Below are 57,671 nucleotides of genomic sequence, written 5' to 3' on the forward strand. Positions count from 1 at the left end.
GCCGCCCCTTGGCGGCTGGAGTACATCGAGTCGCTGGATTCGGACCCTTCACCAAGCACGGCGCCCCCCCCGCCCGGCACCCCGCCGACCCCGCCAACCAGCGGTTCGTTCCTCCGCGACTACTGGCTCTCGCCGACGATGGATCGGGCCAATCACGTTCTCGCCCGGATCCGCTATAGCCCCGACACCTCGCCGCCCGATGGCGATGCGGACCCCGACCGCCTCGCCGGCATGATCCTGCTGAACGCCTACCCCTACGCCAACGGCCACCTGCTCGTCGCGCTCGCCCAGCCCCGCCCCACCCTGCTGGACTACGACGCCGACCAGCGCGCGGCCCTCTGGCGGCTGACCGATTTCGCAGCGCTGCTGATGCAGTCCGCGCTGGAGCCGCAGGGCATCAACATCGGCGTGAACCAGGGTCGGGCCGCGGGCGCCGGAGTCCCGTCGCACCTGCACGTTCATCTGGTTCCCCGGTGGAGCGGCGATGTGAACTTCATGTCTGTCACCGCCCGGATCCGCGTAATTCCCTCATCGCTCGACGCGATGGATGCGCGGTACCGCGCCGCGCTGGCACGCCTCCGCGCCGCCGGGCAGGCCTAGCGCCCTACGCCGCGCGGGCCGACCCGAGCCTCAGCCCGAGCCGCCACCCCTGTCCCTCGCGCCGCCGCCGCACCACCACGGCATCGCCCCACGCGCCGGCCTCCGTACGGTCCCGCAGCGTCAGCCTCGCGCCGATCGTGATGCCCCGCGGCGAGGTCACACCCAACCCGCCGTCGCTCACATCGACCAGGTCCAGCGAGACCAGCCCCATCCGCCCCCGTCCATCCCGCCAGGTCGCTAGAAGGCCGCCGGTCGCCGGCATCCGCACCGCCCGGCGACGGTCCAGTTTCATGGAACCCTCCCAGGGACCCGCGATCGATGCCGACGACTGCATCGCTCGCGCGAACCCAACCATCCGACGGGCCTGAGACGTCTGCATCTGTGTCATCGCGAAGCCTCCGCGCCGCCCCGTCCCAGAACCACGAATCGGCGGCTTATCGGCCTCGCTTAAGCGCCCTCGCGATGGAGTCGAGTTTCTTCGCGCGGCCCCACCCCGATGCGGGTGGTTCGCTAGTACCCCTCCCCCATCTCCGCCCCGAGCCGCAAAACCAGCTCCAGCGCCTGCTCGTAGTTCAGGCGCGGATCGCAGGCGGTCTCGTACCGTCTCGCGAGGTCCGCCTCGGTCACTCCCCCCGCACCGCCGGTGCACTCGGTCACATCCTCGCCGGTGACCTCGATGTGCAGCCCCCCCAGGCGAGACCCGACGGATCGGTGAGTTTCCAGAGCCGCGAGCACCTCGGACTCCACGTCCTCGTACCGCCGCGTCTTCACCCGGCCGGCTCCTCGTGGAACCACCGTCGTGTTCCCGTGCATCGGATCGCACACCCAGAGCACCCGCCGCCCGGCATCAGCCACCGCCTTCACCAGCCCCGGAAGAACGCCGCGGACCGCGGACGCCCCTAATCGGGTGATGACCACCGCCTTGCCCCACTCATTCTCCGGATTGATGGCATCCAGCAGTTCGACCAGCCCGGCGCCGGTCATCCCGGGCCCAACCTTCACGCCCACCGGGTTCCGCACCCCGCGGAAGAACTCCACATGCGGCCCGTCCAGTCCGCGCGTTCGTTCCCCGATCCAGGGGAGGTGTGCCGAGAGGTCATAGTGGCCCTCGCGGCTGGGCACCTGCCTCGTCAGCGCCCCCTCATAGAGAAGGTTCAGCCCCTCGTGGCTCGTGAACATCTCCGACCGGGTCAGCTCCCATGCCCCGCTTCCTCCCCCCGTCGCGGCCCCAACCCCATTTGTCCCGCGCCCACCGGCGCGAGCAACCACGGTCACACGCCCCCCATCTCGTAGCCGGCCCAGCAGCCGCGCAACGACCCGCTGGTACTCGCCCAGCACGCTCTCGGGGAGCCCCGCCCGGTGCATCACGCCCAGATCCCAGTACTCCGGATGGTTGATATCCGCGAACCCCCCCATCAGCAGGCTTCGCACGAAGTTCAGCGTCGCCGCGGCCTGCTGGTACCCCTCAACAAGCCGCCACGGGTCCGGCCGACGGGCCTCTGGCGTGAAGGCCTCACCGTTGACCAGGTCCCCGTAGTACGCGGGTAGGGTGACCGGCTCACCCTCGATCGTCCGTGTCTCGGTCGCGCTCGTCCGCGGCTTGGCGTACTGGCCGGCAAGGCGGCCGACCCGGACCACCGGCCGACCGGTTGATCCGATCACCACCAGCGAAACCTGCAGGAGCACCTTCAGCGTCGCCGCGATGGCCTCTGGCCTGCAGTCCGCGAACCGCTCGGCGCAGTCCCCCCCCTGAACAAGGAACCGTTCCCCGCGCTGCGCGGAGGCAATCAGTTCTCGCAGCCGCTCGATCTCCCACGAAGTCACGAGCGGAGGGAGCGAGGTCAGCCGCTCGACCGCGGCCGCCGCGCCGCGTTCATCGGTGTAGGCGATGAGGTGGCCCGATGGTCGTCCGGTCCACGAGAACGGCGTCCAATCCTGGGTCGCGAGGGTCGTCACGCTTGAATCCTAGAGGTCCCGCGCCCCGCCGCGCAACCCCTGCGCCAAAGGGGGACCCGGACACAACTTTCCCACGAGCGAAGGGTTTTGATCAACTCGCGGGCCCCCCAGGCCGATGGTCAGCGCAGACGGGCGTTATCTCCCCCGGCCCATGCGGGCCCGCGCCCGGCCCCGGCCTCGCTTCGACGCGGGCGAACCACACGGCCACACGGGGCGCGGATCCTTCTCTCACACCCGCGATAGACAAGGAAGTGAAGTATGGCTTGGACCAGCAACCGCAAGACGGCGCGTCGGACGACCAAGAAGGCCAGCTCCGCCCGCAAGCACAAGGGCGCGCGCAAGAGCAAGGCTGCCCGCCGCACCACCAAGGCCCGCAAGTCGACGAAGGCCAAGGCCCGCCGCACGACCAAGTCGCGCTGGAGCACCAAGGCCCGCGCCACCCGCCGCACGGCGAAGAAGTCGGCCCGCAAGACCAGCGCCCGGCGCTCGTCCTCCAAGGCCCGCAAGGCCTCCCCGGCGAAGACCTTCCGCTTCTCGGCCTGGCGCGGCAACACCGCCCGCCGCCGCGCGGCCTGAGTCGCGACGGTTCCTTCCGAGACGACAACGACAACACGCAGCGGCGAGCCGGCGCAGGGACGCGCCGGCTCGTCCTGCTTTTGGGTCGGCCGCGCTCCTTCACGCTGCATCCGATAACACGCGGCCGCTCGGGGCGCACGCCCCCTGCCGCCCGCACCCGCCGCACCGCCCGCGCAGGACCACCCCCCGGCCGCGGATCCCGCTCACCCGGTGGCGGTGCCCCCGGACGAAAGGCACATCAGAGATACGAATGGCAGGGCGATGCTCATGACGCTCTGGCCCTCGGCGGGGTTTCCCGCAACGGACGTCCCGGATCGGCTGCCTCCCCGATTCGGGACGTTTTTCTTTGGCCGCGCGGCCCGCGGCCCCGGGCGTAAACTGGCCCGATGAGCCCCGCTCCCACCACCGCCCCCGGCCCCCGGCACGTCGCCATCTACCCGGGGTCGTTCGATCCGATCACCTACGGCCACCTCGACGTCATCCGTCGCGGCCGGCGGCTGTTCGATCGCGTGGTCGTCGGCGTCGGCCGCCACCCGGGCAAGGACCCGCTCTTCTCCCTCGACGAGCGGGTCGAGATGGCCCGCGAACTCATCGCCCAACTCGAGAAGGAAGAACCCGGACAGGCCGCCGTCGAGGTCGAAGCATACTTCGGCCTCACCGTCGACTTTGCCCGCAAGGTCGCCGCGGCCAACGGTTCGACGATGACCGGCATCGTCCTGCTGCGCGGCATCCGCAACCTCTCCGATCTCCAGAGCGAGGTCCAGCAGGCTCTGACCAACCGCCAGGTCGCGGGGCTGGAGACCGCGTTCGTCGTCGCCGGCCAGGACTTCGCGTACACCAGCTCCAGCCTGATCAAGCAGGTGACGGCGCTTGGCGAGGACACCGAACTGGCCGGCCTCAAGACCATGGTCCCCACAATGGTGATCGACCGCCTGAGGGAGAAGAAGATCGCCCGCGCCGCCGTGCTCGAACGGCTGCGCCACGCCGGCGGCGAGGAATGAGCGGCGCCATGGACTTCCGCGTCATCAGCATCGGCACGCTGCCCGCCCACCCCCTGTGGGGTGAGCGAGCCGGCGCCTCGGTCCGAACGGGCCACGCGACCACCACGCTCATCCGCGCCGGCAAGCGGGTGATCCTCGTCGACCCCGGCCTCCCCGAGCAGCACCTCGCCGCGAGGCTCGGTGAGCGCGCGGGCCTCTCCCCAAAGGACGTCACGCACGTCTTCCTGACCTGCTTCAAGCCCGATGCACGCCGGGCACTCGGCGGCGACCTCGGGCTCCTCGATCACGCTACGTGGTGGGTCAGCGAATTGGAGCGAGAGAGCGTCGGCGTCCCGATGGTCCGCCGGCTGCAGGAGGCCGTCCAGAACGACGACCCGGAGATGACCGAAATCCTCCAGCGGGACGTCGCCATCCTCAAGCGGTGCGAGGCCGCCCCCGACCGCCTCGCCGACGGCGTCGACCTGTTCCCCCTCCCGGGCCACACCCCCGGCATGTGCGGGGTGCTGCTCGGCGTTCCCGGGGGCCCGCGCACCGGCCCAAAGGGCCCCGGCGGGGGCACCCTCCTGGTGTGCGGGGACGCCGTCCCCACCCAGGAGCACCTCGAACGCGGGATGGTCCTCCATGGGTCGCTCGACGTCGACCGGGCCCAGGAGAGTTTCCGCGAGGCGATCGAGATCGCCGATCTGCTCATCCCCGGACGCGACAACCTGCTTATCAACCCCGTTCGCCGGGGCTTCTAGGCCCGCCTGACCCCTTTCCCCCCACGGCGGATGTCCCCCGGCGCCTCCCTCGCACCAATACCAGGTTGAGGTGATCAGTTGCCGGACTCCGCCCCCCCGTCTTCGCCCAACCCCCCGCCCTCGGGACGCGAGGTCTTCGAGATCCTCGCCCGGGAGCACGCCGACATGCTCGCGGCGTACCTGCGCACGCTTGTCTACGCGCCCGATGTCATCGACGACCTGTTCCAGGAGACCATGCTGGTCGCCTGGCGCCGGCTCCAGGACTTCGACAAGTCCCGCCCCTTCGGCCCCTGGCTCCGCGGCATCGCCGCCAACCTCGTCCTCGAGCACCGCCGCCGGTCCGCACGCGGCGTGATGTGCTGCGACCCCGAGGTCCTCGAGGCCATCGACCGCCGGTTCACCGACCTCTCCCGCTTCGCCGGGGACAGTTTCCGGGACCGCGCCGGGCGGCTCCGCCACTGCCTCGCCCGCCTTCCCGACAAGCTCCGCGAGGTGGTCGAACTCGCGTACGCCCGCGGCCTGCTCCTCAAGCAAATCGCCGAGTCCCTGAGCGCCAGCGAGGAGGCCGTCAAGAAGCGGGTCCAGCGGGCCCGTGAATCCCTCGTGCTGTGCCTGAGCACCACCGGAGGTGACGCATGACCACCCCACGCGAACCCGACGCCGTCGACTCGCCCGGTGCGGATCCGAACCTCGCTCCGCCCGACACCTCGCCCCCAACCCCCGAGCACGCGGCGGGCGACCAGTTCGTCCACGGCCTCCTCTCGTTCCTCCACATGGACTCGCGCGCCCGGCAGGATCGCCGCATGGCCCGCGTGCTGAGCGCGATCGATTCCGAGTCGGCGGTCGCCGGCCGGATCGGCCCAGCGCGCCGCCGCTTCAACTGGCGGACCGCTTCCGGAATCATCGCCGCGGCCCTGGTCCTGACCGGCGTGCTCGCGATCCTCGTCCCCACGGAGCAATCCGCCACCGCCACAGTGCAGACGTCCCTTGCCGCCCTCGATTCCGGCGGCGACCGCCGTTACGAGGTCCGTGTCCTGGCCGGACGGGACACCGAGTTCCCCAAGAACCCCATGGCCACCGTGGACGTCCGCGACCGAAGCCACGTCCTGGTCAAGGCCATCACACCCCGGGGCCACCAGATCACCCTCGGGCGAGACGACGAGGGCCGTTGGATGATCACCCCTGAAGGGGACGTCAACCGCTTCCCGCCCCGTCAAGCCTGGCCTCGCTGGCTCGACCTGGGTGAGAGCACCGTCCTCGTCGAGTCGATCGACAGCCGCCTCGAGACGATGACTCGCGACTACGACCTGAAGAAGTCGGCCCCCGAGCCGCTCCCGGGCGCAGCCGCCGGAGCCCCGACCTTCCAGCGCATTACGGCCCAGCGCACCGGCGGCCCAAGCCCCGAACCTGCTCGCATCGAACTCTGGATCGACGGCGGCTCGCGCCTTGTAAAGAGGATGGAACTCCATTGGCCCGAGGCCCAGTGGGGCCGCGATCGGCCCTTGGATGGCGGCGGACGCGAAGGCCCCGGCGGTGATCGCCCCTTCCCGCCGCGGGACCGCCGGTCCCACGATCCCGGGTTCGACGACGAGATGGACCTGCCTCCCGGTCCGCCGCCCCACGATGAACCGCCCCCGCTGCCCGAGGACGACGAACCGGATGCGGACCGGCCCCCTCTGCCCGATGGACACACCCCACCCGCCGGTCGGCCCGGACCCGATGACCGCCGCCCCCGACCGATGCGTCCCCGTCCCGGGCCCGACGGTCAGCCTCCCTTCGACGGCCCGCGCCGCCCGGGTCGCGACGGCGGCGCGATGCCCCCCCCGCAGGGACCCCGCGGCCCGCGCCCGCGGTTCCTCGACGGCCCGCCGGACTTCGCCGGCCCTCGCCAGCCCCCCCCGCCACGGGTGATGGTCTTCGAGCTCGTCGACGCCCCCGCCCTCCCGGACGGCTGGTTCTCCCCGGCTCAGCACGCGAAGTGACAGCAAAATCGACCGCCGCGCGCCCCGGATGTCCCCCGATGGTCCGCCAATGACAATCAGGTAACGACCGAGCCCCCCGGAATCCGCCGGGCCGCTCCACGGAGATTCGAGCAATGCACCCCAAGATCTGGTTCCTCGGCGCCCTGGGCTCACTGGGCCTTGCCGCAAGCCTGGCCCCGGCACAGACAGTTCCGCCGGTGCCCGTTCCCGCCGCGAATCCGATCACCGAGCCCAAGCGGATCCTCGGCAAGATCCTCTTCTGGGATGAGCAACTCTCCAGCGACAACACCGTGTCGTGCGCCACCTGCCACCAGTTCAACGTCGGCGGCGCCGACCCCCGCCGGGCCCGTAACCCCGGACTCGACGGCCTGGTCAACACACCCGACGACGTCTTCGGCTCGCCCGGGGTCGTCAAGAGCACCGCGGCGGGCGACTTCGACAAGGACGCCGTCTTCGCCCTGCTTCCCCAGATCACCGGCCGCGCCGCCAACTCGCCCATCAACGCGGGCTACTCGATCGACAGCTTCTGGGACGGCCGGGCCCGATCCCAGTTCATCGACCCGCAGACCGGGCAGGTCGCGATCCCCGCGGGCGGCGGGCTCGAGAGCCAGGTCGTCGCACCACCGGTCAACTCTGTCGAGATGGCGCACGCCGACCGCGACTGGAACGCGGTGGCCGCCAAGCTCGCCTCCTCGCGCCCGATGGCCCTGGCCACCGGTCTTCCGGCCGACGTCGATGCGGCGCTCCGCAGCCGTCCCACCTACGCCTCGCTCTTCGCCAAGGCGTTCGGCGACGGCGAGATCACCGCCCGCCGGATCGCCTTTGCCATCGCGACCTACGAGCGCACGCTCGTCTCCAACGACACGCCGTGGGACCGCTTCATCGCCGGCCAACCCAACGCCATGACCCCCGGGCAGATCCAGGGATGGCAGGCCTTCCAGGCGTCCAACTGCATCGTCTGCCACGCGGCCCCGATGTTCAGCGACCAGTCGTTCCGCAACATCGGCCTTCGCCCGATCATCGAGGACAACGGCCGCCAGGCGGTCACCGGCAACGCCGCCGACCGCGGCCGGTTCAAGGTCCCGTCCCTGCGCAACGCCGGCCTCCGCACCGGGTTCATGCACAACGGCCAGTTCACCAACATCGGCCAGGTGATCGGCTTCTACGCCCGCGCCCCAGGGGCGCCGCAGCAGTTCCCCGACAACCGCGATCCGATCATGCTCCAGGTCAACGTCCCGCCGCAGGTCGCTCCCGCGATGCAGGACTTCGTCACCAACGCGCTCACCGATGCCCGCGTCACCACCGGACAGTTCCCCTTCGACCGGGCCACGCTCTACACCCAGCGGCCCGCGGACCAGCCCATCAACCTCGGCGGCGGCACCTCCGGCCAGGGCGGCATCGTCCCCACGATGATCGCCAACGCGCCCCCGTTCATCGGCAACGCCGATTTCCGCCTGGGACTCGATCGCGCCCGCGGCGGCGCCACGGCCCGGATCGCCATGTCCTCGACCCCGCCCGTCGGCGGCGCGATCCCCCGCACCACCCTCTTCGGCCCCTTCCCGGTCTCGGGCGTGGGCGCCGGCAACGGCTTCGCCACGTTCCACTGGCCCATCGTCCCCGGCAGCGTCTCGCGGAACCAGACCGTCTACTTTCAGTGGATCGTCGACGACCCCAGCGGCGCCGGCGGAGAGGCGCTCTCGTCCGTCACCCAGGTGCGGTTCTTCTGCGGCAGCGTCGGCTGCCCGCCCGCCTGCCCCGCCGACTGGGACGGCAGCGGCTCGCTCACCACCGTCGACATCGCCGCGTTCGTAAACGACTGGACCTTCGGCATCGGCTCGGGCATCCCGCTGGGAGACTTCGATGGCAACGGCGTGCTCGAGCCCGGCGATATCGCCGCGTTCGTCCGCGCGTGGTTCGACGGACTCACCTCGGGCTGTTAGGCGCCATTCCGCCGCACCCGATCTGCAGTTCCGTCTGGACGCCTCCCCGCCCTCACCGGCGCGGAGGCGTTTTTCCTTGGCCGGACCGCGAATGATCACCGGGTCCAGATGGACCACGCATCCTCGAGAAGTTCCGGCGTGATCGCCCGCCCGCACTCGGGGCACTGGCGAGGCGGCGGCTCGGTCGGCAACTGGTCCATCGTCATCCCCGCCGAGAGGTCGTAGACGCAATACGGACACACCCGCCGCCGGCGGCTGAGCGCAAAGTCCAGTGCTCGGCGCCAACGGGCCTCCTGTACGAACCCAAGAGCGGCCAAGCCAATGGACAGCGCCGCCAGGATCGCGGTGGTCGCCGGATCACCGGGCACGTGGACAAACAACCGGGCAGCGATCACGAGAAAGAGGATCGAGGCGCCCGCCACGAGGGCAAGGACGGCGTCGCGTCGCGCCCTGCGCTTCAGGATGATGTCCTGCCTGCCCACGCGATCTGCCAGCTCCGGTGAATGCCGCACCCGCGCCATGCTGCAGGCGAAGATCCTACCGATCGGCCGCGGCGACCACATGGCCCGCAGCGGCATCCCGCCAATCGTCCACCCCCGGCGGGTACCATGCGACATGAAAGTGCTCCTGACCAACGACGACGGCCTGCTCGCCCCCGGCATTCATGCCCTGTACGAGACCCTTGTTGATTCCAAGTCCGAGTTCGGCTCGATGGTCGGCGGCGGCGGTCGCGACGACGGCGGCATCGTCTGCCCCATCGCCCCGCTCACCGTGCAATCCGCCACCAGCCACGGCGTCACCTTCAAGACCCCGCTGATGATCGACGAGGAGCGGCTAGGGTGGGGCGGCGACCCCGCCATGACCGGCATCACCGTCGAGGGCCGCCCCGCCGACTGCACCAAACTCGCCCTCACCGCGCTCTGGCCCGAACGGTTCGGCCCCGGCTCACGCCCCGACCTGGTCGTCAGCGGGATGAACATGGGCGCCAACGTCGGCATCAACGTCATCTACTCCGGCACCGTCGCCGCGGCGATCGAGGCCGCGTTCCTCGGGGTCCCGGCGATCGCCGTCAGCCTGCACATGGGACGCGGCACGCCGCGCTACGACGTCGCCGCGCGATACGCCCGCCGCACCATCGATGTCATCCTCGCCGGCGGACTCCCCCGGCCGCACGAGTGCCTGAGCATCAACATCCCCGTCACCGAGCGCGAATGGGAGGTCGAGGGCCAATGGCCGCCGATCCGGGTCTGCCCCATGAACACGCACGGGCTCAACGACGCCTACGAGCGCCGCGTCAGCCCCGGCGGTGATGTCTACTACTGGGCCGCGGGCCACGGCCTGGATTTCCGCAAGACCGGCGAGGGCACCGACGTCGAATGGCTCTGGAAGAACGCCATCACCGTCACGCCGCTGCACTACGACCTGACGCGCCACGACGCCATCCCCGCCTGGAAGGAGCGCCTCGAGGGCCGCTGACCTCCGCCGGTCCGCCACCGATCGATCAGGCCAGCATCGCCTGGACGACCTCGTTGGCCTCGGGCAGCTTCGCGCAGATCTCGTTCGCCGCGTTCAGCGAGAGCTTCAGCTCGTCCATCACGTCCGCGGGCGGCTCCACCGTGAGCATGTCCAGCCGGAACGCCCCGGGCAGCGACGCCGCGAAGTGATCCGCCAGGCACACGATCCCGGCCAGCGTCCGCTGGTCGGCCGGGAGCGACAGCGGGTTGTGGTGGAAGCCCGTGACGTTGGAGAACGAGCGGGGGAACTTCCACTTGTCGCACAGCGCCTTGCCGAAGTCCTGGTGCGTCGCACCGAAGACCTCCTCCTCGCACGCCAGCATGTCGGCCTGCGGCACCCCCTCGGGCGTCGCGTTGACCTTGCCGAGCACCTCGACAAGCCGGTGCCGGTCGTACTGGATCTCGACGACGATCCCGATGTCGTGGATCAGCCCCGCCAGGAACGCCTCGTCGGTCAGCCCGATCTTCAGCGTCTCCGCGATCGCCTTGCTCGCGGCGGCGACGCCCATCGAGTGCACCCACAGGTCCTTGGCCGCGAAGCCGGGCGTCAGCGCCCCGCCGCGGAAGAGCTTGGCCAGCGACGCCGCGATCGCGATGTTCTTCACCGCGTTGAGCCCCAGCAGCACGATCGCCCGGTTAATCGACCCGATCTGCCCCGGCAGCCCGTAGAACGCGGAGTTCACGACCTTCAGGATCCGGGCGCACAGCGCCGGGTCGTTCGCGATCACCTTGTGCAGGTCCTGCGCCGTCGACTTGGGATCCTCCACCAGCTGCACGATCCGGAGCGTGATCTCCGGCAGCGTGGCGATGTGGCTGATCTCCCGGATCGCGTTGTTGACGGACTGCTCGCGGGTCTGTGCGTCGACGCTCATGGATCGCTCCTGCCTCTGGACCGACAGCGGCTCAATGCGGCAAGATGGACCATCGGCGTGTGCGAACTCGGACTTTCGCGGCGACCCGAACGCGGAAGCACAAACCCAAACTCATCAGGCCCGTGGGGTTATCCGGACCCGCCCCCACCACCCCGCGTCGCGGCTACTCCCCGCTCCCGGCCCGGTCGCCGGCCACCACGATCGAGAAGAGACCCACGACCCCCGCGATCGCCAGCGCGGCCCCAAGGAGAACGAACTCCGCGGCGGTCCCCGGTCGCGAACCGCCCGCCGTCGAGACGACAAAGGCGTTGCTCCACTGGAACCTCTGAGCCCAGTACCCGCTGTCGGCGTACAGGTACGCGAACCCCACCGTCAGACACGTCACCGACACCGCGGCGACGCCCGCCACCGCGGCCGATCGACGCGCCGGCCGCATCAGCATCCAGAGTCCGCCCGCCAGGGCGATCGCGGTCGCCGCCCAATAGGCGCAGACGCGCGGGACCGGCGACAGCGCCGTCAGGAGCGTCGGCATCGGCAGCACCAGGAGCAGCCCGCAGCACCACTGCCGACAAGGCCCCCGTCGATGCAGCAGCCTCGCCCCGAAGAGCACGCAGAACCAGGTCGCCAGCACCAGGACCCGGCCATCCTTGACGATGCACGACATCACCGAGAACGCGGCGCCGAACACGCCGCACATCAGCCCGACCAAGTCGACCGTGACCTCGATCGATGGCTCGCCCCCGGCCCCGGATCGAACATCATCCGGCGTGAACGCCGACCCGCACTCCGGACACCTGTTCTCCGGCAGGCCGGAGAGGTCGTACTCGCACACCGGGCAGGGGAGCGCTGGATCCACATGATCTGATGCGCACTGCCCGGCGATGCGGATGCAACAGTCGCACGGCAGGCGATCGCACGCATGATGCGGCGCCGCATGAAACGCCTCAGTATCTGTTCCGCTTCCTTAACAGCCCGGCCGATCCGGGCTCCACAGTCACGTCCGCCAACACCCGCGCGATCCTCACCCCCGCGCGCCCATCGCCATACGGATGCCCCGCCCGCGGCCGATCGCCGCTCGCCGCGCGTTTCAACGCCTCCGCGATCACCCCCACACGCCCCACCTTCCCCAGCGGGACATCCGCCACGTTCCCCGCCCGCTCCCGCCCCTCCTGCCTGGGCCCAACGTTCACCACCGGCAGGCGCACCGCCGCCGCCTCGATCAGCCCCGCCGACGAGTTCCCGATCATCACCCCGCGCTGCCCGCGCCCGGCCAGCCTCTTCAGCAGCGCCACGAACCGCTCCCGCGGCAGGTGCTCCGCCTGCTTCGCCGCAGCCCCGAATCGTTCCAACTCGGACATCACGACCGTCCGCCCCGGATCATGGTTCGGCGCGAGAACCAGCACGGGCCCAAGCCCCGATCGCCGCACGCCCTCCACAACCCCCCGCGCCAGCCTCGCCTCGTCGCCATCCTCCAACCCCGATGGATGCAGCAGCACCACCACCCGCGGATCGCCCAGCCGCGCCGCCTCGGCATCCCCCATCGCCCTGATGCCCCGCAGCCCGTCGATCGCCGGCGACCCCACGACTCGCACGTGCTCCACCCGCTCCCCCATCCGCACGATCCGCTCGGCCGAACGCGCCGTCGCCGCGAGGTGCACGTGCGACAACTTGGTGATCGCGTGCCGCATCGCCTCATCGGCGATCCCCTCCGCCCGGTCACCGCCATGAATGTGCGCCACCGCGATCCCGCCGATCGACGCCGCGCTCGCCGCGGCGAACGCCTCGATCCTGTCCCCCAGCACCACCACCCAGTCCGGCCGCATCGCCGCAAACGCGCGGGCGAATCCCTCCATCCCCCGCCCCACGGCCGCCGCGTCCTCCAGTCGCTCACCCGCGCCGGCCCGCTGCATCCGAACCTCGGCCGCCACGCTCCGCGGGAACGCCGCCCGCACCTCGCGGATCGTCCGCGCCGGCGGCAGGAAGTGCGCCCCCGCCGCGACAACCCGGAGCCGAAGCCGCGGATGCGCCGCGACCGCCCTCATCACCGGCGCCAGCAGGCCGAACTCCGCGCGAGTCCCCGTGACCACCGCCACCGTGCGTCGACCACCGCGCCGGCTCATGCCCGCTCCTCGCCAAGGTCACCCTGCGTCAGCGGCATGTCCGCCTCGACCCCGCGCACCAGCACCCGCCCGAGCGTGGCGTCCAGCTCGTACGGCGGGATCCCGGTTCCCGGCCGCTTGATCGTCAGGTCCTCGCGAGCCAGCCGGTGCCCGGCGGGCAACGCCCGCGTGGTCGTCAGCGACTGCCGCGACACCGTCCGCACATCCTCCTCGATCGCGAGCACCGGCTTCCCCGGCGGGGCCGACACCGGGCAGGTCACGTGTTCCGCGCCCTCGCCCCCGGCGCCCCCGCGCCGCGCCGACAACCGCCGCTCCACCGCCTTCGCGCCGTATTCCATGAACTCCACGGGCTCCAGCGATGCCGCGTGGTCCGGCCCCGCCGCCGACCTGCTGTACGTGAAGTGCTTCTCCAGGATCGACGCCCCGCACGCCACCGCCATCCACCCAGTCTCGATCGACGGCGTGTGGTCCGAATACCCCACCGGCTCGCCGAACACCCCGCGGATCGCGGCGATCCCCCCGAGCGAGGCGTGCTCCATCGGCGTCGGGTACGCGCTCACGCACTGGAGCACCGCCAGGCGGTCCCTCGCTCCCGCGAGCCAGCCGATCGCCCGCGACACCTCGTCCAGCGTCGCCGCGCCAGTGCTCAGGATCAGCGGCTTGCCCGTCGCGGCCAGGGCCTCCAGCAACGGCCGGTTCGTGATGTCCGGCGACGCCGTCTTGTACGCGTCAAACCCGCCGTACGCGCTCGCCAGCCCCTCCGCCACCGCCACCAGTTCCACGCTGAACACCGTCACGATCGTCTGCATCCCCAGGTCCCGCGCGTGCTCCACCACCGGCCGCATCTGGTCGATCCCCAGTTCCAGACGCCGCAGCATCGCGAACGGATCAGACTCCCCCGCCCGCGACTGGTACACCGCCAGCCGCGCCGCCCGGCTCATCAACCGGTCCGTCTCGAACAACTGCAGCTTGACCGCGTCGGCGTGCGCCTCATCCGCGGCTCGCACCAGCTCCATCGCCCGGTCCACCGACCCGTCGTGGTTCACCCCCAGCTCGGCGATGATGTAGGGCGATTGCTCCGGGCCGATCTCGCGCGATCCGATCCTCATGGCCTCTCCACGACCGCACCCCCGCCCAGCACCGCCTCCGCAACACGAAGATCGATCGGCGCGTCGATGTCCACCACCGACCCCTCCGGATTGATGACGCCGCGCCGCCGATCCTCTCGGCCGAAGAACGCGTGCGGGCCGGGGCGGACCCCCGGAAGTTCCAGCATCAGCGCGCCCCTGGTCAGCGCGATCACGCCCCCATCCGGCACGAACGCGGCGGGCAGGTCCTGCCGCCGGAACACGCCGTGGTTCAGCACGTCCCCCTCCCACGGGCTCACCGCCCCCGTGCCCGCATCCACCCGCGCCGTCCACCACGGGTGGTGCTTCCCCACCGGCGCGTACGACTGCACCGAGTCCGCCCCCGTCTCTTCAAGCATCGCCACCGCCCGGTCGATCAGCCCCGCCGGCCGCACAGGAACGTTCGCGTACAGGATCACGATCGGCGCCCCCGCCGGGTGCCCCGGCACGACCGACGCCACCGCGTGCCGCGCCGCGGCGTCCACCGTCGCGCCGTCCGTCGCCAGTTCCGCCGGCCGCTCGACCACCTCGACGCCCATCCGCCGCGCCGCCCGCGCCAGGTCCGCCCCGTCCGTCGAGACCACCACCCGCGACACCCGCTCCGCGCCCTGCGCGCTCAGGATCGTCCACTCGATGCACGGCCGCCCCGCGATCATCGCGAGGTTCTTTCCGGGCACCCCCTTGGACCCCGCCCGCGCCAGAATGATCGCCAAGGCCCCGTTCATTCGATCCCTCTCTAGTACCCCATCTGCAGATCGGGGTGCCCCCCGTCGCCGAGTTTCAGCAGGTCGCGCCGCCGCTGCGTGAGCCGGCGCCACAGCGTCGGGATGCTCTCCTTCGACGCGTTGCCGATCACGCTCGCCCCCGTCGCGTGCAGGTTCTTCTCGCCCGTCGGCACCGAGCCGTCGCTGAACACCGTCATCCGCCGCCGCAGTTCGTGCTCCCATACCGGCGTCGGCCGCGGCAGCGGCGCGATCCGCTCACCCGGGATCGCCAGCGGCAGCGCATCGATCACCGCCGCACCCGCCCGCGCCAGCCACCGGTCATAGAACGGCTCGATCTCCGCGTACGTCCGGTCGCACCGCGTGATCCGCGGCACCACCCACATGCTCGGGAGCCCGCCCAGCCGCCCCCGCTCCGCCACAAGCCCCAACAGCCGCTCCAGGTTCGCGGTCGCCCGCTCGAACCGGTCGATCCCCATGATCGCCTTGTACGTCTCCGGCGTGTCCGCCATCAGGTCCACGCTCACCACGTGCGCGCCCGACTGGGCCAGCGCGACCAGCATCGCGTCCTCGCACAGCAGGTCCGTCCGCACGTGGATCCCCGCGATCCCCCGCGCCGCGGCGAACCGCACCAGCTCGATCACATCCGCGTGTAGCAGCGGATCCCCCGCCCCGCCAAACGTCACCGCCGCGTCCGTCCGCCCCGTTCCACCCTCGCCGCAGTCCGCCAGCTGGTCGATGATCCGCTCCGCGAGCGCCCGCGGCATCGGCCTGCGCTCGACCGCGCCGACCGATCCCCGCTCCCAGTGCGCCCGCCGCCCGCTCGTCCGCCGCCCGGTGCACAGCTCGATCACCATCTGCGGCGGCGAGCCCGCGGCCGTCCCGCCGCCAAGCCGCTGCCTCACCAGCGCGCCGATCGTCGCGGCCCCCGCCTCTGCCACCCCCGATCCAAGATCCTGCAGCGCCGCCCCGAACACCATCTGCCGCGGCCGCGCATCGGGCACAAACCGCAGCAGCGAATCCCGCACCGCCGGCTCCACCTGCGGGCACGTCGACCCCGCGATCAGATCCGCGATCGGCATCGCCGGGCTGTACCCCAGAATCCCGCCCAGGCTCGCCAGCGCCCCCCCGCTCTCCCACGCCCGCGACAGCGTCCCCATCAGCCCCCGCGCCACCACCATCCCGCACAACCCCGGCGGCGCCTGCGTGAAGCACGGCTTGTCCGTCCGCTCCTCCTCGAACCGCTCGATCACCTCGTCGCACAGCGCCGGGTCCACGAAGCACCAGTCCGCGCCCACCAGCAGCGCCCCATCAATGGTCCCCGCGCCGCCGCACACCCCGCCCGGCGCCGCCTCCATCACCGCCGCCATCGCCGGCGCCTCGAGCACCTCGTCGTAGCAGGTCAGGTTCGCGATCCCGCCGCGCCACGAGGTATGCGACCAGATCCGCGCCGACCGCACCGCCAGGATCCGCTCGCGGTACGCCCTGAGGTCCGCCCCCTGCACCACCACCGGCAACCCCGGGATCGCCTCCCCGGCCGCCCGCCCCGCCGCGACCGGATCGTCGGTCAGCAGCACCACCCCGCCCAGGCGCCTGCACCGCGCCAGCCTCCGAAGCGTCGTCCGCAGCACGCTCTCCCCGAGCAGGAACGGCCGCTCAAGATCCCGCGACAAGCCCAGGTTCGACCGGTCCGCCAGCACGGGAATGATCGCCGCGACCCGCCGCGTGCCCCGCCGCTCCGCTCCGCCGGCCCCCTCCGCCGCGCCGGCCCCGGGCTTCTCTCCCGGCCCCACGATCACCGGGTCGCGCGTCCGCTTCGCCTTCACCGGCGCACCCACCCGTTCGGGCAGGCACGCCACCGCATCATCAAGGATCCGCCCCAACTCGTCCGCCGCGTCCCCCAGCCACGTCACGTTGTCGATGTCCCGCTCGATCTGCCGCCGCTGCCGCTCCATCGGCGTCAGCGTCGCATCCATCTGCAGCGTCCGATCCGCCCGCAGCCGCTTGAACGCCCCGGTCTGGTTCAGCCGGTGCACCAGCGAATACGCCGGGACCAGCCCCGCCACCTCCCGCCCGAGCCGGTCGACCTCCCCGATCAGTTCGTTCACCAGCCCCTGGTCGTCATGCCGCTCCAGCATCCGCCGCAGCACCCGCGCCGCATCGCGCGACAACTCACCCACCCGCCACACATCCCGCCGCACCGCCACCACCCGCTCCCTCGCCGCGATCGCCCGACCCGGTTCCACCGCCCCCGCCCGCGGCAGCCCCGCCGCCTCCCCGGCGCCCGCGAACCGCTCGACCACCTCGCGCAGCGTGACCGGCTCCGCGTGCTGCTTCCTCACCCCCCCTTCCGTCGCGTCCAGCGTCGTCAGCCCGCGAGCCGCATCGGCCTTGAAGTCCCGCTCGAACTGCGACAGGTACACCAGCATCTGCTCGTCGGTGTACACCGGCCGACCGAGCACATCCGTCGCTGGCCGCAGGCTCCGCCGCATCCGCGCGATCCGCTCCCACTCCCGCATCTCCAGCGTGCAGAACGGCCCCAGCTCCCCCGCCCACACGCCGTGGATCGCCGCACCCGCCGAGTAGTACTGCCCATCGGTGAACCCGAGATCCTGCCCGATCAGCACCACCGGGTCGCACCCAAGGTGCCGCGCCAGGTAATACGCCAGGTGCGCCACCGTCGCCCCCGGCGTGATCTGCCCCTGCCCCGCCCGCTCCACCCGCGCTCCGGCGCCGAGCAGTTCATCCAGGAACCCGTCCGCCGCGCACCGGATCACGCCCGGGAACGCGTCGAGGATCGCCGGGTTCGCCTTCGGCTCCGCCACCAGCGTGACCCCCTCCACATCCTCCGCCGTCAGCCCCTCGTAGAACCGCCGCGAGATCTCGTGGTAGTCCAGCGCCGTGACATAGTCCGGCCGGATCCCGCGCGCCAGCAGCGTCTTGAGCACCGTCTGCACCGCCACCACCACGAACCGCCCGCGCACCGCCGGATCCGCCAGGAGATCCACGTTCCGCTTCAGGCTCGGCCCCGCGCTCACGACAATCGCCGGACGCCCCCGCGCCGCATCCTTCAACTCCCCGATCCCCGGGCACGACACGTACCGGTCGATGTTCGACGTCAGGTTCCGGATGGTCACATCTACCTGCATCATCGTCGTCACCACCGTCATCTTCACCGCGTCCACCTGCCGCGCCACCAGCGCCGCGAACCGGTCCGCCCCCTCGCCCAGCCTCTCGCGGCTGGGCGGGTGCGCGACCAGCGTCACCCCCAGCGCCACGATCTCCTCCATCCCCCGGATCGTCTGCGCCAGCGTCGCCGCGTCTTCGGCGTCCGTCAGCACGGCAACATTGCACTCCCTCAGCCACGCCGAGTGGTCCACCCGCTCCAGCACCGCCCGCAGCAGCCCCACATCCGGCTCGTAGCACAGCACGATCCCCGACCGCCCCATCTTCCGCGCGATCTCCGCCACGTGGTGCCCGACCCCAAACCCGCTGACGATGAGGCACCCGGCCGACCGCACATCCGCCCCTTCCGCCAGCCGCCGTGCCTCCTCGATCGGCCGCTTCCGGCTCCCCAGCGCCCGCGCCCCGGCCCCCGACCCGATCTGCGCACTCAGCACCGCCGCCCCCGCGCCATCCACCTCCGCCGTCGGCACGAACTCCACATCCCCTCGCGCCGCCGCCCCCCGCACCGCCCGTGCCACCTCCGGGCTTGTCCGCGCCAGCGCCGCCAGGTTCGCCTCGAGCACCGCGCCATCCGGCCCTGCACCGATCATCAACGGCTCTCTCCGACTCGCAGAAGCATGGGGTTGGGCGGGCATCAGATCGGGTGCAGCAGGCCAGGGGTTCGACACGTATCTCGAAAAGACGAACAACGATCGTTCCGACCAAAATCCCCTCTCTCGCCCTCCCAAATGGGCACCCGCGGCGGACCGCGAGGTACAACGTGGCAACGCCGAGGGTGCAGGGGCAAGAAGAGGGCAAGGGAGGGGGGAGGGGGAGGGGGAGGGGGGGCCCGCCCCTCGATGGCGCACCATATGTATCGGGCCGTTGGTCTTTTTCGGATCCCTCAACCAAGGGGCTGCAAACATGGGCCTACCGCTAGTCCTTGCTCAGCAGAGCCCCCTCGCCGGTTCCTCCTCCGTCCCCCCTCTCCCCTCCCCCCCATTCCTCGCCCACCACTTCCTGGAGAGCCCCGCCACTGTCGCCGGCACCTTCGCCATCCTGGGCGCCCTCCTCTTCTTCATCCTCGAACGCCGCGGCAAGGCCACCTACGGCATCGCCGCCGGCGGCCTGCTGGTCCTGCTCGGCGCCGCCACCGTCCTCCTCGCCTGCTCCATCGAGACCACCCGCGAAACCCTCGCCGCCCGAACCCGCGAGATCATCGCGCTCGTCGCCCGCCGCGATTCCGCGGCTGTCGCCCCGGCCCTCGCCCCGGACGTCTCCCTCGCCGTCCTGGGAGTCCCCTTTCGGTGGGACCGCGAGCGGCTCCTGCGCGCCGTCGAGGAGCGCCTCGCCGGCGACCTCGCAATTAAGGAACACTCGGTCACTTCCACCTCCGCCACCCTCGACGGCCCCGACCTCGCCCGCACCCAGGCCCGCATCCGCGTCAACCTCGAAGCCTTCGGCATGCCCACATCATCCTGGTGGCGACTGACCTGGCGCCACGACCCCGACGGCCCCTGGCGCATCATCGCCATCGAGGCCCTCCAGATCGACGCGGTCTCCCAGTCGATGGTGGCAGGCGAGGCGGGTCGGTAAGAGGGGGTTGAGGGTCAATGGCCCCTACGCTCTATTCCTAACAACTCTTTTGCATTCTTCAGTTTTCCCCAACTCATCAATGTGATGCTTGTGTGATATTTGCATTTTCGAACCGTGGGCTGTCTGGCGGTCACTCGTTGAAGATAATGAATGGGCTGCGTTCCGTCGCGTCGTATTCGACATTCCTGAGATGGTGGAGTTTGGACAACAGGTCGAAGCCATTGTCGGCCCTGCGAATCGTTGCATATTGGAATAATGACGGCGGTATGGAATGCCCGCTCTACCGCCGCCTCTCGCACTGGTTCCCTGGCCTCACCCCGCCTTGGAGTCCGCCAGCACGTCCACGTGCGAGTACTGGTCGAGGTTCACCACCACCAGTTCGCCGTCATCCCGGCGGATCTCCAGCCGATCAAGCCACAACTTGTCGTCCTTGGAGTGCGCGTACCACGAGCCCGTCTTCTGCTGCGAGAACGCCAGCACGACTCCCTCGACGGTCGTGTGCATCGTTCCCGTCAGCCGCGGAACCTGCTGCGTGACCCGCACTCGGGTCCCTGGACGATACTTGGGGTGCGCGTTCGACATCGGGCGTTAGTATACCCAAGCGTCGCTCCCGGCCCCCGGGTATCCACCTCCCTCCCCCCTCGTCATTCTCCATGCTCCCACTCATCGGGACACTCTCCGCCACCATCACCGCCATCGCCGAGGTCTCGATCCACGGCGACCTTTACGCCGACGCCGAGCTCGAGCCCCAGCCCGCTCCCGGCCAGTTGCGGCTCGCCGGCTCGCGGACGCGGGTCCGGATCCCCCTTCACGCCTGCGAGAGTGGCCGCTTCCCCGCGGCCAACGACCGCGTCGAGATCGAGCTGCTCATGGGCCAGGTCACCCGCATTCGTGTTCTCTAGCCTCACGCGATCACCTTCCCGGCCTTGTCCAGCACGGCCCGGGCTTCCTCCGGGGTGGGCGCCTCGGCGATGAGCCGCATGATCGGCTCGGTGTTGCTCGCCCGCACGTGCAGCCACGCCCGCTTGGCGTCGAAATCGACCCGCACGCCGTCCTGCCGGTCGAGTCGTTCCCTGGCGTACGCCTTCGCGATCGCCTCCAGCGCCGGAGCCGCCGACATCCCCGGCTTGAGGTCGACCTTGCGCTTCTCGATCGCGTACGCGGGGATATCCCGGACGATCTGGCTGATCTTCCGCCCATCGCGCTGCATCAGCGAGAGCACGAGCGCCATCGCCGACAGGCTGTCGCGGATGTACGTCACGTCCTGCCAGATCACCCCGCCGTTCCCTTCGCCGCCGAAGGTCGCCCCCTCCCTCTTCATCACCTCCACGACATTGGCCTCCCCCACCGCCGCGCGGAACACCTTTGACCCCGCACCCGCCAGACGCGACACCACGTCGTCGATCATCCTGCTCGTCGACAGGTTCGCCACCAGCATGGCCGGCTCGCCCACCCCGTGCATCGTCGCCCCCGGCGACCTTGCCGCCCGCCGGTGCAGGATCTCCATCGCGGCCAGGGCGAGCGTGTACTCCTCCCCGATGAACTCCCCCCGCTCATCGACGATCGCGAGCCGGTCCGCATCCGGGTCCTGCGCGAACCCCACCGCCGCCCCGTGCTGTTTGACCGCCGCGCACAGCGAGCCGAGGTGCTCCTTGATCGGCTCCGGCGGGTGCGGGAACAGCCCGGTGTCCCGGTCGCCCAGGTGCACCACGTCGCACCCCAGCGCGTCCAGCAGCGCGGCCCCGCCGATCGCTCCGGAGCAGTTCACGGAGTCCAGCACCACCCGGAATCCCCGGCGCGCGATCGCCGCCACGTCCCCGATGGCCCGCAGCACCTTGCCGGTGTGGACCGTCACCGCGGTCGTATCCGTCTCTACCGGCCGCAGGCGGTCCCACGGCGCCAGCCCGATGCGTCCTTCGCGGAACCGGTCCTTGATCTGCGCGGCCACGTCCGCGGCGGGCGCCGAGGCCGACGCCGTCGCGCTCCGCAGCCCGCGTTCGCGGACGATGCACTTGAGCCCGTTCCATTGCTGGGGGTTGTGGCTGGCCGTGATCACCATGCCCCCGTCCGCCGCGTGCTGATCTGTCATCACTCCGACGGTCGGCGTCATCGCCACCCCGAGGTCGATGACCTCGCACCCCGCCGCCGCGAGCCCCGCCGCCGCCGCGTCCCGGACGATGCGTCCGCCCGCGCGCCCGTCGCGCCCCAGCACCACCGTCGCCGCGCCCCCCGCCCGCTCGCAGAGCCAGCCGCCGAACGCGCCCGCGTACCTCGCGGCCACCTCGGGCGTCAGGCTCTCCCCGACGATTCCGCGGCAGCCACTCACGCTCACCATCAACGGTGCGTCTGATCCCATGCGTTCCTCCCGATCACCTCTCAACAGTACGAACGCCCCCCGGCCACGTCCCGCTCGCAATCCGATTACGCCGGCTCCTCTACCGCTTCGCCGTCGATCACCCCGTCCGGCTCGAGCGGCATCGCGGCGGGCGCTCCCTCCACCACCATCACCGGGAACTCCGACGCGTAGTCCGCCCGCGACCTCAGTCGCGTCCGCACGCGGATCGACCACCGGTACCGCGGCCACCCCTTCGCTGTCGCCGTGCTCGAGGGGGGCGACCCCGGCGGCGCCATCAGCGACAACTCCGCCCGCAGTGCCTGCCCGGGCTCCGCGGCGGTCTCGCCGATCGCCGCGACCCACTCGTCCACCACCGCCGTCGTCACAACCTGCTGCTTTCCACCCGAGTACTTGATCTCCGACTTCCAGCAGGTCAGGTTCAGCGCCAGTTCCTCGACGACCACAGCCGATCGCGCCACCTGCTCCAGGTGCGCCCACGCCGGCTGGCCCACCACCAGCGGATGATCCGCCACGGCGAGCAGCGCCTCGCTCACCGATGCGCCGACCTGCTTGTACACCCACGTCCGCCAGAGCGCCACCAGCGCCAGCACGCCCGTGACCCCCGCGCCGACGTAGGCGATTTCCTCCCAGGGCTGATCCGCCACGATGAAGTAGTGTGCCGCGTAGGGCACCGCGAGCAATCCCCACGCTATCAACGCTCCGATCCACGTCCACCCCCGCGCGGCCACGCTCACCCGCGGCTTCAGCACCACCACCCCCTCGGCCTGCACCTCGGGCCGTGCCGGGGCCTGCACCGAGATGGCACCGGTCAGCGTCGGCACGAGCGCCGCCGCGCCGATGATCCAGAATCCGATCAGCCCGATCATGTATCCGCGGAAGGAGCAGTGCCGCCACAGAAAGGCGACGGAGGGGCTCCCGGGGTCGTACCACACCTCCACCTTCGATCCCACGGGGTGGCGCGCCACGACCGACTCCGCCCACGCCCTCGAACCCTTCTCGCGGTGCTGCGGGGCGTAACGGCTCGACCGGTACGTTGTGCCCGCGACGTCGAACTGGAAACTCACCCGCGGCTCGTACGACCGCTTGCCCTTGGAGCCACGGTGCTCGACCACGTCGGTGTTCGTGACGATCGCGTCTGTCTTCACGACCCTCGACAGCAGCGACCACTGCGACAGGACCATGCCCGCGCCGGTCGCCACCATCAGCAGCCCGGCCAGACCCATGATGACCGCAATGAGCTTCGACACGCCCGGAGTGTAACGCACGGCTGCCGCTCGACCCGCGACGCGTCCCTACCGTTCCCTCGTGGCCACGGACGACCGCACACCCGACCCCGCCGGCGACCGCGAGGAACCACGCTCGGCCCCCCACGCCGACGCTCCTGATCGCGAGCACCGGCTTGCCGCACTGCTTCGGCGCGCGCGCGGCCTTCCCGCCGTCCCCGGCGTGTACCTCATGAAGGACGCCAAGGGGGTCGTGGTCTACGTCGGCAAGGCGGCCCGCCTTCCCGACCGTGTTTCCTCCTACTTCGTGCCTTCCGCAGACCTGGGCGCGATGAAGCAGCCCATGCTCGACGTCGTCGAGGACTTTGACATCCTCGAGTGCGAGAGCGAGTGGGAGGCGCTGCTCACCGAGAACCGGCTGATCAAGGACATCCATCCCCGCTTCAACGCTCGCCTCACCGACGACAAGACCTTTCCGTATCTCGTCGTCTCCCAGCGCGAGGATTTTCCGCGCGTCGAGGTCACGCGCGACCTCACGGCGCCCCACGCGCAGGGCGCCAAGGTCTTCGGCCCCTTCGCCTCGGCGGGCGCGCTCCGCGAGGCTGTGCAGCTCCTGCAGCGGGTCTTCAAGTTCCGGACTTGCCACCTGGAGATCACCGAGGGCGACCCCAAGAACCTCTACTTCCGGCCGTGCCTGCTGTACAACATCGGCCAGTGCACCGCCCCGTGCGCCGGCAAGGTCTCCAGGGACGCGTACCGCGCCGACATCGCCCGCTTCGTGCGCTCCATCGAGTCCAAGCGTTCCGACCTGCTGCGCCAGATGCGCGACGACATGGCCGCCGCGGCGGCGGCCCTCGAGTTCGAGAAGGCCGCCACGCTCCGCGACCAGATCACGGCCCTGGAGAAGCTCGACCAGCGGGCCCGGCGCAGCGACCGCTGGCAACCCGAGGCCGAGTCGTTCAACCTCGACCCGCGCCAGGGCCTGCGCTCGCTCCAGAAGACCCTGGGGATGGACGAGCCGATCCGGTGCCTTGAGGCGATCGACATCGCGCACCTGCAGGGGGGCGAGACGGTGGGCTCGAAGGTCTGCTTCGTGGACGGGCGGCCGCTCAAGGACGAGTACCGCCGCTACCGCATCAAGTCGGCGAGCAACGACGACTACACGTCGATCCGGGAGGTCGTCTCGCGCCGGTATCGCGATGCCGGCGCCGGGCAGGAGTTGTACCCCGACGTCATCCTTGTCGACGGCGGCCTGGGCCAGTTGCACGCGGCGCTGGAGGCGTTTGACCAGCTTGACGTCAAGCCACCGATGGTGATTTCCCTGGCCAAGAAGGAAGAACTGATCTACGTCCAGGACCGGCATGAGCCGCTCCGGCTGGGCCGCAACAACGCGGGGCTGCGGCTGTGCCAGGCGATCCGCGACGAGGCCCACCGCTTCGCGCAGCACTACCACCACGTCCTCCGGCGAAAGAAGACCCTGAAGGACGCCCCGCCGCCGGACCCTCGCAAGCCGGTCGACCCGCCCACCGCGGGGGCGTGACTTCACACCCGCTTTGTCATGTAGACCTCGTCCACCTCTTCCCCGTTCACGACGATCCCGCCGGGCTCCACGCCCCACGCCTCGAAGCCGAGGCTTTCGTAGAGCCGGCGTGCCGGGCCGCCGCGCGTCGACACGGAGAGACCGATGATCGTCACCCCGGGCCACTGGGACGCGCGCTGGACCGCCGCGGCTACCACTGCGCGGCCCAGGCCCTGGCCGCGGAATGCAGGCTCGCACCACACGCCCCAGACCAGGGCGCGATGCCGCGCCTTCAGACGCGCAAGCCGGTGCACCCCGGCCACGGCGGCTAGGCGGCCTGGCTCGGACTCGGGCTCGCAGGCGAAGATCGCGTTCTCCGGCTTTGCCAGCCATGCCCTCGCCCCCTCCACGTCGGCCGCGAAGTCATCCCCCGGAGAAGCGGTGTAGGCCCATGGCGAATCGTCCAGCATCGCGCGCCGAACCGCGAGGTACGCCGCGGCATCGTGGGTCCCAAGTGCGCGGACGGCGTGCGTCATATGGGCGGACTTTATCGGTGGGCTGCGCGTGCGGCCATGCATGCGATGCTCGCTCGTCCGATCAGGGTCGTCCGCTCTTGCAGCCACACTCCGGGCAGACCGCGCCGGGAGCAAGGCCAGCGAGGCTGTACCCGCAGGCCTCGCAGCACTCCTTGTCCCGACTGGATTGAACGGCCATCCGAAAGGTGATCCCGGCTGCCGACATGGTGGCTCCGATGAGCAGCAGCGAGACTCCCCAGAACCAGTTCACGCCGTGAGCCTCGTGGGTGATGCCGAACGCCAGCGGGATGATGATTCGGTCGTCGGATGCCAGCAGTGCACCTGGCCCAAAGTAGGCCGTGCTCCGGTTGGGCTTGCACACGCCGATCGCCCCGCCAGTGACCCCGACCCAATACTGGTCATACAGGGTGAAACCCCACTCCCGCCGCCAGGAGGCAAACCACCCTGCGCACAACAGAACGCCGCACACGACGAGCGCCGTGCCCAGCGCGGTCCATCGAGCATGGCGCGTGGGGCTGCTCGGTGGTCTGTTCGTGGACACGATGCAGAGTCCTCCTTGCCGAGTGATCGGTCATTCGAGCACGCGCGTGAGGTCTTGGCGATCGCCAATCGGCGGGCCCCTGGCGGGGGTTCGGCACGCCGCCGCGGCGAACGCGTGTCGCGAGTCATCAGTTGATACGGTGGGGGAATCGTGAGCGGGGGGTGCCGGGGGGCGGCGGCCGCCGGCGTCGGCATCGCGGGGTTCGTGGCGATCAAGCGGAATGGAGGTGGAGGGATTGGACGGGAGCGGCGACTCGTGGCGCGGGGCCGGATTGGAGGAAGAGGGGGTCGAGGGAGTGTGCGGGAGGGAGAGGGGGCGGGCTGGGGATAGAGCGGTGGAGTGTTGGGGAGAGGGGGGTGCCGGTGTGGGAGGCCGGGGCGGGGTGTTGCAGGTGGTGTCGGTGGCGCGGCGCGGACCTGGGGTGAAGTTGGCGAGGCGGAGGAGGAGGGCGGCGGCGCGGCGGGCGGTCTCGCGGGAGCGGCGGCGGAGTTCCAGGCCGCGCTGGTCGCCGGGACGGACGGGGAAGTGGGATTCGTCGGCGTTGTGTTCGTCGATGGAGCGGCCCATCGCGATGGTGGCCGCGGGGAGGAAGTTGGAGGCGACGATTCTCGTGCGGCGGGCGATGGTGGATTCGATCTGGTCCAGCCGTTCGGCGATTTCGGGCTCGGCGAACCAAAGGATGAGGGCTTCGACGGTGGTGTGGTGGAGGTCGGCGACGTCGCGGAGGGTGAGGGTGGGGTCGGTGACGGAATTGAGGATCTTGGCCGCGAGGTCGGGGGAGGGGTTGAAGGAGGAGGGGAGGTTGAGCATGACCCGTGCAGAATACGGGTTTTTAACGGTGTGTCAATAGGGTTTTGATAGGAAAGTCAAAAATCGCCTAAGTGGTGAATTGGTGGAGGGTTGCGCGTGGTCTTGGAGGGCGGAGGGTTGCTGGTGCAGAGGGAACCATGCTGGTTCCCTCTGCGACTCCCTCCGGCCGGGAGATCGCTGGTGCTGCGCAGTGATGCCGGAGGGCGGGATTGCACTGACTCAACCGCACAGCCAGTTGAATCGGGTGGACGACGTCGATGTCACCTGCCCGGGCTTATGGGACAACGTGAGGTGCGGTCCAAACCGTCTTGGCTTGTTCGTCAAGCGTGGAGATCTTTGGGAATCCGTCGCAGATCATGAACGCCCTCGGAGTTGCTGATCGGTCTAGAACACCGAAGATTGCGCCGGTCGCGTTCACAAGTACCTGCCCTCGGCATTTCTCCTCTGGATCAAAGAGCAGGACTCCCAGCGATTTATCAGATTTGGCGATCGAAAGCCGTGTATTTGTATCGAAGTCGCGCAGTTGAATGAATGGCATTTCATCCCGCATGCCGAGTGAGAGCGGAACTCTGCCTTCCTTGTCGAAAAATGTGCAGGTGGCCCCTTGCGGCCCATTCTGAATGGAGGCCATCTGGCGGCCCTCCGGATCAACCACAACGAACCTGCACGCCACGATTTCGCCCGGGAATGGCGGTCGAGTGGTCATGTAGTGGGTGGCGGCCGAGAAGGCAACAGCAGCCATTGACAAAGCACAAGATCCGGCGGCGAGGCAACGCATTAGCGACCCCTTTCGAAAAGGGGGGCACGCCCTATTGCGCACCCCCGCCCGACAGCAGGTCCATCACGGCCCCGACAAGGCCAAGGGCACGCAGGAGCGTGCTCCTATTGCCGGGAGTCGTCCGCGTGCCTGTTCCTTGCCGATACTCCGGCACAAGCCGGAGGTGATGGTTCACTGTCGGGAGCAGCCAAGTTACCGGGTCAAGCCTACCGGATCAGGCGCAGGTAGCTCAGCAAGAGGCAACACGATGTAGTCTGCGCCAGGTACATAGTTTGACGTAATAGGATTTTGATAGGAATGCAGAAACTACGCGTGGCGATCGTCTGTCTCCGTCTTCGGAGATTGTCCTGACAGAATACTGCGCGGTTCCGCAGTCTGGAATTGGATGCTAACTGGACCACCTCGGGAATAGCTGCGCGTGACCTACTGCCAAGTGCGACTCCTCCGCCCCTGTCGGGGCGGGTGTGTGAATGCCATGCTCTCCACGGGTTTCGCGACGCTCAGAGCCGCGTCGCTTCACCCGTGGCTACAGGCCGCCGCCCCGTTGGGGCGGGGAGGCCGTGCAGATGGGTGGTGCGTTGGGTGTTGTGGCGTGTTGGGCGGGGTGCTTGACCCATCTTGATTACCATGGTGTCATGGAACCATCGAGGGCGACGGTGGCGCGGACGCGGTTTTTTCTGCTGGTGGCGGTGCGGTCGGCGTGCCTGATGCTTGCGGGCTTCGGCGGGTACTTGATGTTCGACAATCTTTGGCGCGTCGCGTTCGACGTGCTGCGGCTGACGGTGGAGGACAGCGGCAACTGGAACCGGTACACAGTTTTCGATTCGGTCGCCAGGTTCTTTTCGTTCATGGTGCCTGTCGCGTTCGCGTACGTGCTGTGGCGGATGTCGCCGCGGCTTGTGCGGGCGGTGGCGCCGGATCCGGAGTTCGTGTGTCCCAACTGTGGGTACCCGCTGAAGGGGCTGCGGTCGCCCGCATCGTGCCCGGAGTGCGGGCAGGTGCTGGTGCCTTAGATCCCGGTGATGATGGGTGGAATGAGCGAGGACGTGGCTGGTGCGGCGGGGGGCGAGTGGCGGGTCTCGGCGGCGCGGCGGGTGTCGCTGGCGCGGCCGGTGGTGCTGGCGATTCTGAACCTGACGCCGGACTCGTTCTCGGATGGGGGGACGTACCCGACGATTGAGTCGGCGCTGGAGGGGGCGAGGGCTGCGGTGGGGCTTGGGGCCGATGCGCTGGACATCGGGGGGGAATCGACGCGGCCCGGGGCGCGGGCGGTGCCGGAGGAGGAGCAGATCCGGCGGACGGCGCCGCTGATCGCGGCGATCCGGCGGGAGCGGGGGCTGGACCACGTGCCGATCACGATCGATACGACGCGGAGCGCGGTCGCCGCGGCGGCGATCGAGGCGGGGGCGGATGGGATCAACGACGTGTCGGGGGGGACGGAGGATGAGGGGATGCTTCGGCTCGCGGCGGGGGCCGGGGCGGGGGTGGTCCTGATGCACCGGCTGGCGACGCCGGAGCGGGACGTGTATTCGGATCGGTACGGGGCGAACGAGCCGGACTATTCCGGGGCGGGCGGGGTGGTCGGGGCGGTGCGGGCGTTTCTGGCGGCGCGGGTGGGGGCGGCGCTGGCGGCGGGGGTGGCGCGGGAGGGGATCGTGGTGGATCCGGGGTTGGGGTTCGGGAAGACGGTGGGGCAAAACCTGGAGCTGATCAGGCGGACGGGGGAGTTGGCCTCGCTGGGGTACCCGGTGCTGTCGGGGCTGTCGCGCAAGTCGTTCACCGCGCGGGCGGGGGGGCTGGCGGAGGGGACGCCGGCGCGGGAGCGGCTCGCGCCGACGATCGCGCTGACGGTGGCGCACCTCGCGGCGGGGGCGCGGATCTTCCGGGTGCATGATGTCGGGCCGGTGGTGGAGGCGCTGCGGGCGGCGGAGGCGGCGCGGAGGGCGGGGGACGCTGGGGGCGGGTGAAGAGTGAGGAGGCCATTCGCGTGCTGTTTGGAGCGGCGGCGGCATCCAAGCGGGAGCGGACGATCGGGAATGGTGCGGTCTACGATTCCTCCCTAGTCATTCAGCCGCGGGCGTGCCCACTGCAGCGCCCGCCAGGAACCAGAACCCATGGCGAACGCCAACATTGCGGAGATCACCGACGGCAGTTTTCAGGCCGAGGTGCTGGAATCGGACAAGCCGGTGCTCGTGGATTTCTGGGCGGAGTGGTGCATGCCCTGCCGGGTGCTGGGGCAGACGATCGATGAGATCGCTGGGGAGTATGCGGGGCGGGTGAAGATCGCGAAGGTGGACATCGATTCGAACCGGGAGGTGCCGGTGAAGTACGGGATCCAGGCGATCCCGACGGTGATCCTGTTCAAGGGTGGCGAACTGAAGAAGAGGTTCGTGGGCCTGGTGGGCAAGGGGGATCTGGCGGCGGCGCTGGACGACTTGCTGAAGGCCTGAGGCGGGTTCGTCGAGGGGGCGCGGGCTTCACCATTGATCGGGGCCACATGGGCAGCAGCAACGGGAAAGTCGCACCGGTCCGGGCGGGCGTGGGCGGGCGGGACATCCGGTGCGGGGTGATCGGGGTTGGGCGGATGGGGCGGCACCACGCGCGGGTGTACTCGCAGCTGGCGGGTTGCGTGCTGGTGGGGGTGGTGGACGCGAACGAATCGAGGCGGATGGACCTGGCGGACCAGTTCGGGTGCCGGGCGTTCGAGAGCGTGGAGCAGTTGCTGGCCGCGGGGGTGGACGCGGTGTCGATCGCGGTGCCGACGACGCACCACCGCGCGGCGGCGGAGCCGTGCCTGAAGGCGGGGGTGGCGTGCCTGATCGAGAAGCCGCTGGCGCAGGACGAGCAGGAGGCGGGGGCGCTGAAGGACGTGGCGCAGGCGAGCGGGTCGATCCTGATGGTGGGGCACATCGAGCGGTTCAACCCGATCATGCGGGCGCTGCGGAAGGAGCAGGAGTCGGGGCCGCCGATCACGCCGAAGTTCATCGAGGTGCACCGGGTGAGCCCGATGACGTTCCGCTCGGTGGACGTGGGCGTGGTGATGGACATGATGATCCACGACCTGGACGTGGTGCTGATGCTGATGGACGGGCAGGAGCCCGACGAGGTGCACGCGTCCGGGGTGCCGGTGATCACGGAGCACGAGGACATCTGCAACGCGCGGCTGGTGTTCAACCGGCCGTACGGCAAGTGCGTGGCGTCGATCTCGGCGTCGCGGCTGGCGCTCAAGACCGAGCGGGTGACGCGGATCACGGGGGAGAACGCGTACGTCAAGATCGACTACGCGGCGAAGAAGGGGACGGTGATCCGGCGGATGGCCAACGAGATCCAGATGCAGGAGGTCCGGGAGCAGCTGCGGCGCGGCTCGGACCTGACGAGCCTGAAGTGGCAGGAGCTGGTGAACATCGAGAACCTGGAGATCGACGACTCGGAGCCGATCATCGAGGAGATCAAGGCGTTCATGGGGTGCGTGCGGATGGGGTCGCGGCCGGAGATCGACGCGACGGCGGGGTTTGTGAATGTTCGCACGGCGCAGCGGATCGTGGAGGCGACGCGGGCGGACTGGCACGTGGGACCGGGGGCGGGTGAAGGGGGCGTGAAGAGCGGCGCGGGGGCGTCCCGTGCCACGGCCAGGTAGGGATTGCGGGCGTTCGGGGGGGCGTGAACGGTGGCCCGGTGGGGCGGGCGCGATACACTCTTGACTCTGCAGGGATGCGAGATTGCCTCGCGTCCTTTTTTCATCCGGCCGCGGTTCGAACCGTCCGTCCCGTCGAGCCGCCGGGCCAATCAGCAACGACGGACCCATCCCCATCGGCGTCAACATGGATCCCACCCCTTCCACCCAGCCCGGCCAGTCTCATCCAACGTCCAACGGCGATCCATCGACCGACGCGCAGAGGGCGTCGCGCGAGGCGGCGAAGCCGGCCTCGAGCGTGATCGATGCGCAGACCGCCGCGGAGATCGACGCGGCGATGGCGGAGATGGAGTCGGCGGGCGGCGGGTTCGGCGGGGGCGGGGCGCACCAGGTGCCGGCGTCGATGCCGCACGCGAAGCCGCACATCCGCGGGCCGCGGGTGGTGCAGGCGGGGCGTGAGCACCGGACGGGGACGGTGGTGAGTGTGGGGCCGAGCGACCTGTTCCTGGAGTTCGGGCCCAAGGAGCTTGGGGTGGCGCCGCGGGTGCAGTGGCCCGACGACCTGCTGCCGAAGGTGGGCGAGGACATCGAGGTGGTGATCGACCGGTTCGAGCCGGGCGAGTCGCTGTTCATCTGCTCGCGTCCAGGGACGGTGCAGAAGGCGGCGTGGGAGATCCTCGAGATCGGGCAGGTGGTGGAGGCGCGGGTGGTCGGGGTGAACAAGGGCGGGCTGGAACTGGAGGTGGCGCAGCACCGGGCGTTCATGCCGGCGTCGCAGGTGGCGCTGGACCGGATCAACGACCTGTCGGTGTTCGTGGGGCAGAAGTTCCCGTGCACGGTGTCGCAGCTTGATCGCCGCGGCAAGGGGAACATCGTGCTCTCGCGGCGGGACCTGCTGCAGGCGGAGCGGGCGGAGAAGGCCGCGCGGCTGCGCGAGGGGCTGCAGGAGGGGCAGGTGGTGGACGGGGTGGTGCGGAAGATCATGCCGTTTGGCGCGTTCATCGACCTGGGCGGGGTGGACGGGCTGGTGCACCTGAGCGACCTGACGCACGACCGGGCGAACTTCGGCGAGAAGAACGTCGCGAAGCACATCCAGGAGGGGCAGCAGGTCAAGGTGAAGGTGCTCAAACTGGACTGGGAGGCGAACCGGATCTCGCTGGGCATCAAGCAGCTCGCGGCGGACCCGTTCCAGCAGGCGGTGTCGGACATCACGGAGGGGGCGGAGGTGACGGGGCGGGTGGTGCGGCTGACGGACTTCGGCGCGTTCGTGGAGTTGTCGCCCGGTGTGGACGGGCTGGTGCACGTATCGGAGATCGCGCACCGGCGGATCAACACGCCGGGGGATGTGCTCAAGACCGACGAGGTGATCAAGGCGAAGGTGCTGAAGATCGACCCGGAGTCGCGCCGGATCTCGCTGAGCATCAAGGCGACGCTGCCGGCGCCCGAGCCGGTGGCAGGCCCCGGCGGCCCGGGCGGGCGCGGCGGCCGCAAGGGCGGCGAGGACCGCTTCAAGCGGACCGCGGAGGAGATCATGAAGGATTCGCCGCAGCTGCGTCGGCTTCGCGAGAAGTTCGGCAAGCAGCAGTTCAAGGGCGGGATCGGCTGATCTACGGAACGCACGCACGAAGAAACAAACCCCGGCGGCTATGCCGGGGTTTTTCTTTGGCTTTGGCGCGCGGATGGCGGCGCGGGGAGGGGGGTCAGGCGGGGTCGTGGCGGTGGTGGATCTTCTCGCGGATCTCGGTGATCTCCTTGTCGGCGTCGCCCGCGAGGCCGTTCTCGCCGAGGTACCACTTCTTGCGTGGGAGGCCCCAGGTGAAGCCGAACTGTTTCTCGGCCGCCTCGGCGATGATGTCGACGGTCTCCTCGGGGGAGTCGGTGAGGTGGACCAGGTCGAGGTCGTTGGGGGAGATCGTGCCGGCGGGGAGCATGGTGGACCTGAAGTAGTCCAGGAGCGGCGCGTAGTAGTCGCGGCCCATGAGGACGACGGGGAAGTCGGCGATCTTGCCGGTCTGGATGAGGGTGAGGGCCTCGAAGGTTTCGTCCATGGTGCCGAAGCCGCCGGGCATGACGACAAAGGCGTAGGAGTACTTGACGAGCATGACCTTGCGGACGAAGAAGTAGCGGAACTCGACGAAGCGGTCGACGTAGGGGTTGGGGCGCTGCTCCATCGGGAGCTGGATGTTGCAGCCGATGGACCGGCCGCGGACGTCGCGCGCCCCGCGGTTGGCGGCTTCCATGACGCCCGGGCCGCCGCCGGTCATGATGGTGAAGCCGAGGCGGGCGATGCGCTGGGAGGTGTCGCGGGTGAGTTGGTAGTAGGGGTGGTCTTCCTTGAAGCGTGCTGAGCCGAAGACGGTGACGCAGGGGCCGACGAAGTGCAGGGCGCGGAAGCCCTTCACGAACTCGCCGAAGATGCGCGCCGCGCGGAGGAGTTCGAAGGAGCGGGTGCGCGGGCCCTGGAGGAAGAGGCCTTCCTCGATGTTGCGGGTGGATTTGCCCCAGCGGTTGCCGTTGGATGAGCCGTTGGCCCCGGGCTCGCGCGGCGGGGACTTGAGGGGCGGGAGATTGGGGGGGCTGTCGGGATCGTGTGGCAAGGAGTGGACTCCGGGCTCGACTGGGTGAGCCGGCGGTGCGGGTTACTGGAGTCACATCGGGCACATGAATCGCGGGTCTTGAGCGGGTCGGCGAGTTCGATTCGCTCTATGCACGCTGTTTCACGCGGCTCCAGCGCCATCGCACGCCTGCGGGGTGATCGGGCGAGCGCTCGCCGCACTCGGGGCAGATCTCGCCCGGGGCGCACGGTACGGCAAGGACGCGGGTGAAGCACGAAGGATCACGTTCCGCATCTACTGAACTGCTAGCAGCCCCGCGCGGCTGTGATCCAAAGGTTGATGAACGCGGCGAGGTCGGCGGGGGTGACGCCTTCGATTCCATCTACCTCCGCTGCAGAGGTGGCGTTGGAGACCGAGTCGAACCAGGTGTTGACGTAGACGGCGATGTCGGTCGGGGTGGCGACGCCGTCGTGGTTCCAGTCGCCGGGGCCGGGGCAGCGGAGCATGCGGACGAGGAAGGCCCTCGCGGCGGCGTCCGTCTCGGCGCCGAGGGCGCCGTGCCCGGCGCCGGGGACCTGGCGGTAGTCGTTCCAGACCCCAGCGGCGGTGGCGGCGGCGGCCAGCCGCGTGCTCTGGTTGAGCGGCACCGAGGTGTCCTGCATGCCGTGGCCGATGAACAAAGGCGGGTCGTCGGTTGTGACGAGGTTGGCGGGGCCGGCGCTCTGGGCGAGTGCGTGGAGCGCGGGCCACGGGGCCGCGGGGTTGGACGCGTTGTCGCGGATCTGGCCGACGGAGATGCCGGTGGTTGCGGAGCCGAGGAGGCGCGATTCGGGGGACTCCAGGGCGTCGTGGTCGATGCCGGACCCCGGGGGCGTGGTGACGTCGGCGTTCATCTGCAGCAGGTCCGCGGGGCCGAAGTAGTCGACAGCGCACTGGACCCGGGAGGAGAAGGCGAGCGCACCGCCGACGGTTCCCTCGAGCGAGGCCTCGCCGCCGCTGGTGGCGCACATGGCGGAGAGGTGTCCACCTGCGGAGGTGCCCCAGGTGCCGATGCGGCGCGGATCGATGCCGAGCACCGGGGCATCCGCGCGGAGGCGGCGGATGGCGGCCTTGACGTCGTTGATCTGCGCGGGCCAGGTGACCGGCTCGGCCCCCCACTGCCCGGCCTGTGAAGTGAGGCGGTACTGCACGGAGGCGACGGCAATCCCCTGCTGCAACAGCGGCGCGGTGACGCCCGGGAAGGGCAGCGGCGAGCCGCCGCTCCAGCCCCCGCCGTGGATGAAGACAAGAACGGGCCACGGGCCAGTCCCGACGGGCCGCCAGAGGTAGACAAAGGCCTGGCGGCCGCCGATGGTGGCGTACGGAATGGAGACGTCGGGCGCGGGTTGGGCCAGGGCGGGGGCCGCGGCGGCGGCGATGGCGCACACCGGGGCGAGGAGATGCCGGATCAGGCCGTGGCAACGGATGCGCATTGGACAACTCCCGTGGTTGGTCACGAGCCCCTAGGTATGCAGATCAACGCGGCTGGGCGGGGTGGATTGCGAGGGTCAGTGACCAGAGGTAGAGATGGACCAAGAGTTGCGGGCAAGGCCGCGGCCGATCCCCTAGGCTTGTGGTGTTTGGAGGAGGCCAACGGCCATGGCGCGAGACAACGACCCTGATCAACCGGTGGTGGTTGCGACATCAGCCACCGAGGTTGGCGGGGAGGAACTGGTGTCGGTGATCCGGGCCGCGGGGATCGACGCGATGGTGATCGGGGCGATGACGGCGGGGTTCCGGGCGGAGGCGCCGGGGATTGTGAAGATCATGGTGCGGCGGGCGGATGCGTCCGGCGCGGCCGCGGCGCTGCGGCAGGCGGGGGCGGACGCGGCGTCGGTGGTGTGGAGCGATGTGGATGTGGGCGAGGGGGAGGCGTCGCAGGGGGACAACGCGCCGACGGGGTCGAACCGCGTGGCGTGGACGGTGGTGCTGGCGGTGATGCTGCCCCTGGGGCTGGTGCTGACGACGACGCTGAGCACGAGCACGAGCGCCTCCGCGGCGACCCGGGCGATCGGGCCGATCCTGCTGGCGACGTGTGCGATCATGCTGACGTGGCTGTTCACCAGTGCGAGGGCGGAGGAGGGGGAAGATCGGGCGTAGAAGCTCTCGTACGCTTGGCACACCGCTCGTTCCCGCGATCGACACTCACCAAGTCGAGCGTGCGCCGATCTTCACTGAGCGTGAGCGAGTTTCGCGCTGCGATCGGCAACAAATCCCTGCAGGGCGGCCGCGATGTTGAGGGCGATTCGCTCGTCGTCAGCCATGAACAATCCCTTTGCGGGCGATGTGATGGCGACGACGCCGACCACGTTGCTTGACTGAGGCGCAAATATTGGAGCGCACAGGATGGAAGCGCTCGGCTTGCATTGTGCGTCGGCAATGTCCTCGAAGTGCTTGGCCTTCGCCTTGAGATCCGAGGAATCAGAGCACACGACCACTCTTTTCTCGAAAAAACAGCGGTGCGCAATGCCGCTGTCGGCACTCGGATCGCTCACATCGAAGTACCGCTTTGCCGCCTGGCTTGGCCAGTTGTAGAGGAATCGCGGATTGGGAATCACCAGGCGCTGTTGCCGCGGATCGAGGACCCACACCTCAATGCGGATCGAATCGCTAGCGCGGTCATTGCCGCAGATAAGCGGCATCAGCGTGACCATGCTCAGGTCGTACAGAGCCTCGTCCGAGTTGGCAGCACCGAGAACCGCGAACTCGCTCAAGGCGGGCAGCCTTGCTGCGGACAGGCCGGTGCGCTCTGATTTTTGTGCACTGCACTGGCGGTAGATGATGAGCCCGGGGATGGTCGAAGCAACAAGAAGCAGTATCGCCTGGAAGAGCATCTGAACGAGCATCCCGTGCTCATGAAGCCACGAGCGCATGCGGCACCACAGGTACAGCATGGCGATCAGCGGCAGGGTAATAGCCGCCATGAAGGCCCAAAGATCATTCGAGACAAACGAGACCACCGGGCCGGCAGCACCGACAACGCCCGGCAGAAGCAGCTTTCGCAGCCAGTCGATGAGCTCCGTCGCCTTGTTGCCGGCGACTCCCTTCCCGATGTCGGCAAGGAATCCATGGCCAACTGGAGAGATCCGCGTCGAACGGTCGTGACCCATAGGGCACCTCGCTCGAGAATTGGCTTGACTGATCAAGAATTACGTTAGCTGATGCGCGTTCTTTTCTGCGCTGCTCAACGGCCGATGGAGCGGGTATTTATTCTGCCTTTACGTTAGTGTTTCGGAACCTCACCGCACCCATACTCTTGTGGGTCCAGAGGCCACTTCTCGCTTCACATCGATACCGATGGTGATGCCGAGTCTTGCAGATTGATGGAGGCGCCGCCGATGGCGTATGACTCGCGCTTGGCAATCCCGGTGATCGTGGGGCCGACGGCATCGGGGAAGTCGGCGATCGGGGTGGCGCTCGCGCTGCGCCTGGAGCGGGCCCGGGGGGTGAAGGGTGTGGTGATCGCCGCGGACTCGATGCAGGTGTACCGCGGGCTGGACATCGGGACGGCGAAGCCGACGGTGGCGGAGCGGTGCGGGGTGGAGCACCGGATGATCGACCTGGTCGAGCCGGTGGAGGCGTTCAGCGTGGACGCGTGGCTGGAGGGGGCGGAGGCGGAGATCGCGCGGGCGCGGGCCGCGGCGGGGGCTCCGATGGTGGTCGGGGGGACGCACCTGTACATCAAGGCTCTGCTCGAGGGGATGTTCGAGGGGCCCGAGCCGGATGCGGCGCTCCGGGCCGAACTGACGGCGATGGACGCCGGGGCGCGGCGGGCGGAACTGGAGCGGGTCGATGCCGCCGCGGCGGCGCGGATCCATCCCAACGATGTGCGGCGGACGGTGCGGGCGCTGGAGGTCTTCCGGCAGACTGGAACGCCGATCTCGGTGCTGCAGTCGCAGTGGGACGGGGGGCGTGTGCGGGCGGACTGTGTGCTTGTGGTGGTGGAGTGGCCGGTGGAGGCGCTGAACCGGCGCATCAACGCGCGTGTGAAGGGGATGATGGAGGCGGGGCTGCTGGAGGAGACGCGGGCCCTGTGGGAGGCGGGGCGCCTGGGGATGCAGGCTCGCGAGGGGCTGGGGTACAAGCAACTGGTGGCGCACCTGGAGGGGCGGTGCACGCTGGTGGAGGCGGTGGAGGCGATCAAGATCGAGACGAGGCGATTTGCAAAGAATCAGCGGACGTGGCTCAGGAGGCTCTCGGCGCGGCCGCCGGGGGGTGGGCTGGTGCGGATTGATGGGGAGCGGATCGGGGCGGACGAAGCAGCGCAACTCGTTGAACAACAGATGTTTAGATAGCGCTGTTCGGGTCGATGCGAGAGCGGGGTCGGCGGGAAAGGACTTGAGGCCGCGGGACCGATCAGCCGAGACAAGGGTCGACCCGAGCAGGTCCCCACCTGCTTGACAATCGTGTGGTCCGGTCAATACCAACCGAACCCGGTGCCGTATAAGGTTTGCGGCACTGGCGTTGTCGATCGGATTTTGATAGGCTAGTAAAGGCGAATATGGCCAAGGGAACGAGCACATCACGCAAACGGGGGAGTGGCAAGGCCGCGGCTGGAGCGGCCGGGGGAGACGGGGCGGCCGCCGGACGCGGCGGGGGACGCGCCAAGGTGGGTCGGCGCGGCGGTGCGGACCGCGGCGCTGGGCTGGGGAACCGCTCGGTGGCGGGGAAGCAACTGGTGATCGTCGAGTCGCCGTCGAAGGCGAAGACGATCAACAAGTACCTGGGGGATGGGTACGTCGTGCTGGCGAGCGTGGGGCACGTGAGGGACCTGCCCAGCAAGAACCCCAAGGGGGACAAGAGCCCCGTGCCGGGGGTCGACCTGAAGCACAAGTTCCGCCCGACGTACGAGGTGCTGCCGGGCAAGACCAAGGCGATCTCCGACCTGAAGCGAGCGGCGAGGCAGGCGTCGGATGTGTGGTTTGCAACCGACCTTGACCGGGAGGGGGAGGCGATCGCGTGGCACCTGGCGGAGGAGCTGGGGATCGACCCGAAGCAGGCCAAGCGGGTGATCTTCGCCGCGATCACGCGGGATGACATCTCGGAGGCGTTCAAGAAGCCGCACCCGATCGACATGGACCGGGTGAACGCGCAGCAGGCGAGGCGGATCCTGGACCGGATCGTGGGGTACCAGGTGTCGCCGATGCTGTGGAAGAAGGTGGCGCGGGGGCTGAGCGCGGGGCGGGTGCAGAGCGTAGCGGTGCGGGTGATCGTGGAGCGGGAGCGGGAGATCCGGGCGTTCATCCCTGAGGAGTCGTGGCAGATCACGGCGAACTTCACCTCCGAGACAGCCAAGGCGGCGGGCCTGGCGGACGCGTGGAGGAAGATGCTCGCCCAGCGCGACGAGAAGGACAACGCGCCGACGCTCAAGGCCCAGAACGCGTGGCTGGCCGAGCACGGGGGGATCAAGGCCGAGCTGGTGGAGATCGCGGGGGAGAAGTTCGAGCTGACGGGTGGGAAGAACGCGGACGAGAAGTCCGCGGAGGCGATGGCGAAGCGAGCGGCGGAGATCGCCGAGGCCGCGGGGCTGAGGAACGTGCGGTCGCAGTCGAGGGTGGACGAGAAGGGGAAGGGGCCGGCGCGGTGGGTGCGCACCATCAGCGGCGACGCGGACCCGACGACGCCGTACAAGGTGACGGGGGTCGAGACGAAGCGGACGAGCACGCGCCCGTCGCCGCCGTTCATCACGAGCACGCTGCAGCAGGCGGCGTCGACGCGCCTGGGGTTCGGCGCGCAGCGGACGATGCGGACGGCGCAGCAGTTGTACGAGGGCGTGGACCTCCCGGGCGAGGGTCCGGTGGGCCTGATCACGTACATGCGCACCGACTCGACGCACCTGTCGGGGACGGCGCTGTCGATGGTCCGGGAGCACATCCTCAAGACGTACGGGGAGAAGTACCTGCCGGAGAAGCCGAACTTCTTCTCGTCGAGCAACAAGGCGGCGCAGGAGGCGCACGAGGCGATCCGTCCGACGAGCCTGGCCCACCCCCCCAGCCGCGTGCGCAACGCGCTGAACCCGGACCAGTTCCGGCTGTACTCGATCATCTGGGAGCGGTTCGTGGCGTGCCAGATGTCGGCGGCGCAGTGGGACTCGACGGCGGTGACGATCAAGGGCGGGAGGGACAAGGCGCGGGAACTGGCGTTCCGCGCCACGGGCCGGGTGCTGGTGTTCGACGGGTTCTACCGGGTCGCCGGGGTGCCGACGGCGAGCGACGAGCAGACGCTGCCGTCGCTGGAGCAGGGGCGGACGCTGTCGCCCTTCGCGATCGAGCCGCGCCAGCGGTTCACCTCGCCGCCGGCGCGGTACTCGGAGGCGTCGCTGATCAAGACGCTCGAGAGCGAGGGGATCGGCCGGCCGAGCACGTACGCCTCGATCATCAGCGTGATCCAGGACCGCAAGTACGTGGAGCAGGTGGACCGGCGGTTCTACGCCACGGACCTCGGGGAGGTGGTGACGGACAAGCTGGTGGAGGCGTTCCCGCGGATCATCGACATCGGGTACACACGCGACATGGAGGGGGAGCTGGACAAGGTCGAGGAGGACCACATCGACTGGGTGGAGATGCTCCAGCGGTTCTACGGGCCGTTCAAGGAGCAGCTCGAGCACGCGATGGAGACGCTCAGCCACGCGAAGGCGGAGACCCGTCCGGCGCCGAAGGAGTACCGGTGCGCCAAGTGCGGGAGCGACCTGGTGTACCGCTTCGGGAAGAACGGGCGGTTCCTGAGCTGCTCGACCTTCCCGGCGTGCGACTACGCCTGCCCGGTGGACCGCGAGGGGAAGCCGCGCCCGGCCGAGGGCGTGAACGTGGCGTGCCCCAAGTGCGGCGGGGCGATGAACAAGCGGTCGGGGCGGTTCGGGGTGTTCCTGGGGTGCGCGAGGTACAACGACGAGAAGGACCCGTGCGACGGCATCCTGAACCTGGACAAGAAGGGGCGCGTCAAGGCCCCGAGCCCGCCGGCGCTGGTGACGGACCTCGAGTGCAAGACCTGCGGCTCGCCGCTGAACCTGCGCTCGGGCCTGCGCGGCCCGTGGCTGGGGTGCTCGCGGTACCCCAAGTGCAAGGGACGCGGGAAATGGACGGAGGTCGACGAGAAGAAGCGGGCGGCGCTGGAGGCGGCGCTGGAGGAGCACGCGAAGGAGCACCCGGTCAAGGTGATCACGACTCTCGACGGGAAGCCCCTGACCGATGCCATGGGCCGGCCGCTGCCCGATGCGCCGCCGATCGAGCAACTGGTGACGGGCGGCGAGGTGCGGTCGTCGGGGGACGGCGGGGGTGCGGATGAAGAGATGGAGGCGGTGGCCTAGACTCTCCGCAACTTCTTGAGCGGGTCGACGTTCGAACGACCGACTTGATGGCGATTTTGCGGCGGGTTTTTGAGCAACAATGCAAGCGTCGATTCGGCACCGAGAATCCCCAGAGGATGGTGCTGGAACACTGGGAGCGGATGGTTCGGCGTGGCTCTCCTGCCTGCACGATCCGGCGGGAACTTGGGCTTGAGCCGAACCTGTGCTACGCCTGCGGGCCGAACGGCTGCGGTGCGACAGACCCTGATTGGTGCTTCGACCGATTCGGCATGTCCAGAACGACCATGCCGGACGGGCGGATCATCTGCATCGGCGGGGAACACGATGACTGGTACGTCCCGGACTTCTGCATCTACAACGATGTGATCGTGTTGCGGCCGGCTGCGGGCGAGAGCCGGGTGACGCCGGACTCGGGCGGCGTCGAGATCTACGGCTATCCGAGGCACGAGTTCCCGCCGACGGACTTTCACTCGGCGACGCTCGCCGGCGACCGGATCGTGGTGATCGGACGGGTGGGCTATCCCGGCGAGCGGACCGCCGGCATCACCCCCGTCGTCGGGATTGACACCACGACCTACCGGGCCGAAGGGATCGCCACGAGCGGTATCATGCCGGGTTGGATCCATGACCACCACGGCTCATACGACGCCGCGCTGCACGCCGTCACGGTTCGCGGCGGAAAGGTGTTGACGCGCAACTCCGATCTGCCGAACTTGGGCGCCTACCGCCTGCACCTCGACGGCCTGCAGTGGGAGTGCGTCGCCGAGTGCGAGCCGCGTCGCAGGTATCTGCTGGAATGCGACGATCCGGACCGTGCCTGCGAGATCGTTCTGAACGACTTGAGGCCCGCGAGGACCGAGTATCAATGGCTTGGAGTTGAGTACCACAGTTCGAACGCATGCGTCGACGTGCGTGGCGTTCGTGTGAAGTACGACATCCCGTATTCTCGGGTCCAACTGCTCATCGAGGGCGACCTGCCGCAGGATGTCATCGACGACCTGATCGGCGAGTTGTTGACCAACCTCGTCGCGCAGAACGGAATCCCGTGGCGAGCGTGGGAGGTTGCGTCGTTCGACGAGGATTGACTCGCCCGGCTGATTACGCGATCACCAACTCGGTCAGGTCGCTGAACCGCCACAGCGGGTCTTCGAGTGTCCACGCGATGCGCACGGCGTTGCCGTTGCTCGCCCGGCTGGTGTAGAGAGCGAGCAGGCCTGTCGGGCCCGAGAGGCCGTAGACCAGGCCGCCCGCGGCGAAGCCCTCGGGTTCCGCCGCGGGATGGATCGTCTCGACTCGCCACTCGCCGGTGGCCGGCGCCCACCAGTAGGTGAGGATCTCGCCGGTGTCGGCGTCGCGCCCGATCAGGTGCAGGGCGTTCCACGGCGTCTGGAAGGACGTGACCGACGCCGGATCGAACCGCGCCGAGCCGGGGGCGGCCAGTGCATCCACGGCCCATTGGCCGCCGAAGGAGACATCCCACCAGACGGCGACGGCCTCGCCGGCTTGGTTGAACGCGTTGATGTGCAGCGTGTTCCACGGCGTGACGAACGACGACAGCCGGCCCTCGAGCGGGCCCGCGGCCGCGGCGGAGGTGAGTTGGTCGGTGCGCCAGAGCGGGTCGGACCCGGGGGCCCACCAGACGGCGTGCACCTGGCCCTCGGCGTCGAGGTAGGCGACGTGGTTGGCGTTCCACGCCGTGGAGAAGGCGGTGAGGTTGCTGGCGATGGGGATGAATGTCTGGCCGCGGGCCTGGATGTGCTCGACGGTGATGTTGCTGGAGCTCCAGTTGTAGTTGGACGAGGGGAAGGAGAGCCCGTTCTGGAAGTAGAGGATGAGATCGCCGTTAGCCGCGGCGCCGGCGATGAGGACGCGGTGGTCGGTCGTGAAGAAGACCGCCGGGTTGGAGATGGGGATCGGGAACGCGGGGCCGAGGGGGAACACCGGGGCGCCATCGCCGAGCGGGCTTGGCGCGATGAACCACTGGGCGCCCAGGGCGCCGAAGACCACCACGTACAGGGAGCTGTCAGTTGGATCGGCGTAGGCGACCACGTCCGTGATCGTGCCGGTCGCCGCGGTGCCGAGGGTCAGTCGCGTGCCGTGGGTGATGCCCTGGGCATCGTCCCAGAACAGGATCGCGTTGCCGTAAGGATTGACGCCGACGACAGCGCTGGACGGGATCGATGTTCCCGCGGCGGCGGAGACAGGGACGGATGTCACAAGGCTCCAGGCGGCTCGCTCATCGATGGGCTCGGCGACGCCGTAGCCGGTGTAGATGTCGCGGCCGTTTACGAAGATCGAGGGTGTGCCCTCGACGGGGTTGTCGCCGAAGACGACGTTGTAGATCAGCGCCATCGACTCGCCGGCGCGGACGACGAAGTACTCGCGATTCGTGCCGCGGCCGGCAACGGTGTAGCGGACGACCAGGACGTCGCCCGCGTCGTTGATATCGGTGGCGTACAAGGACGAGTAGGTTGTGGGATAGATCGGCGGGACATACGGGGCGACCACGGTCACGACCCCGTTGTGCCAGGTCACGATGGAGCCCGAAGATTCGGAGCCGACGATGACCCCTTCGTTGTTCAGGGCGTAGGCCTGCGTCAGTTCGCTGATCGGCGTGACGGTGCCGTCGGGCGTCCGGAGAATGACGGTGTACGTGAGGTCGTCGTTGCGGCGCGAGCCGAGGACGGCGCCCGAGTCGTTGACGTCGATCGGCGAGCCGTTCCAGAGCAGGGTGAGGACGCCGTCCTTGTAGAGCCAGGAGCGGTCATTCGGGGTGGGGCTGATCGACGGCCCGTCCTGCTCGTGGAGGATGAGCGAGCCGTCGTTGGCCAGGCGGATGGGCTTGAGGTTCGCCCACTCCGGCGTGATGCCGCCGATGATCTGCGTGACGAGGGCGGAGAGCAGCGTCCGCGTACCCCCTTGAACGAGGAACGGCTCGGCCTCGAAGACGTTGCCCAGCGAATCGGTGATCTCGATGCGACCGACGATGAGCCCCGCGTTGTTCACCGCGATGACGTGCCCATCGGAGCCGATGCCGGGGAGCATGCGGAGGTTGGCGAACATGCCGTTCACGATCGCGTAGTCCGCGCGGCCGCCGACGCTGTTGCCCAGCGAGGAGAAGAACATGAACGAGCGGTCGTCGTTGGTTGCCGGGTAGCCAATCGGCTGAACCACGCCGAGGGAGGAAAAGGCCGTCGCCGAGTTGGCACCGGGAGTGGTGACGAGGACATCCGGCTGGCCGTCATGATCCAGATCGCCCGCGGCGAAGGCGATGTCGCCCGTCGCGCCGCCGGGGAGGGAGATGGCGAGTTCCGAGAAACCGGAGTTGCGGAAGCTGATGCGCTGGCCCGCGGGCGCGCCGGGCTGCGACACCGCAAAGTCGCTCCGCCCGTCGCCGTTGATATCCCCGAGCGCGGAGATAGCGATGCCGAGGTGGTACCCCTCGCCACCGGCGATCGGGCCCGACGCCTCGGCAAGCTGGCCCTGTGCGTCGAAGCGGTAGATGCGTCCGGTATCGCTGATCGGCGGGTACTCGGGGCTGAACTGCCAGTCGTGGTTCGGCGCCCCTACGTACAGGAACGGGGTGCTCCCGGCGATGCCGACGCCGAGCGCGGCGCCGAAACGGTCGTCCGCCCGCTCGCCGTTGAGGATCAGCCGGAGCGAGCCGTCGGCGCCTGAATAGAGGTATGCCCGGCCCGAACCGGCGCCGTTGCCGTCGTGGAGCGGGGCGCCGATGAAGATATCGGGAACACCGTCGCCGGGCTGGCCTGACGGGGGGATATCGCCCGCGGAGATAACCGCGGCGCCGAACCGGTCCCCGGCGGCCTCGCCGGCAAGAGTGCGGATGACCTCTGGATTGGGAACGGGCAGGAGCGTCAGGGCCGTGGTGATCACCAGGACGACGCCCTGGCTGCTGGGGCCGCCGCCGGGGGCGCCGATGAGGACTTCGACAAACGAATCGCCGGTGACATCGCCCAACGCGGCGACGGCGCGCCCAAACTCGGAGAAGGCCGTCGGACCCTGGAAGAACCGAAGCATCGAGCCGTCCGCGCCGGAGTAGATGTACGCCGCGCCGGTGGGATCGACCAGCGCGTTGGCGTTGAGATCCACCAGGGGCGAACCGACGAGCAGGTCGGGGCGGCCGTCGTTGTCGATGTCGCCGATGCTGGCGATGGAGACGCCGAAGTCGACGAAGCCGTCCTCGAGGGTGCGGATGATCTGTCGCGTGGCGCCGGAGTACAGGAACACCCGCCCCGGTGTGGACGACTGCTCGCCCTGCTGACCGGGAGCGGAGATCGCGATGTCGTCGACCCCATCGCCATCGATATCGCCGATGGCCGCCGCGGCGGCGCCGAAGTTGGCGACCTCGACGCCCTGGGGAGGAACGAAGGACCCGAGGTTGCTGGGAAGATTCAGCGAGTGCGTGAAGGGATCGAACGTGTAAGCCGCCAGCAGCACGCGAGGCTCAAGGAGCGAGAGTTCGAACTGGCCCTGTAGATCGGACATGGATCGCTCCTTTTCGATGGATCATCGTACGTCGCTCTACACGAGCATCGTGAGGTCCTGCACGGTCCAGTCGGCGCCGTCACCGATCGTCCAGAACAACTGGAGCAGGTGGTTGGTGCCCGCCTGGATCGCGAAGACGCTCTGGCGGCTGGGGCCGAGCATGCCCGCGGCGATCGCGCCCGTCGTCACCGGGATGCCGCCCGACCCGGACACACTGATCGTCTCGCCCGACCAGACCTGCGTCGATGGCGTCCACCAGTACACGATGATCTCGCCAGAATCCGCGTCGCGGCCGACGACATTCAACGCCGCCCACGGCGTGACGAACGCGGCGAGCGCGGACCCATCGAGGACCGGGGCTTCGGGTGAGTTCGAGAGCGGGTCGTACGCCCAGTTGCCGCCGAACTGCGGCACCCACCAGAGCGTGACGGGCCGGCCCGCGGAGTCGGACGCGACGACGTTGAGCGCGGACCACGGCGTGGTGTACGCGGCGAGAACGCCGTACACGCGCGGCGCGTTCGACGCGGCCGAGAGGTTTGAGACCGTCCACTCCACAGCGCCCGGGATGCTCCACACGGTCTGCACCCGGCCGTCGGAATCCAGCCCGACAAGGTTGATCGCGTTCCACGCCGAGACGAAGGCGGTGAGCGGCCCGGTGAACGCGGGCGTGGACTGGCCTGTGGGAGCGAGTCGCTCCGTGGAGAGGTTGTGGTACGCCCAGTACACCGCGGAATCCGGGGGAGCGGTGCTCGTGGTCTGCTCGATGATGACGACGTCCCCATCGGCCGTCAGCCCGCTGAGGATGGCCCGGCCGTCGGTGGTGCTGACGTGCACCATCGGCGTGACGGGGAGGTCCCAGTCGGAATACGTCGGGCGGAGGTTGACACCGGTATCGAACGAGCCATCGAGGTACGGGGTGTACCAGAGCAGGTCGTTGCCCGCCCGCACCACGGCGTACACGCGTGAGTCGCGCGGGTCGGTGTAGAGGACGATATCCGACGCGGTCGCCGCGGGATCCGCCGCGTATCGCAGCGAGAGTGTCTGCGCGACAGTCCCGGAGGCGGTGGTGCGCAGGACGACCGGGAGGCCGTCCTCGTTGATCATCCCGGCGTACTCGACCCCGGCGCCGGAGTAGGCAGAGGTCAGGCGGGAGTCCGCCGCGGCCACGGGATTGACCGGCGGCGGCTCGGTAGGCGTGTAGATCATCCCGGCGAACATGATGCGCCCGTCGGAAAGGAACTGGGCCGGCCCCGACACCGTGGGGTAGGCAAGCTGGGCCTCGGTGGGATTGAGGACCGTATCGAGGAACTGCTGGAGGCCAACGCCCGGGGTATAGAGGTAAGCGACCGAGGTGACGGTGCTCGGCGGGCGACCGCTGGGGAACGAGTACTGGATGTAGTTCAGCAGCGCGAAGATCCGCCCGGATTCGTCGACGCCCTCGACGCTCCAGGAATAACTTCCGGTGCTGGGCGGAACGGTGGGTCGGGCAGCAAGGGTGGTCAACGCGGCGTTGGTCGCGGCGGCAGAGGCGAGATCGATGGCCTCGGTGCCGCCGACAATGTCGCCGCGGCTGTTGACCCCTTCCATGCCGGGGCGGTAGAAGCTGTACGAGTGCTGCAGGCCCTTGACGAGTTGGACCTGCCCCGCTGGCGTGAAGCGGTACACCGCCGAACCGGAGGCGCCCACGACCATTCCGGAATCGCTGACCGCCGAGACGCCGCCGGCCCACAGTTCGACGAGCGACCCGCCGCGGAACAGGTACGCGGACTGCGCTTGGCCCGAACCTGTCAGGCCATCGAAGACCACGTCGCCCGCGTTCGAGAGATCGACGAAATCGAGCGCGGTCGGGGAGGTGCCGAACGTGCGGACGATGGCCTGCTCGAGCGTGACGCGGGCGGAGCCGTAATAGAAGAAGATCGCCCCGGGCGGCGCGAAGAAACCCGGGAATGGGCTGAGGTCCTGGCGGGCGCGGCCGACGAAGAGTCCGGCGTCGTTGACGGCCAGCAGGAGGTCGCCATCGAGAAGCCCGGGGAGGCTCGCGATCGACTGCAGAACACCGTTGCGTGAAACGTAGTCGCCGATGATGGCGTACTGACCGTTATCGCTGATCGCTGCGACGCCCGGAAGAGGCCCGGCGAGGACCGTCGGCACGAGTTGTGCGGCGCTCCCCTCTGCCAGGGGACTACCTCCGATGAAGTCGCTGATGCCGTCGCGATCAGCATCACCGAGGTAGGCAATGGACGTGGCGCCCTCCAGAAACGAGGAGACGGGGGAGAGTGAGTTGGTCGTATTGCCCGGAAAGAGCCGCATGCGCGGCGTGGTCTGTGCGCCGGGACTGAACAGGGCATACGCCGGGTCGGGGTCTTGCGGGGAGTAGACCTGGTAGCCATCGAGAAGGGTGATGCGGGCCCCCATGGCGGCACCCGCCTCGACGCCGACGAGGTACGACCCGGTATCGGGCCCGCCGCCGCCCGCGGTGAACCGGTAGACATGCCCCGCATCCGGGAGCGCCGGGAGTTCATCGCCGAACGACGGGAAGTCAAAGCCGGGAGCGCCAACAAGGTAGCGGAGCAGAAAGCCGGGGAACTGCCCGGCGTAGCCCACAATGGCGACCGCTGCACCGAACTGATCACCCGCGGCCTCGCCCGTGAACATGTAGCGGAGCGAACCGCTCGCGCCGTCAAAGACATACGCGGCGCCGGCTTCCACGCCGAACTCTTCGTTGCCCGGAGCGCCGACGATGTAATCTGGGACGCCGTCGCCATCGCTGGGCTCGTCCCAGTCGGTGTGAACGGGGGTGTCAACGCCGCCGCCCACCGCGTGGCCGAAGCGATCTCCCATGGCCGTGCCGTTGAACGTGCGGAGCACCGCGCCGTCGGCGCCGGAGTAGACGTACGCCCGACCGGTGCCGTTGGCGCCCGGAGCCCCGGCGAGCAGATCCTGCACGCCGTCGCCGTCGAGGTCGCCGCCGCGGTTCAAGGACCAGCCCAGTTCGTCGGTGGCGCCCGAGCCGGTGAGCGTGCGAATCACCGTGCCGTTCGCGCCGGAGTAGATCCAGATCCGACCGAAGCGGTCAGCGGTCGCATCCGCGGTGGCGTCGAACGAGGGAGAGCCGACGGCAAGGTCGCCGACGCCGTCGCCATCCAGGTCACCTGCATCGAGCAGCGCCGAGCCGAAGCCGGCAAAGCCATCGGAGAGCGTTCGCATGAGGGTGCGGTCGATCCCGGAAAAGATGTAGACCGCGCCGGGGGTCCCGCTCCATCCCCAATCCGACGCTCCGTATTGCCCGCCGGCGCCGATGGCCCCCTCGCCGTGGCGCATGCCCGGGGCCGAGATGGCGAAATCGTCCGCGCCGTCGCCGTTGATGTCGCCCAGCGCCGCGACGGAGTAGCCAAACTGAGCCATCTCTACGCCCTGAGCGGGGATCGCGTGGATCAGTCGGCTCATCTCGAACGCATCGAACGCCGTCTGTCCGGTGTACGACGCCGAGAGGAAGAGCCGGGGCTCCAGGGGTTCGAAGAGATGATGGGGTACAGATCCGGCGCCGCAACGATCGCAAGACGTTGGCATGGACGACTCCGGTTGTACACCAATCTATACAGCCCACCCCACCGGCGCTGTTCCAGCGATGTTAATTGTCGATTGCCGTATCCGGTGGTCACGCACGCGGTGTTCGGGTTGACCGAACCGCCGTGCGTGCCCGCGCCTTGGGCGTCGCCCGCCGCGCCGGAAAGATCGCGGTGGACTGGCCGATCGCCTCGCCCAGCCGATGCGGGCCCTGCACGATGCGCTTGCAGGCGCTGGCGAGGTTGTCCTTGCTGAACTCGACGCCGATGAATCGGCGGCCGAGGGCGTGGGCGATGACACCCGTCGTGCCCGAGCCGAGGAACGGGTCCATCACCAGTTCGCCGTCGTTGGAGCAGGCGCGGATCACCCGCTCCAGGTAGGCCTCGGGAAGCTGGTTGTCGTGGTTGGCCCGCCGCTCCTTGTTGTTGCCCTGGATGCGGCCCCAGAACTTGCCGTACCACACATCCATGGGCACCCGCATCCCGGGCGGCATGCCGTCCTTCTTGGAGATCGTGCGCGGGTCGAAGTAGGTCGTCGCGCGATCAGAGGGCTCAAGCACCGCGTCGGCGTTCCAGGTGTGCGCAGCGCCGGGCTTGACGAACCACAACGCGTGGACCTTGGAGTTGATGAACCGCGCCCGCGTGTTCTGCCCGAAGCGGTAGTGCCAGATGCACCAGTTGATCATGTCCAGCGCGGGCTGGGCCACGCCCGCCGAGCGAGCATCGGCCGGCTTCTTCAGGTGGCACACGATCTCCGCGGCGGTGTCGTCCGGGATATTGATCCAGAAGGCGCCGCCGGGCTTGAGTGCGGCGCGGCAGAGATCAAGCCAGCGGTACGTGAACTCCAGGTAATCGCCCCGCGGCATCGAATCGTCCCACTTGTCGTACGCGCGGTTCCAGTTGAACGGCGGATCCGCGAAGACCATGTCGACAGTCCCCGCGGCGCACTCCGGGATCGACAAGATGACCTCGCGGCAGTCGCCGTGGTAGAGCCGGGCGACCGCCCCGTTCGCGGGATGGGTCAGCGTGACGGGCTCGGCGGAGGCCGGAGCGCGGCGCGGGCGGGCCGGCGATGCGGGGGTGCCGTTGCGGCGCCGGTCGGAGTTGGAGCGGTTGAGGATCGTCACGGCGGCAGTGTACGGCGGTCAGGCACCGCGGCGCGCCTCGGTGGCGAGGAGCCTCTTGGCCTCGCCGACCAGGTACATGGAGCCGGTGACGCAGATCACGTCGCCGCGGCCGGCGCACTTGCGGGCCATCGCCATCGCCTCCTCGAGGCTGCGGGCGATCTGGACGACGCGGCCGGCGATCTCTGCGTACTTGCGGGCGAGGTCCCGGGGGTCGGCGGCTCGGGGGTTCCCCGAAGCGCGGGTGAAGATCACCTTGTCGGCGCCCGCCGCCAGTTCGCGGAGCAGCGCGCCGGTGTCCTTGTCGGCGCAGCAGCCAAAGATCGTGATCATGGAATCGAAGGAAAGGTGGGACGAGGCGGCGCGGACCAGGCAGCGGATGGAATCCTCGTTGTGCGCGCCGTCGAGCAGGAGGCGGGGGCTCCCCGGAACCACCTCGAAGCGGCCGGAGAGTTCGACCTTCTCCAGGCCGGCGATGACCCGGTTCTCCGGGCACTTGAAGCCCGACTCGGTCAGGGCATCCAGGATCGCGAGCGCGACGCCGCAGTTGTGCGCCTGGTGTTCGCCCCGGAGGGGGACGGCGATGTGCTCGTAGGAGGATCGCGGGGTAGAGAGGCAGACGCGGGCCCGCGGCCCGGCGGGGCTCTTCGCATCGAAGCGGACGGAAAACTCGACATCGGCGCCGACCACGCGGAGGGGCGCGCCGGCGGCCTGCGCGGCCTCGGCGAGCACGGCCAGCACCTCGGGCTTCTGGATCGCCGTGATGGCGGTGACGCCGCTCTTGAAGATGCCGGCCTTCTCCCGCGCGATCGCTTCCACCGTGCTCCCCAGCAGCTGCGTGTGGTCCAGCCCGATCGTCGTGATCGCCGTGACCTCGGGGCGTATGACGTTCGTGGAATCCAGCCGGCCGCCGAGCCCGACCTCGATCACCGCGATGTCCACGGCCTGCTCGAAGAAGTACAGCAGCGCCATCGCCGTCAGGTGCTCGAAGAAGGTGGCTGTGCCGTGGGCCGCCTCGATGGACTTCGCCGCCTCGCGCACGCGCGAGAGCGCCCCCGCGAACTCCGCGTGGGGAATGAGCCGGCGGTTGATGCGGATCCGCTCGCGGATATCGACCAGGTGCGGGCTGGTGTACACACCGACCGCGTAGCCGCACGCCTCGAGGCCCGCGGCTGTCATCTCGCAGGTCGACCCCTTGCCCTTCGTGCCCGCGACATGAACGAACTTGACGTGCTGCTGCGGATTGCCCAGGGCCTCCAGCAGCGCCCGCATCCGGTCCAGCTTGAACATCTCCGGCGTCAGGGTCGACTGCCGAACCCGCTCGAAGTCCGTCAGGTCAGCGAGGTACTTGAGGGATTGCTGGTACGAGGCCGGCGCATCCTCGCCCGGCGCGAGGCCCGGCGGAACGTCACCCCTGGATCCCTTCGCGGCGTCCACCTTGACCGGCTTCCGGCCGGCGGGACGCGATACCGTCGTCGATCTCTCTGGCATGATCCCTGCTGTCTGTCCGCCTGGGACTGCGAGAAGCGGCGCCGTGGCCGCTCCCGGATGTGCGTCGCGAAGTTCGGCCCCACGATGCGTCGCCTCCGCGTCCAGGCGCCGCAGCCGCCCCACCCACCCAGCCCTCCCGAGTGTCCCCGGAGTTCCTCCAAAGCCGCCGGCTACCCGGGCGCGGCTCTTGTGAATATACGCGCTGCGTCAAGACTTGGCGAAGACCAGTTCCGGATCACGCCCTGTCGCTTGTTGCAACCTGTTACAACAGCGCCAGTTCCGTGAGAACCGCTTGCAGCGTCTTCACCGTCTCGCCGGTCGCCTCGGTCATCGGGAGGCGGAGGACGCCGTTGTCGCGCCCCAGCAGTTTCATCGCCGCCTTCACCGGGATCGGGTTGGTCTCGAGGAAACTCGCCCGGCAGAGCGGGAACACCTCGCGGTGCAGCGACAGCGCCTCGGACCACCTCCCACCAAGGAACGCGCTGCACAGCGCCGTCATCTTCGCCGGGACGATGTTCGAGATCACGCTCACAACACCCACCGCGCCCACGCTCGCGAACGGGAGCGTCATCGAGTCGTCGCCCGAGAGCAGCGCCAGGTCCGGGCAGCGCTGCGCGATCTCGCTCGCCGAGTCGGTCGAGCCCGTCGCCTCCTTGCAGGCCCGGATGTTGGGGTGCTTGCTGAGCCGCTCGACCGTCGCCGGTGTCAGCGCCACCCCCGTACGGCCCGGGATGTTGTACAGCACCACCGGGAGTTCCGCGGCATCGGCAACCGTAATGAAGTGCCGGTACAGCCCCTCCTGCGTGGGCTTGTTGTAGTACGGGTTGACGGAGAGCGCCGCGTCGGCCCCGAGCTGGGCCGCGAGCCGCTGCAGTTCCACCGCGTGCGACGTGGAGTTGCTCCCGGTGCCGGCGATCACCATGATCCCCTCGGCCCGCCCGTGCTCCACGCACGTCTTGACCAGGTGCTCGTACTCGTGGTGCGTCAGCGTGGGCGATTCGCCCGTGGTGCCGGCGACGACGATCCCCGTGACCCCGCCCTTGGCCTGGTCGCGGATCTGCTGCTCCAGCCGTCCGAAGTCGATGCCGTCGCCGCGGGCGTTGAACGGGGTGATGATCGCGGTGAACGCGCCGGTGAACCGGCGGTGAGTTGGGTGTGGCGTGGTCATGGCGTGGCTCGCTGGTGGTCAGGCCGGCGCGACGGTCGCGGCGGCATCCGCTGGTGGTTCCCCTGCCCTGGCGTTCCGGCCGCATCATTGCGGTGGCGCCCCGGCGCTCCCCATTGCCATCAATCTACGCGCGCCGAGCCCCGCCCGCCCGGGGAATCGCCGAACGCGCTGGGAATCGTCCCGGTCTCCCGCGGCTTGACCCAGAGCGACATCTGGATGTCGTCCTCGTACACGCCGGGCGCCATCTTGAACTCCCCCTGCCGCCGCCCCTCTTCCACAAACCCCATCGAACGGTAGAGCCGCAGGGCGTTGATGTTGGTGGCAAAGACGCCCAGGCAGACCTTCTCGATCGCCGGATGGACCCGTGCCCAATCCAGCAGCGCCCCGACAAGCACCCGCCCCAGCCCGCGCCCACGCCAGTCGGAGTCGACTCCTAGGCCAAAGTGCCCGTGGTGGGCCATCCGCTGCTTGGCGTTCGCACGGAACGAGATCTCGCCGACCAGCCGCGGACCCGCCTCGGCCACGATCCAGACCTTGTTGGGGGAATCCCGGTGGTCGCGGATCAGTTCAATCTCACGCGTCCCTTCGTACTGCGCCATCTCCTCGAGCGTCGTGACCGAGTGCGGGCTGGTCGTCACGACATCCCGCGCGTGCCGGATCAACTCCGCGGCATCCGCCTCGTCCGCCGTGCGGAGCAGCACCTCGGCCCCGTCACGGAGCCTGACCCGCGCCGGCTCGATGACGCTCATGACCGCGCCACTCCCGGCGGAGGGTTCGACCTCGCGAACAGGATGAAGTCGGTCGCGGCGACCGTGCCGCCGCACTCGGCCACCAGCCGCGCGATCTGGCCCCGGTGGTAGGTCGAGTGGTTCACCACGTGCGCCAGGATGTCCCGCACGCTCGACGATGCCGGGTGCCCCTCGGTCGTGGTATAGGCCGCCACCGTGTCGAGCCCCGCCTCATCCAGCGCCCCCACACCGGCTGCCCACATGGCGTCCAGCGCTTCGCATTCCTTGATCGTCGCCCCCAGGCTCCACACCGGGAACCACCCCTGGTCGAAACTCGGGGCCTCCGCCCGGCCCAGACGCGACAGCCACAGCCGGCGCGCCAACTGCGTGTGCGCCCAGATCTGCACCGCCTTGACCAGCGAAGGCGCTTCCGATGCCGCCCCTCCGGGCCCGGATTCCAGCGACGACTTCGCCGACCTCAGCGACTGGTTCACCAGCGCGTTGGCCCACGACTCGTACTCGAAGGCCCGCTGGACCTGCATGATGGTCGCCATGGGATTTGCTCCGGCCCCCTGTGTCCCCCGCCGTCGCTAAACGCCGGCCATCGCCGCCTTCATCTGCACCACAGCCTCGCGCAACCCCGTGTACACCGCCCGGCTGACGATCGAATGCCCGATGTGCAGCTCCTCGATCCCCACCAGCGAGGCCACCGCCCGAACATTCTGGTAGTTCAGCCCGTGCCCCGCGTTGAACCGCATCCCCGCCGCGCGGATCCGCCGCCCCGCATCGGCGACCTGCTCGATCGCCCGCGTCAGCCCCGCATCGGCCGCGTCGCCGCCCGCCGCGGCGAACGCCCGCGCGTACGGCCCCGTGTGGACCTCGCACATTGCGAACCCCGCCCGCTTCGCCGCGTCGATCTGCGCCGGATCCGCATCGATGAACGCCGAGCAGCGGATCCCCGCCTCGCTCAGCCTCGCGACCACCCGGCCGATCGCCGCCGCGTTGCGCGCGACATCCAGGCCCCCCTCGGTCGTGATCTCGTCCCGCCCCTCGGGGACCAGCGCGCACTCGTGCGGCCCGCGCCCCAGCGCCCTGAGCCGCAGCGCGATCTCGGTCATCTCCTCCGTCGCGGCCATCTCCAGGTTCAGCCGCACCCCCAGCATCGCCGCCAGACGTTCCACGTCGCCGTCGTTGATGTGCCGCCGGTCCTCCCGCAGGTGAACCGTAATGATGTCCGCCCCGCCCATCTCCGCCTCGTGGGCGGCTCGGACCGGGTCCGGTTCGTCCCCGCGCCGGGCCTGGCGGATGGTGGCCACATGATCGATATTGACGCCGAGAAGGGGCATGCGCAAGGGTAGGAGCCGCCGGCGTCACCGCAGCGATCGCGTCACGCTCACCGCCGCGTACAGCCCCGCGACCCGCTCTCGCTCGAACACCGCCGGCGGATACGCCGGGTTCAGCGGCTGCAGGCGGATCATCTCGCGCCCCGCGCCGGAGGTCTCGAAGTACACCCGCTTGAACGTGGTCGGCTGGTCACCCGCCCCGTCGAGCCTCGCGAAGCAGTCCATCCCCGCCCGCACCACCCGCGCCGGCGAGAAGACCACGATGTCCCCCTCCCGATACTCCGGCTCCATCGAGTCCCCCACCACCCTCGCCGCGAACGCATCCGGATCGTCGACATCCGGCGTGCGCACATACTCGTCCGCCACCCGTGCGGGGTACCCCAGATCCGTGAACTCCGCCGGGTAGCCCGCGGCCACCGAGTTGATCAGCGGCACATCCGCCGATCGCGCCACACCCAGCGGCGCCAACTCCCCAACCCCCCCACCCCCTCCACCCGCCGGGTCCGGCGTGGCCCGGGCGATCAGTCGTTTCAGGTCCCCCGACCGGAACGCCGCATCCAGCGTTCCCGCTCCCCCCATGGCCCGCAGCACCTCGGCCAACTGCCTCGCCGCCCGCTCGCGCGACTGCAACCGCTCAACCTCCAGGCGGATCTGCGCCGGCGTCTCTTGCCACCGCGCCGCCTCCACCAGCCGCCCCGCCTCGAGCCCGAGCGCCCGCTCGATCCGGCCCAGCATGTCTTCACTCGGCGGCGCCCCCCGCCGGCCCGTCTCGATCGCCGACAGGTACGCCTTCGAGCACTCCGCCAGGTCCGCCACTCGCTGCAGGGTCAGCCCCAGTTCCACCCGCCGCGCCCGGAGCATCCGCCCCACCGCGGGCGCAGCCCCACCCGCTTCCACGGCTCCGCCCGCGGTTTCCGAGGTCACCCCGGACTCACCCAAGGATCGATTCTGTGCGCCAAATCGCGACGATACCATACATACACCTTGCACAAAGTCTACAAACTGGTCATACTCATGTCAATGTTCACTCATTCAAAGACAACGGAGCGTGTCTGAGTGAGCGTCACGAGCCGGAGGGGCCACAATTGCTGACACAATACGAACATACAGGATCGCCGCCCGACCGCAAGGGGAAAACGCGAAATCACCCGCCCCACCCGCCACTTCCACGAGCCCCTCGTCGCCCCGGACGGCTCGCGCCCGACCGCCTCGCCGACGACCCCGGCTCCGACGCCCGCTACCACGTCCGCACCTCGGCCGAGACCCTGGTCGACCGCAGCGAGTTCCTCCCCGTCGACGAGGCCGCCCTCATCCGCGCGGTCTACGGCGAGGGGGTCGCCATGACGATGCTGGCCCGGGCCGCCGGTCTCCCGGTCGCGATGATCCGCCGCCGCATCAAGAAGATCGTCCGACGCCTCCTCACCGACGAGTTCGCCTTCGTCGCGACCCACCTCGCCCAGTGGCCGCCGATCACCCGGCGCATCGCCCGCTGCTGTGTGCTCCACGGCCGGACGCTCCGCAGCGCCGCGCTCGAACTCGGGCTCACCGTCCACGTCGTCCGCCGGCACCGCGACATGGTCCTGACCCTCGCCGCAGGGAGCGTCGCGGCCTGAGGGAGCACCAAGGGAGGGGAGGGCATGGACACATCAGCACCATCGGAGCGGACGCTGCGCGCGGCGGCGATCATGGGCCTCGGCGCTCGCTTCAACGACATCGGGCTCAAGCCGCGCGCCGGCGCCGACCGTCTCGCAGAGCGCCTCCTCTCCCTCCTCGCGGGGGAGGGTTCTGCCGAGGCGCCGCGCATCATCCACATCACCGGTCCAAGCGGCGCCGGCAAGTCGCTGACCCTCGACCGCGTCACCCGCGAACTGGGTGATCGGGCCGTGGTCTGCGCCGTACCGGTCGCTGCCCCGCACACCCGCGTGATCGATCTCTTCGCCTCACCTGTCGAGCATGCCCTGCGGCTCCTCGCGGCCGCGGGCATGGGCGAGGCCTGGGCCAGCGCCCGGCGATTCGCTGAACTCTCCGCCGGGGAGCGCGCCCGCGTCGCCCTGGGTGTGTCCATGGAGCAAGTCGGCCGTCTCCGCCAACACCGCACCGGCCGGCTCGCACTCATCGTCGACGAACTCGGCTCGGCCCTCGACGGCCCGACCGGCATCTCGGTCGCCGCGTCGCTGCGCCGGTGGGCGCTCCGGGAGGGTGCGATCGACATCATCGCGGCGGGCGTGCGACGGGATGTGGGGCCGGCCATCGGCGCGGACTGGGTTGCCACGATGGATCTGGGCGGAGTGTTCCGCCTCCAACCGGGGCGCGCCCTCGCGATCCCTGCCGACCCGGGCGAGATCACCATCTCGCCGGGCTCCGCGTGCGACTTCCGCGCCCTGGCGATGTTCCACTACCGCGCCGGGCCGCCGCGGGGCGTTGTCCGTGTGCTGACGGCCCGCGCCCGCTCCGGCCGAACCGTCGGCGTCCTCACCGTCTCGATGCCGGTCCTCAACGCGACGTGGCGCGAACAGGCATGGCCCGGATGGCTCGCG

Annotated in this window: 50 protein-coding genes (2 of these 50 cut by a window edge); 22 read left to right on the forward strand and 28 right to left on the reverse strand. The window is 69.5% G+C overall.

The window, feature by feature from the left end; genetic code table 11:
• A protein-coding gene (locus tag KF745_08610) for an HIT domain-containing protein (GenBank protein ID MBX3358476.1) crosses the window boundary here: on the forward strand, window positions 1–600 show its 3' portion. 63 nt of this gene lie to the left of the window's left edge; the window shows 600 of its 663 coding nt (coding positions 64–663); the start codon falls outside the window, past its left edge; its stop codon occupies window positions 598–600.
• A gap of 4 nt (window positions 601–604) precedes the next feature.
• On the opposite strand, the gene KF745_08615 is transcribed toward KF745_08610, so the two are convergent.
• Both KF745_08615 and KF745_08620 read right to left on the reverse strand, forming a co-directional pair.
• Complete coding sequence (locus KF745_08615; protein ID MBX3358477.1) at window positions 605–988, reverse strand: PilZ domain-containing protein; 384 nt, start codon at window positions 986–988, stop codon at window positions 605–607.
• Window positions 989–1,110: 122 nt separating this feature from the next.
• Window positions 1,111–2,556: a 3-deoxy-7-phosphoheptulonate synthase gene (locus KF745_08620; protein MBX3358478.1), complete on the reverse strand. Its 1,446-nt coding sequence runs from the start codon at window positions 2,554–2,556 to the stop codon at window positions 1,111–1,113.
• Between the two features lie 258 nt (window positions 2,557–2,814).
• Between KF745_08620 and KF745_08625 the strand changes: the two genes are divergently transcribed.
• The 6 genes from KF745_08625 to KF745_08650 all read left to right on the forward strand — a co-directional run bounded on the left by KF745_08625 (window position 2,815) and on the right by KF745_08650 (window position 8,795).
• Window positions 2,815–3,132, forward strand: a complete 318-nt coding sequence (locus KF745_08625) for a hypothetical protein (GenBank protein MBX3358479.1) — start codon at window positions 2,815–2,817, stop codon at window positions 3,130–3,132.
• Between the two features lie 386 nt (window positions 3,133–3,518).
• Window positions 3,519–4,133, forward strand: coding sequence for a pantetheine-phosphate adenylyltransferase (gene coaD / locus KF745_08630; protein MBX3358480.1), 615 nt, complete (start codon window positions 3,519–3,521; stop codon window positions 4,131–4,133).
• 8 nt (window positions 4,134–4,141) lie between these two features.
• Window positions 4,142–4,873, forward strand: coding sequence for an MBL fold metallo-hydrolase (locus KF745_08635; GenBank protein MBX3358481.1), 732 nt, complete (start codon window positions 4,142–4,144; stop codon window positions 4,871–4,873).
• A 78-nt stretch (window positions 4,874–4,951) separates the two neighbouring features.
• A complete protein-coding gene (locus KF745_08640; GenBank protein ID MBX3358482.1) occupies window positions 4,952–5,512 on the forward strand; it encodes a sigma-70 family RNA polymerase sigma factor in 561 nt (186 codons plus the stop codon).
• A complete protein-coding gene (locus tag KF745_08645; protein ID MBX3358483.1) occupies window positions 5,509–6,855 on the forward strand; it encodes a hypothetical protein in 1,347 nt (448 codons plus the stop codon). Before KF745_08640 ends, KF745_08645 begins: the two co-directional genes overlap by 4 nt.
• A 113-nt stretch (window positions 6,856–6,968) precedes the next feature.
• A complete protein-coding gene (locus KF745_08650) occupies window positions 6,969–8,795 on the forward strand; it encodes a hypothetical protein (GenBank protein ID MBX3358484.1) in 1,827 nt (608 codons plus the stop codon).
• Between the two features lie 95 nt (window positions 8,796–8,890).
• Here the strand turns inward: KF745_08650 and KF745_08655 are convergent, their stop codons facing one another.
• Window positions 8,891–9,412 (reverse strand): hypothetical protein, encoded by a 522-nt coding sequence (locus tag KF745_08655; GenBank protein MBX3358485.1) that lies wholly within the window; start codon window positions 9,410–9,412, stop codon window positions 8,891–8,893.
• Between KF745_08655 and surE the strand changes: the two genes are divergently transcribed.
• Window positions 9,411–10,271: a 5'/3'-nucleotidase SurE gene (gene surE, locus KF745_08660; protein MBX3358486.1), complete on the forward strand. Its 861-nt coding sequence runs from the start codon at window positions 9,411–9,413 to the stop codon at window positions 10,269–10,271. The genes KF745_08655 and surE overlap by 2 nt on opposite strands.
• Before the next feature lie 25 nt (window positions 10,272–10,296).
• Here the strand turns inward: surE and KF745_08665 are convergent, their stop codons facing one another.
• The 6 genes from KF745_08665 to KF745_08690 form a co-directional block, all read right to left on the reverse strand.
• A complete protein-coding gene (locus KF745_08665; protein ID MBX3358487.1) occupies window positions 10,297–11,181 on the reverse strand; it encodes an HDOD domain-containing protein in 885 nt (294 codons plus the stop codon).
• 163 nt (window positions 11,182–11,344) lie between these two features.
• Window positions 11,345–12,037 carry a hypothetical protein gene (locus tag KF745_08670; GenBank protein MBX3358488.1) on the reverse strand — a complete coding sequence of 231 codons (693 nt, stop codon included), beginning with the start codon at window positions 12,035–12,037 and terminating at the stop codon, window positions 11,345–11,347.
• Between the two features lie 88 nt (window positions 12,038–12,125).
• On the reverse strand, window positions 12,126–13,301 hold the full coding sequence (gene neuC / locus KF745_08675; GenBank protein MBX3358489.1) for a UDP-N-acetylglucosamine 2-epimerase (hydrolyzing): 1,176 nt from the start codon (window positions 13,299–13,301) through the stop codon (window positions 12,126–12,128).
• The gene (locus KF745_08680) at window positions 13,298–14,410 is read right to left on the reverse strand and encodes an N-acetylneuraminate synthase family protein (GenBank protein ID MBX3358490.1); all 1,113 of its coding nucleotides are present in this window, start codon (window positions 14,408–14,410) and stop codon (window positions 13,298–13,300) included. Before KF745_08680 ends, neuC begins: the two co-directional genes overlap by 4 nt.
• Window positions 14,407–15,153: an acylneuraminate cytidylyltransferase family protein gene (locus KF745_08685; GenBank protein MBX3358491.1), complete on the reverse strand. Its 747-nt coding sequence runs from the start codon at window positions 15,151–15,153 to the stop codon at window positions 14,407–14,409. The genes KF745_08680 and KF745_08685 overlap by 4 nt, the downstream gene beginning before the upstream one ends.
• A gap of 11 nt (window positions 15,154–15,164) precedes the next feature.
• Window positions 15,165–18,926 carry a DUF115 domain-containing protein gene (locus KF745_08690; GenBank protein ID MBX3358492.1) on the reverse strand — a complete coding sequence of 1,254 codons (3,762 nt, stop codon included), beginning with the start codon at window positions 18,924–18,926 and terminating at the stop codon, window positions 15,165–15,167.
• A 313-nt stretch (window positions 18,927–19,239) separates the two neighbouring features.
• On the opposite strand from KF745_08690, the gene KF745_08695 reads away from it, so the two are divergent.
• Window positions 19,240–19,911 carry a hypothetical protein gene (locus KF745_08695; protein ID MBX3358493.1) on the forward strand — a complete coding sequence of 224 codons (672 nt, stop codon included), beginning with the start codon at window positions 19,240–19,242 and terminating at the stop codon, window positions 19,909–19,911.
• Window positions 19,912–20,223: 312 nt separating this feature from the next.
• Here the strand turns inward: KF745_08695 and KF745_08700 are convergent, their stop codons facing one another.
• Window positions 20,224–20,493 carry a hypothetical protein gene (locus tag KF745_08700; GenBank protein MBX3358494.1) on the reverse strand — a complete coding sequence of 90 codons (270 nt, stop codon included), beginning with the start codon at window positions 20,491–20,493 and terminating at the stop codon, window positions 20,224–20,226.
• Between the two features lie 71 nt (window positions 20,494–20,564).
• On the opposite strand from KF745_08700, the gene KF745_08705 reads away from it, so the two are divergent.
• Window positions 20,565–20,813: a hypothetical protein gene (locus KF745_08705; GenBank protein MBX3358495.1), complete on the forward strand. Its 249-nt coding sequence runs from the start codon at window positions 20,565–20,567 to the stop codon at window positions 20,811–20,813.
• Between the two features lie 2 nt (window positions 20,814–20,815).
• Here the strand turns inward: KF745_08705 and KF745_08710 are convergent, their stop codons facing one another.
• Together KF745_08710 and KF745_08715 are read right to left on the reverse strand one after the other, a co-directional pair.
• Window positions 20,816–22,267, reverse strand: coding sequence for a hypothetical protein (locus KF745_08710; GenBank protein MBX3358496.1), 1,452 nt, complete (start codon window positions 22,265–22,267; stop codon window positions 20,816–20,818).
• A gap of 65 nt (window positions 22,268–22,332) precedes the next feature.
• Window positions 22,333–23,514, reverse strand: a complete 1,182-nt coding sequence (locus KF745_08715) for a DUF3592 domain-containing protein (GenBank protein ID MBX3358497.1) — start codon at window positions 23,512–23,514, stop codon at window positions 22,333–22,335.
• A gap of 208 nt (window positions 23,515–23,722) precedes the next feature.
• On the opposite strand from KF745_08715, the gene KF745_08720 reads away from it, so the two are divergent.
• On the forward strand, window positions 23,723–25,030 hold the full coding sequence (locus KF745_08720) for a UvrB/UvrC motif-containing protein (protein ID MBX3358498.1): 1,308 nt from the start codon (window positions 23,723–23,725) through the stop codon (window positions 25,028–25,030).
• Between the two features lie 2 nt (window positions 25,031–25,032).
• Here the strand turns inward: KF745_08720 and KF745_08725 are convergent, their stop codons facing one another.
• From KF745_08725 to KF745_08740, 4 genes are all read right to left on the reverse strand, one after another.
• Window positions 25,033–25,545: a GNAT family N-acetyltransferase gene (locus KF745_08725; protein ID MBX3358499.1), complete on the reverse strand. Its 513-nt coding sequence runs from the start codon at window positions 25,543–25,545 to the stop codon at window positions 25,033–25,035.
• Between the two features lie 61 nt (window positions 25,546–25,606).
• The gene (locus KF745_08730; GenBank protein ID MBX3358500.1) at window positions 25,607–26,086 is read right to left on the reverse strand and encodes a hypothetical protein; all 480 of its coding nucleotides are present in this window, start codon (window positions 26,084–26,086) and stop codon (window positions 25,607–25,609) included.
• A 30-nt stretch (window positions 26,087–26,116) separates the two neighbouring features.
• A complete protein-coding gene (locus KF745_08735; protein ID MBX3358501.1) occupies window positions 26,117–26,896 on the reverse strand; it encodes a hypothetical protein in 780 nt (259 codons plus the stop codon).
• 274 nt (window positions 26,897–27,170) lie between these two features.
• The gene (locus KF745_08740; protein ID MBX3358502.1) at window positions 27,171–27,638 is read right to left on the reverse strand and encodes a hypothetical protein; all 468 of its coding nucleotides are present in this window, start codon (window positions 27,636–27,638) and stop codon (window positions 27,171–27,173) included.
• 671 nt (window positions 27,639–28,309) lie between these two features.
• Between KF745_08740 and KF745_08745 the strand changes: the two genes are divergently transcribed.
• The 5 genes from KF745_08745 to KF745_08765 all read left to right on the forward strand — a co-directional run bounded on the left by KF745_08745 (window position 28,310) and on the right by KF745_08765 (window position 32,914).
• Entirely contained in the window at window positions 28,310–28,687 is a 378-nt protein-coding gene (locus tag KF745_08745) for a hypothetical protein (GenBank protein MBX3358503.1), read from the forward strand.
• A 21-nt stretch (window positions 28,688–28,708) separates the two neighbouring features.
• Window positions 28,709–29,641, forward strand: a complete 933-nt coding sequence (gene folP, locus KF745_08750) for a dihydropteroate synthase (protein MBX3358504.1) — start codon at window positions 28,709–28,711, stop codon at window positions 29,639–29,641.
• 147 nt (window positions 29,642–29,788) lie between these two features.
• Window positions 29,789–30,124, forward strand: coding sequence for a thioredoxin (gene trxA / locus KF745_08755; GenBank protein MBX3358505.1), 336 nt, complete (start codon window positions 29,789–29,791; stop codon window positions 30,122–30,124).
• A 47-nt stretch (window positions 30,125–30,171) separates the two neighbouring features.
• Complete coding sequence (locus KF745_08760) at window positions 30,172–31,311, forward strand: Gfo/Idh/MocA family oxidoreductase (GenBank protein MBX3358506.1); 1,140 nt, start codon at window positions 30,172–30,174, stop codon at window positions 31,309–31,311.
• A gap of 184 nt (window positions 31,312–31,495) precedes the next feature.
• Window positions 31,496–32,914 (forward strand): S1 RNA-binding domain-containing protein, encoded by a 1,419-nt coding sequence (locus KF745_08765; GenBank protein MBX3358507.1) that lies wholly within the window; start codon window positions 31,496–31,498, stop codon window positions 32,912–32,914.
• 94 nt (window positions 32,915–33,008) lie between these two features.
• Here KF745_08765 and KF745_08770 read toward each other — a convergent pair whose 3' ends face one another.
• Entirely contained in the window at window positions 33,009–33,905 is an 897-nt protein-coding gene (locus KF745_08770; GenBank protein ID MBX3358508.1) for a TIGR00730 family Rossman fold protein, read from the reverse strand.
• A 263-nt stretch (window positions 33,906–34,168) separates the two neighbouring features.
• Window positions 34,169–35,335, reverse strand: a complete 1,167-nt coding sequence (locus KF745_08775) for an alpha/beta hydrolase (protein ID MBX3358509.1) — start codon at window positions 35,333–35,335, stop codon at window positions 34,169–34,171.
• Window positions 35,336–35,501: 166 nt separating this feature from the next.
• On the opposite strand from KF745_08775, the gene KF745_08780 reads away from it, so the two are divergent.
• Complete coding sequence (locus KF745_08780; protein ID MBX3358510.1) at window positions 35,502–36,002, forward strand: hypothetical protein; 501 nt, start codon at window positions 35,502–35,504, stop codon at window positions 36,000–36,002.
• Between the two features lie 71 nt (window positions 36,003–36,073).
• Here KF745_08780 and KF745_08785 read toward each other — a convergent pair whose 3' ends face one another.
• Window positions 36,074–37,012 (reverse strand): hypothetical protein, encoded by a 939-nt coding sequence (locus KF745_08785; GenBank protein MBX3358511.1) that lies wholly within the window; start codon window positions 37,010–37,012, stop codon window positions 36,074–36,076.
• A 228-nt stretch (window positions 37,013–37,240) separates the two neighbouring features.
• On the opposite strand from KF745_08785, the gene miaA reads away from it, so the two are divergent.
• From miaA to KF745_08800, 3 genes are all read left to right on the forward strand, one after another.
• Entirely contained in the window at window positions 37,241–38,197 is a 957-nt protein-coding gene (miaA, locus tag KF745_08790) for a tRNA (adenosine(37)-N6)-dimethylallyltransferase MiaA (GenBank protein ID MBX3358512.1), read from the forward strand.
• A gap of 206 nt (window positions 38,198–38,403) precedes the next feature.
• Window positions 38,404–41,208, forward strand: coding sequence for a type I DNA topoisomerase (gene topA, locus KF745_08795; protein ID MBX3358513.1), 2,805 nt, complete (start codon window positions 38,404–38,406; stop codon window positions 41,206–41,208).
• A 116-nt stretch (window positions 41,209–41,324) separates the two neighbouring features.
• Entirely contained in the window at window positions 41,325–42,293 is a 969-nt protein-coding gene (locus KF745_08800; protein ID MBX3358514.1) for a hypothetical protein, read from the forward strand.
• A 13-nt stretch (window positions 42,294–42,306) separates the two neighbouring features.
• Here KF745_08800 and KF745_08805 read toward each other — a convergent pair whose 3' ends face one another.
• The 9 genes from KF745_08805 to KF745_08845 form a co-directional block, all read right to left on the reverse strand.
• Complete coding sequence (locus tag KF745_08805; protein MBX3358515.1) at window positions 42,307–45,714, reverse strand: FG-GAP repeat protein; 3,408 nt, start codon at window positions 45,712–45,714, stop codon at window positions 42,307–42,309.
• 36 nt (window positions 45,715–45,750) lie between these two features.
• Window positions 45,751–49,284 (reverse strand): FG-GAP repeat protein, encoded by a 3,534-nt coding sequence (locus KF745_08810; protein ID MBX3358516.1) that lies wholly within the window; start codon window positions 49,282–49,284, stop codon window positions 45,751–45,753.
• Between the two features lie 88 nt (window positions 49,285–49,372).
• The gene (locus tag KF745_08815) at window positions 49,373–50,407 is read right to left on the reverse strand and encodes a site-specific DNA-methyltransferase (GenBank protein ID MBX3358517.1); all 1,035 of its coding nucleotides are present in this window, start codon (window positions 50,405–50,407) and stop codon (window positions 49,373–49,375) included.
• Window positions 50,408–50,425: 18 nt separating this feature from the next.
• Window positions 50,426–51,895, reverse strand: coding sequence for a bifunctional folylpolyglutamate synthase/dihydrofolate synthase (locus KF745_08820; protein ID MBX3358518.1), 1,470 nt, complete (start codon window positions 51,893–51,895; stop codon window positions 50,426–50,428).
• Between the two features lie 262 nt (window positions 51,896–52,157).
• Entirely contained in the window at window positions 52,158–53,063 is a 906-nt protein-coding gene (dapA, locus tag KF745_08825) for a 4-hydroxy-tetrahydrodipicolinate synthase (protein MBX3358519.1), read from the reverse strand.
• A 119-nt stretch (window positions 53,064–53,182) separates the two neighbouring features.
• Window positions 53,183–53,812: a GNAT family N-acetyltransferase gene (locus KF745_08830; protein ID MBX3358520.1), complete on the reverse strand. Its 630-nt coding sequence runs from the start codon at window positions 53,810–53,812 to the stop codon at window positions 53,183–53,185.
• A complete protein-coding gene (locus KF745_08835; protein MBX3358521.1) occupies window positions 53,809–54,345 on the reverse strand; it encodes a DinB family protein in 537 nt (178 codons plus the stop codon). Before KF745_08835 ends, KF745_08830 begins: the two co-directional genes overlap by 4 nt.
• Before the next feature lie 36 nt (window positions 54,346–54,381).
• The gene (locus KF745_08840) at window positions 54,382–55,137 is read right to left on the reverse strand and encodes a pyridoxine 5'-phosphate synthase (GenBank protein ID MBX3358522.1); all 756 of its coding nucleotides are present in this window, start codon (window positions 55,135–55,137) and stop codon (window positions 54,382–54,384) included.
• 24 nt (window positions 55,138–55,161) lie between these two features.
• Window positions 55,162–56,058 (reverse strand): helix-turn-helix domain-containing protein, encoded by an 897-nt coding sequence (locus tag KF745_08845; GenBank protein ID MBX3358523.1) that lies wholly within the window; start codon window positions 56,056–56,058, stop codon window positions 55,162–55,164.
• A 161-nt stretch (window positions 56,059–56,219) separates the two neighbouring features.
• Here KF745_08845 and KF745_08850 point away from each other — a divergent pair, with 161 nt between their 5' ends.
• Window positions 56,220–56,747, forward strand: coding sequence for a hypothetical protein (locus KF745_08850; GenBank protein MBX3358524.1), 528 nt, complete (start codon window positions 56,220–56,222; stop codon window positions 56,745–56,747).
• 24 nt (window positions 56,748–56,771) lie between these two features.
• Window positions 56,772–57,671: the 5' portion of a GNAT family N-acetyltransferase gene (locus KF745_08855; GenBank protein ID MBX3358525.1), read on the forward strand. Its footprint extends 465 nt past the window's final position; the window shows 900 of its 1,365 coding nt (coding positions 1–900); the start codon lies at window positions 56,772–56,774; its stop codon lies off the right edge, out of view.

It is taken from the genome of Phycisphaeraceae bacterium (assembly GCA_019636655.1).
Lineage (GTDB): Bacteria > Planctomycetota > Phycisphaerae > Phycisphaerales > UBA1924 > JAHBXB01.

Bases quoted from the DNA above. Each gene is read 5' to 3' on its own strand.
- KF745_08615 (MBX3358477.1), bottom strand. From the start codon at position 988: ATGACACAGATGCAGACGTCTCAGGCCCGTCGGATGGTTGGGTTCGCG.
- KF745_08625 (MBX3358479.1), top strand. From the start codon at position 2,815: ATGGCTTGGACCAGCAACCGCAAGACGGCGCGTCGGACGACCAAGAAG.
- coaD (MBX3358480.1), top strand. From the start codon at position 3,519: ATGAGCCCCGCTCCCACCACCGCCCCCGGCCCCCGGCACGTCGCCATC.
- KF745_08635 (MBX3358481.1), top strand. From the start codon at position 4,142: ATGGACTTCCGCGTCATCAGCATCGGCACGCTGCCCGCCCACCCCCTG.
- KF745_08645 (MBX3358483.1), top strand. From the start codon at position 5,509: ATGACCACCCCACGCGAACCCGACGCCGTCGACTCGCCCGGTGCGGAT.
- KF745_08650 (MBX3358484.1), top strand. From the start codon at position 6,969: ATGCACCCCAAGATCTGGTTCCTCGGCGCCCTGGGCTCACTGGGCCTT.
- surE (MBX3358486.1), top strand. From the start codon at position 9,411: ATGAAAGTGCTCCTGACCAACGACGACGGCCTGCTCGCCCCCGGCATT.
- KF745_08655 (MBX3358485.1), bottom strand. From the start codon at position 9,412: ATGTCGCATGGTACCCGCCGGGGGTGGACGATTGGCGGGATGCCGCTG.
- KF745_08665 (MBX3358487.1), bottom strand. From the start codon at position 11,181: ATGAGCGTCGACGCACAGACCCGCGAGCAGTCCGTCAACAACGCGATC.
- neuC (MBX3358489.1), bottom strand. From the start codon at position 13,301: ATGAGCCGGCGCGGTGGTCGACGCACGGTGGCGGTGGTCACGGGGACT.
- KF745_08680 (MBX3358490.1), bottom strand. From the start codon at position 14,410: ATGAGGATCGGATCGCGCGAGATCGGCCCGGAGCAATCGCCCTACATC.
- KF745_08685 (MBX3358491.1), bottom strand. From the start codon at position 15,153: ATGAACGGGGCCTTGGCGATCATTCTGGCGCGGGCGGGGTCCAAGGGG.
- KF745_08690 (MBX3358492.1), bottom strand. From the start codon at position 18,926: ATGATCGGTGCAGGGCCGGATGGCGCGGTGCTCGAGGCGAACCTGGCG.
- KF745_08695 (MBX3358493.1), top strand. From the start codon at position 19,240: ATGGGCCTACCGCTAGTCCTTGCTCAGCAGAGCCCCCTCGCCGGTTCC.
- KF745_08700 (MBX3358494.1), bottom strand. From the start codon at position 20,493: ATGTCGAACGCGCACCCCAAGTATCGTCCAGGGACCCGAGTGCGGGTC.
- KF745_08705 (MBX3358495.1), top strand. From the start codon at position 20,565: ATGCTCCCACTCATCGGGACACTCTCCGCCACCATCACCGCCATCGCC.
- KF745_08710 (MBX3358496.1), bottom strand. From the start codon at position 22,267: ATGGGATCAGACGCACCGTTGATGGTGAGCGTGAGTGGCTGCCGCGGA.
- KF745_08720 (MBX3358498.1), top strand. From the start codon at position 23,723: ATGAAGGACGCCAAGGGGGTCGTGGTCTACGTCGGCAAGGCGGCCCGC.
- KF745_08725 (MBX3358499.1), bottom strand. From the start codon at position 25,545: ATGACGCACGCCGTCCGCGCACTTGGGACCCACGATGCCGCGGCGTAC.
- KF745_08735 (MBX3358501.1), bottom strand. From the start codon at position 26,896: ATGCTCAACCTCCCCTCCTCCTTCAACCCCTCCCCCGACCTCGCGGCC.
- KF745_08740 (MBX3358502.1), bottom strand. From the start codon at position 27,638: ATGGCTGCTGTTGCCTTCTCGGCCGCCACCCACTACATGACCACTCGA.
- KF745_08745 (MBX3358503.1), top strand. From the start codon at position 28,310: ATGGAACCATCGAGGGCGACGGTGGCGCGGACGCGGTTTTTTCTGCTG.
- folP (MBX3358504.1), top strand. From the start codon at position 28,709: ATGAGCGAGGACGTGGCTGGTGCGGCGGGGGGCGAGTGGCGGGTCTCG.
- trxA (MBX3358505.1), top strand. From the start codon at position 29,789: ATGGCGAACGCCAACATTGCGGAGATCACCGACGGCAGTTTTCAGGCC.
- KF745_08760 (MBX3358506.1), top strand. From the start codon at position 30,172: ATGGGCAGCAGCAACGGGAAAGTCGCACCGGTCCGGGCGGGCGTGGGC.
- KF745_08765 (MBX3358507.1), top strand. From the start codon at position 31,496: ATGGATCCCACCCCTTCCACCCAGCCCGGCCAGTCTCATCCAACGTCC.
- KF745_08775 (MBX3358509.1), bottom strand. From the start codon at position 35,335: ATGCGCATCCGTTGCCACGGCCTGATCCGGCATCTCCTCGCCCCGGTG.
- KF745_08780 (MBX3358510.1), top strand. From the start codon at position 35,502: ATGGCGCGAGACAACGACCCTGATCAACCGGTGGTGGTTGCGACATCA.
- KF745_08785 (MBX3358511.1), bottom strand. From the start codon at position 37,012: ATGGGTCACGACCGTTCGACGCGGATCTCTCCAGTTGGCCATGGATTC.
- miaA (MBX3358512.1), top strand. From the start codon at position 37,241: ATGGCGTATGACTCGCGCTTGGCAATCCCGGTGATCGTGGGGCCGACG.
- topA (MBX3358513.1), top strand. From the start codon at position 38,404: ATGGCCAAGGGAACGAGCACATCACGCAAACGGGGGAGTGGCAAGGCC.
- KF745_08800 (MBX3358514.1), top strand. From the start codon at position 41,325: ATGGTGCTGGAACACTGGGAGCGGATGGTTCGGCGTGGCTCTCCTGCC.
- KF745_08805 (MBX3358515.1), bottom strand. From the start codon at position 45,714: ATGTCCGATCTACAGGGCCAGTTCGAACTCTCGCTCCTTGAGCCTCGC.
- KF745_08810 (MBX3358516.1), bottom strand. From the start codon at position 49,284: ATGCCAACGTCTTGCGATCGTTGCGGCGCCGGATCTGTACCCCATCAT.
- KF745_08820 (MBX3358518.1), bottom strand. From the start codon at position 51,895: ATGCCAGAGAGATCGACGACGGTATCGCGTCCCGCCGGCCGGAAGCCG.
- dapA (MBX3358519.1), bottom strand. From the start codon at position 53,063: ATGACCACGCCACACCCAACTCACCGCCGGTTCACCGGCGCGTTCACC.
- KF745_08830 (MBX3358520.1), bottom strand. From the start codon at position 53,812: ATGAGCGTCATCGAGCCGGCGCGGGTCAGGCTCCGTGACGGGGCCGAG.
- KF745_08835 (MBX3358521.1), bottom strand. From the start codon at position 54,345: ATGGCGACCATCATGCAGGTCCAGCGGGCCTTCGAGTACGAGTCGTGG.
- KF745_08840 (MBX3358522.1), bottom strand. From the start codon at position 55,137: ATGCCCCTTCTCGGCGTCAATATCGATCATGTGGCCACCATCCGCCAG.